The organism is Flavobacterium sp. LMO6, assembly GCF_009495795.1.
Taxonomy (GTDB): Bacteria; Bacteroidota; Bacteroidia; order Flavobacteriales; family Flavobacteriaceae; genus Flavobacterium.
Window position 1 is genome coordinate 1 of sequence record NZ_WIBH01000009.1, and the last position, 57,671, is coordinate 57,671.

At 31.2% G+C, this 57,671-nt stretch carries 54 protein-coding genes, 1 tRNA gene and 1 other RNA gene (1 of these 56 running past the window's edge); 25 read left to right on the forward strand and 31 right to left on the reverse strand.

The genetic code is table 11. The annotated features are described in order from the left end of the window. Nucleotides 1–417 precede the first annotated feature (417 nt). The 3 genes from GFJ99_RS09945 to GFJ99_RS09955 form a co-directional block, all read right to left on the reverse strand. A complete protein-coding gene (locus GFJ99_RS09945; RefSeq protein WP_153208579.1) occupies nucleotides 418–798 on the reverse strand; it encodes a hypothetical protein in 381 nt (126 codons plus the stop codon). Between the two features lie 172 nt (nucleotides 799–970). After that, nucleotides 971–1,504: a hypothetical protein gene (locus GFJ99_RS09950; protein ID WP_153208580.1), complete on the reverse strand. Its 534-nt coding sequence runs from the start codon at nucleotides 1,502–1,504 to the stop codon at nucleotides 971–973. An 85-nt stretch (nucleotides 1,505–1,589) separates the two neighbouring features. Further along, entirely contained in the window at nucleotides 1,590–3,332 is a 1,743-nt protein-coding gene (locus GFJ99_RS09955) for a tyrosine-type recombinase/integrase (RefSeq protein WP_153208581.1), read from the reverse strand. Between the two features lie 895 nt (nucleotides 3,333–4,227). Here GFJ99_RS09955 and GFJ99_RS09960 point away from each other — a divergent pair. Further along, nucleotides 4,228–4,518 (forward strand): GIY-YIG nuclease family protein, encoded by a 291-nt coding sequence (locus tag GFJ99_RS09960; protein ID WP_153208582.1) that lies wholly within the window; start codon nucleotides 4,228–4,230, stop codon nucleotides 4,516–4,518. Nucleotides 4,519–5,228: 710 nt separating this feature from the next. On the opposite strand, the gene GFJ99_RS09965 is transcribed toward GFJ99_RS09960, so the two are convergent. Both GFJ99_RS09965 and GFJ99_RS09970 read right to left on the reverse strand, forming a co-directional pair. Next, nucleotides 5,229–5,310 (reverse strand) — tRNA-Tyr (locus tag GFJ99_RS09965). Nucleotides 5,311–5,475: 165 nt separating this feature from the next. Next, the gene (locus tag GFJ99_RS09970; RefSeq protein ID WP_153208583.1) at nucleotides 5,476–6,600 is read right to left on the reverse strand and encodes a TlpA disulfide reductase family protein; all 1,125 of its coding nucleotides are present in this window, start codon (nucleotides 6,598–6,600) and stop codon (nucleotides 5,476–5,478) included. 242 nt (nucleotides 6,601–6,842) lie between these two features. On the opposite strand from GFJ99_RS09970, the gene rpsA reads away from it, so the two are divergent. From rpsA to arsB, 6 genes are all read left to right on the forward strand, one after another. Next, complete coding sequence (gene rpsA, locus GFJ99_RS09975; RefSeq protein ID WP_153208584.1) at nucleotides 6,843–8,609, forward strand: 30S ribosomal protein S1; 1,767 nt, start codon at nucleotides 6,843–6,845, stop codon at nucleotides 8,607–8,609. A gap of 279 nt (nucleotides 8,610–8,888) precedes the next feature. Beyond that, the gene (locus GFJ99_RS09980; protein WP_153208585.1) at nucleotides 8,889–9,212 is read left to right on the forward strand and encodes a helix-turn-helix transcriptional regulator; all 324 of its coding nucleotides are present in this window, start codon (nucleotides 8,889–8,891) and stop codon (nucleotides 9,210–9,212) included. Nucleotides 9,213–9,357: 145 nt separating this feature from the next. Further along, on the forward strand, nucleotides 9,358–9,834 hold the full coding sequence (locus tag GFJ99_RS09985) for a DUF6428 family protein (RefSeq protein WP_153208586.1): 477 nt from the start codon (nucleotides 9,358–9,360) through the stop codon (nucleotides 9,832–9,834). Nucleotides 9,835–9,903: 69 nt separating this feature from the next. Beyond that, nucleotides 9,904–10,440 carry a trans-aconitate 2-methyltransferase gene (locus GFJ99_RS09990; RefSeq protein ID WP_370454303.1) on the forward strand — a complete coding sequence of 179 codons (537 nt, stop codon included), beginning with the start codon at nucleotides 9,904–9,906 and terminating at the stop codon, nucleotides 10,438–10,440. 147 nt (nucleotides 10,441–10,587) lie between these two features. Further along, a complete protein-coding gene (locus GFJ99_RS09995) occupies nucleotides 10,588–11,196 on the forward strand; it encodes a low molecular weight phosphatase family protein (protein WP_153208587.1) in 609 nt (202 codons plus the stop codon). A 56-nt stretch (nucleotides 11,197–11,252) separates the two neighbouring features. After that, a complete protein-coding gene (gene arsB / locus GFJ99_RS10000) occupies nucleotides 11,253–12,284 on the forward strand; it encodes an ACR3 family arsenite efflux transporter (RefSeq protein ID WP_153208588.1) in 1,032 nt (343 codons plus the stop codon). Nucleotides 12,285–12,316: 32 nt separating this feature from the next. Here the strand turns inward: arsB and GFJ99_RS10005 are convergent, their stop codons facing one another. The 6 genes from GFJ99_RS10005 to GFJ99_RS10030 all read right to left on the reverse strand — a co-directional run bounded on the left by GFJ99_RS10005 (nucleotide 12,317) and on the right by GFJ99_RS10030 (nucleotide 18,483). Continuing rightward, a complete protein-coding gene (locus GFJ99_RS10005) occupies nucleotides 12,317–14,062 on the reverse strand; it encodes a T9SS type A sorting domain-containing protein (protein ID WP_153208589.1) in 1,746 nt (581 codons plus the stop codon). A gap of 116 nt (nucleotides 14,063–14,178) precedes the next feature. After that, nucleotides 14,179–14,439: a hypothetical protein gene (locus tag GFJ99_RS10010; protein ID WP_153208590.1), complete on the reverse strand. Its 261-nt coding sequence runs from the start codon at nucleotides 14,437–14,439 to the stop codon at nucleotides 14,179–14,181. 123 nt (nucleotides 14,440–14,562) lie between these two features. Continuing rightward, entirely contained in the window at nucleotides 14,563–14,871 is a 309-nt protein-coding gene (locus GFJ99_RS10015) for a co-chaperone YbbN (protein ID WP_040470982.1), read from the reverse strand. A gap of 80 nt (nucleotides 14,872–14,951) precedes the next feature. After that, on the reverse strand, nucleotides 14,952–15,587 hold the full coding sequence (locus GFJ99_RS10020; protein WP_008257657.1) for a peroxiredoxin: 636 nt from the start codon (nucleotides 15,585–15,587) through the stop codon (nucleotides 14,952–14,954). A 120-nt stretch (nucleotides 15,588–15,707) separates the two neighbouring features. After that, the gene (nhaC, locus tag GFJ99_RS10025) at nucleotides 15,708–17,165 is read right to left on the reverse strand and encodes a Na+/H+ antiporter NhaC (RefSeq protein WP_153208591.1); all 1,458 of its coding nucleotides are present in this window, start codon (nucleotides 17,163–17,165) and stop codon (nucleotides 15,708–15,710) included. Between the two features lie 115 nt (nucleotides 17,166–17,280). After that, entirely contained in the window at nucleotides 17,281–18,483 is a 1,203-nt protein-coding gene (locus GFJ99_RS10030; protein WP_153208592.1) for an aminotransferase class I/II-fold pyridoxal phosphate-dependent enzyme, read from the reverse strand. A gap of 185 nt (nucleotides 18,484–18,668) precedes the next feature. Here GFJ99_RS10030 and GFJ99_RS10035 point away from each other — a divergent pair, with 185 nt between their 5' ends. Continuing rightward, nucleotides 18,669–19,121: an Lrp/AsnC family transcriptional regulator gene (locus tag GFJ99_RS10035; protein WP_008257670.1), complete on the forward strand. Its 453-nt coding sequence runs from the start codon at nucleotides 18,669–18,671 to the stop codon at nucleotides 19,119–19,121. A gap of 100 nt (nucleotides 19,122–19,221) precedes the next feature. Further along, a complete protein-coding gene (gene lpdA / locus GFJ99_RS10040) occupies nucleotides 19,222–20,625 on the forward strand; it encodes a dihydrolipoyl dehydrogenase (protein WP_153208593.1) in 1,404 nt (467 codons plus the stop codon). Between the two features lie 232 nt (nucleotides 20,626–20,857). Here lpdA and GFJ99_RS10045 read toward each other — a convergent pair whose 3' ends face one another. From GFJ99_RS10045 to GFJ99_RS10060, 4 genes are all read right to left on the reverse strand, one after another. Further along, a complete protein-coding gene (locus GFJ99_RS10045) occupies nucleotides 20,858–21,568 on the reverse strand; it encodes an RloB family protein (protein ID WP_153208594.1) in 711 nt (236 codons plus the stop codon). Between the two features lie 8 nt (nucleotides 21,569–21,576). Beyond that, nucleotides 21,577–22,842: an ATP/GTP-binding protein gene (locus tag GFJ99_RS10050; RefSeq protein ID WP_153208595.1), complete on the reverse strand. Its 1,266-nt coding sequence runs from the start codon at nucleotides 22,840–22,842 to the stop codon at nucleotides 21,577–21,579. A 213-nt stretch (nucleotides 22,843–23,055) separates the two neighbouring features. After that, a complete protein-coding gene (locus tag GFJ99_RS10055) occupies nucleotides 23,056–23,433 on the reverse strand; it encodes a DoxX family membrane protein (protein WP_153208596.1) in 378 nt (125 codons plus the stop codon). 82 nt (nucleotides 23,434–23,515) lie between these two features. Further along, nucleotides 23,516–24,415 (reverse strand): DUF4349 domain-containing protein, encoded by a 900-nt coding sequence (locus GFJ99_RS10060; protein ID WP_153208597.1) that lies wholly within the window; start codon nucleotides 24,413–24,415, stop codon nucleotides 23,516–23,518. Between the two features lie 183 nt (nucleotides 24,416–24,598). Between GFJ99_RS10060 and GFJ99_RS10065 the strand changes: the two genes are divergently transcribed. The 4 genes from GFJ99_RS10065 (at nucleotide 24,599) to GFJ99_RS10080 (ending at nucleotide 30,137) form a co-directional block, all read left to right on the forward strand. Further along, a complete protein-coding gene (locus GFJ99_RS10065) occupies nucleotides 24,599–25,882 on the forward strand; it encodes an anthranilate synthase component I family protein (RefSeq protein ID WP_153208598.1) in 1,284 nt (427 codons plus the stop codon). 7 nt (nucleotides 25,883–25,889) lie between these two features. Continuing rightward, nucleotides 25,890–26,786, forward strand: coding sequence for a hypothetical protein (locus GFJ99_RS10070; protein ID WP_153208599.1), 897 nt, complete (start codon nucleotides 25,890–25,892; stop codon nucleotides 26,784–26,786). 61 nt (nucleotides 26,787–26,847) lie between these two features. Beyond that, a complete protein-coding gene (gene tilS / locus GFJ99_RS10075) occupies nucleotides 26,848–28,110 on the forward strand; it encodes a tRNA lysidine(34) synthetase TilS (protein WP_370454304.1) in 1,263 nt (420 codons plus the stop codon). Next, entirely contained in the window at nucleotides 28,110–30,137 is a 2,028-nt protein-coding gene (locus tag GFJ99_RS10080; protein WP_153208601.1) for a protein-disulfide reductase DsbD, read from the forward strand. The genes tilS and GFJ99_RS10080 overlap by 1 nt, the downstream gene beginning before the upstream one ends. Nucleotides 30,138–30,164: 27 nt before the next feature. Here GFJ99_RS10080 and GFJ99_RS10085 read toward each other — a convergent pair whose 3' ends face one another. Continuing rightward, nucleotides 30,165–31,238 (reverse strand): alanine/ornithine racemase family PLP-dependent enzyme, encoded by a 1,074-nt coding sequence (locus tag GFJ99_RS10085; RefSeq protein ID WP_153208602.1) that lies wholly within the window; start codon nucleotides 31,236–31,238, stop codon nucleotides 30,165–30,167. Between the two features lie 2 nt (nucleotides 31,239–31,240). Further along, nucleotides 31,241–31,675: a GNAT family N-acetyltransferase gene (locus tag GFJ99_RS10090; protein WP_153208603.1), complete on the reverse strand. Its 435-nt coding sequence runs from the start codon at nucleotides 31,673–31,675 to the stop codon at nucleotides 31,241–31,243. A gap of 301 nt (nucleotides 31,676–31,976) precedes the next feature. Here GFJ99_RS10090 and GFJ99_RS10095 point away from each other — a divergent pair, with 301 nt between their 5' ends. After that, nucleotides 31,977–33,512, forward strand: a complete 1,536-nt coding sequence (locus GFJ99_RS10095) for a YifB family Mg chelatase-like AAA ATPase (protein WP_153208604.1) — start codon at nucleotides 31,977–31,979, stop codon at nucleotides 33,510–33,512. Between the two features lie 54 nt (nucleotides 33,513–33,566). Here the strand turns inward: GFJ99_RS10095 and GFJ99_RS10100 are convergent, their stop codons facing one another. From GFJ99_RS10100 to panB, 8 genes are all read right to left on the reverse strand, one after another. Further along, entirely contained in the window at nucleotides 33,567–33,983 is a 417-nt protein-coding gene (locus tag GFJ99_RS10100) for a DUF2452 domain-containing protein (protein ID WP_008257693.1), read from the reverse strand. 2 nt (nucleotides 33,984–33,985) lie between these two features. After that, nucleotides 33,986–34,276: a TIGR03643 family protein gene (locus GFJ99_RS10105; protein ID WP_153208605.1), complete on the reverse strand. Its 291-nt coding sequence runs from the start codon at nucleotides 34,274–34,276 to the stop codon at nucleotides 33,986–33,988. Between the two features lie 70 nt (nucleotides 34,277–34,346). Continuing rightward, nucleotides 34,347–34,682: an SET domain-containing protein-lysine N-methyltransferase gene (locus GFJ99_RS10110; RefSeq protein ID WP_153208606.1), complete on the reverse strand. Its 336-nt coding sequence runs from the start codon at nucleotides 34,680–34,682 to the stop codon at nucleotides 34,347–34,349. A gap of 141 nt (nucleotides 34,683–34,823) precedes the next feature. After that, nucleotides 34,824–36,179, reverse strand: coding sequence for a hydroxymethylglutaryl-CoA synthase family protein (locus GFJ99_RS10115; protein ID WP_153208607.1), 1,356 nt, complete (start codon nucleotides 36,177–36,179; stop codon nucleotides 34,824–34,826). A 149-nt stretch (nucleotides 36,180–36,328) separates the two neighbouring features. Then, nucleotides 36,329–37,186, reverse strand: a complete 858-nt coding sequence (locus tag GFJ99_RS10120) for a neutral zinc metallopeptidase (RefSeq protein ID WP_153208608.1) — start codon at nucleotides 37,184–37,186, stop codon at nucleotides 36,329–36,331. Nucleotides 37,187–37,207: 21 nt separating this feature from the next. Beyond that, on the reverse strand, nucleotides 37,208–38,560 hold the full coding sequence (locus GFJ99_RS10125) for a DUF5723 family protein (protein ID WP_153208609.1): 1,353 nt from the start codon (nucleotides 38,558–38,560) through the stop codon (nucleotides 37,208–37,210). 10 nt (nucleotides 38,561–38,570) lie between these two features. Continuing rightward, a complete protein-coding gene (locus GFJ99_RS10130) occupies nucleotides 38,571–39,266 on the reverse strand; it encodes an RluA family pseudouridine synthase (protein ID WP_008257700.1) in 696 nt (231 codons plus the stop codon). Between the two features lie 22 nt (nucleotides 39,267–39,288). Continuing rightward, the gene (gene panB, locus GFJ99_RS10135) at nucleotides 39,289–40,107 is read right to left on the reverse strand and encodes a 3-methyl-2-oxobutanoate hydroxymethyltransferase (RefSeq protein WP_008257714.1); all 819 of its coding nucleotides are present in this window, start codon (nucleotides 40,105–40,107) and stop codon (nucleotides 39,289–39,291) included. A gap of 134 nt (nucleotides 40,108–40,241) precedes the next feature. On the opposite strand from panB, the gene nhaD reads away from it, so the two are divergent. Then, on the forward strand, nucleotides 40,242–41,528 hold the full coding sequence (gene nhaD / locus GFJ99_RS10140; RefSeq protein WP_153208610.1) for a sodium:proton antiporter NhaD: 1,287 nt from the start codon (nucleotides 40,242–40,244) through the stop codon (nucleotides 41,526–41,528). 11 nt (nucleotides 41,529–41,539) lie between these two features. Continuing rightward, a complete protein-coding gene (locus GFJ99_RS10145) occupies nucleotides 41,540–41,974 on the forward strand; it encodes a nuclear transport factor 2 family protein (protein WP_153208611.1) in 435 nt (144 codons plus the stop codon). On the opposite strand, the gene GFJ99_RS10150 is transcribed toward GFJ99_RS10145, so the two are convergent. Both GFJ99_RS10150 and GFJ99_RS10155 read right to left on the reverse strand, forming a co-directional pair. Beyond that, nucleotides 41,948–42,322 (reverse strand): DUF2809 domain-containing protein, encoded by a 375-nt coding sequence (locus tag GFJ99_RS10150; RefSeq protein WP_153208612.1) that lies wholly within the window; start codon nucleotides 42,320–42,322, stop codon nucleotides 41,948–41,950. The two genes, GFJ99_RS10145 and GFJ99_RS10150, sit on opposite strands and share 27 nt — an antisense overlap. Beyond that, a complete protein-coding gene (locus tag GFJ99_RS10155; protein WP_153208613.1) occupies nucleotides 42,322–43,737 on the reverse strand; it encodes an L-serine ammonia-lyase in 1,416 nt (471 codons plus the stop codon). Before GFJ99_RS10155 ends, GFJ99_RS10150 begins: the two co-directional genes overlap by 1 nt. Nucleotides 43,738–44,013: 276 nt before the next feature. Between GFJ99_RS10155 and dnaK the strand changes: the two genes are divergently transcribed. Continuing rightward, nucleotides 44,014–45,897, forward strand: a complete 1,884-nt coding sequence (gene dnaK / locus GFJ99_RS10160) for a molecular chaperone DnaK (RefSeq protein ID WP_153208614.1) — start codon at nucleotides 44,014–44,016, stop codon at nucleotides 45,895–45,897. A 116-nt stretch (nucleotides 45,898–46,013) separates the two neighbouring features. Continuing rightward, the gene (locus GFJ99_RS10165) at nucleotides 46,014–46,634 is read left to right on the forward strand and encodes a hypothetical protein (RefSeq protein ID WP_153208615.1); all 621 of its coding nucleotides are present in this window, start codon (nucleotides 46,014–46,016) and stop codon (nucleotides 46,632–46,634) included. Between the two features lie 71 nt (nucleotides 46,635–46,705). Here the strand turns inward: GFJ99_RS10165 and GFJ99_RS10170 are convergent, their stop codons facing one another. Next, nucleotides 46,706–49,246 (reverse strand): zinc-dependent metalloprotease, encoded by a 2,541-nt coding sequence (locus tag GFJ99_RS10170; protein ID WP_238990085.1) that lies wholly within the window; start codon nucleotides 49,244–49,246, stop codon nucleotides 46,706–46,708. A gap of 268 nt (nucleotides 49,247–49,514) precedes the next feature. On the opposite strand from GFJ99_RS10170, the gene GFJ99_RS10175 reads away from it, so the two are divergent. Together GFJ99_RS10175 and GFJ99_RS10180 are read left to right on the forward strand one after the other, a co-directional pair. Next, complete coding sequence (locus GFJ99_RS10175; protein ID WP_153208616.1) at nucleotides 49,515–50,465, forward strand: nitronate monooxygenase family protein; 951 nt, start codon at nucleotides 49,515–49,517, stop codon at nucleotides 50,463–50,465. A gap of 65 nt (nucleotides 50,466–50,530) precedes the next feature. Further along, nucleotides 50,531–50,908 (forward strand): DUF4442 domain-containing protein, encoded by a 378-nt coding sequence (locus GFJ99_RS10180; protein WP_370514045.1) that lies wholly within the window; start codon nucleotides 50,531–50,533, stop codon nucleotides 50,906–50,908. Between the two features lie 90 nt (nucleotides 50,909–50,998). Here GFJ99_RS10180 and GFJ99_RS10185 read toward each other — a convergent pair whose 3' ends face one another. Next, nucleotides 50,999–52,066, reverse strand: a complete 1,068-nt coding sequence (locus GFJ99_RS10185; protein ID WP_008257731.1) for a glutaminyl-peptide cyclotransferase — start codon at nucleotides 52,064–52,066, stop codon at nucleotides 50,999–51,001. Nucleotides 52,067–52,154: 88 nt separating this feature from the next. Here GFJ99_RS10185 and ffs point away from each other — a divergent pair. The 3 genes from ffs (at nucleotide 52,155) to GFJ99_RS10200 (ending at nucleotide 54,180) form a co-directional block, all read left to right on the forward strand. Then, an RNA gene (gene ffs / locus GFJ99_RS10190) (signal recognition particle sRNA small type) lies at nucleotides 52,155–52,253 on the forward strand. Between the two features lie 87 nt (nucleotides 52,254–52,340). Further along, nucleotides 52,341–53,339, forward strand: a complete 999-nt coding sequence (locus tag GFJ99_RS10195) for an enolase C-terminal domain-like protein (protein WP_153208617.1) — start codon at nucleotides 52,341–52,343, stop codon at nucleotides 53,337–53,339. Between the two features lie 37 nt (nucleotides 53,340–53,376). Further along, the gene (locus GFJ99_RS10200; RefSeq protein WP_153208618.1) at nucleotides 53,377–54,180 is read left to right on the forward strand and encodes an SDR family oxidoreductase; all 804 of its coding nucleotides are present in this window, start codon (nucleotides 53,377–53,379) and stop codon (nucleotides 54,178–54,180) included. Nucleotides 54,181–54,183: 3 nt separating this feature from the next. On the opposite strand, the gene GFJ99_RS10205 is transcribed toward GFJ99_RS10200, so the two are convergent. Then, nucleotides 54,184–55,062 (reverse strand): Brp/Blh family beta-carotene 15,15'-dioxygenase, encoded by an 879-nt coding sequence (locus GFJ99_RS10205; protein WP_153208619.1) that lies wholly within the window; start codon nucleotides 55,060–55,062, stop codon nucleotides 54,184–54,186. Nucleotides 55,063–55,173: 111 nt separating this feature from the next. On the opposite strand from GFJ99_RS10205, the gene GFJ99_RS10210 reads away from it, so the two are divergent. Both GFJ99_RS10210 and fsa read left to right on the forward strand, forming a co-directional pair. Then, nucleotides 55,174–55,908, forward strand: coding sequence for a bacteriorhodopsin-like (locus tag GFJ99_RS10210; protein ID WP_153208620.1), 735 nt, complete (start codon nucleotides 55,174–55,176; stop codon nucleotides 55,906–55,908). Between the two features lie 148 nt (nucleotides 55,909–56,056). Next, nucleotides 56,057–56,713 (forward strand): fructose-6-phosphate aldolase, encoded by a 657-nt coding sequence (gene fsa, locus GFJ99_RS10215; RefSeq protein WP_026726663.1) that lies wholly within the window; start codon nucleotides 56,057–56,059, stop codon nucleotides 56,711–56,713. 81 nt (nucleotides 56,714–56,794) lie between these two features. On the opposite strand, the gene GFJ99_RS10220 is transcribed toward fsa, so the two are convergent. Further along, nucleotides 56,795–57,671, reverse strand: partial view of a thioredoxin-like domain-containing protein gene (locus tag GFJ99_RS10220; RefSeq protein ID WP_153208621.1) — the 3' portion only. 527 nt of this gene lie beyond the right edge of the window; 877 of the gene's 1,404 nt are visible here — the last part of the coding sequence; the start codon falls outside the window, past its right edge; its stop codon occupies nucleotides 56,795–56,797.

Below are 57,671 nucleotides of genomic sequence, written 5' to 3' on the forward strand. Positions count from 1 at the left end.
AAACCGCTGTTGTAGGCTGCATAATATTTTCGGAACTTAAAAACACAACGCAACGATTATCCGCAAAGTTCGGATTGTCACGCAACGTTAAATATCAGTTTTCAATTTCACTTCGGATTTTCTCGCAAACGTAATTTCAACACAAAGTTTATCGACAAAGTTCGGTTCAGGTTTCAATTATCACGCAAGATTTTTCGGTAACAATTTCATTAAATTTCTTTTGAAAAAATAGGAGAGAAGCCTTCAGCGTAAGTTCGGAAAATATGTTGCCTACAACGTTTTGTGGCTTGAATTAATGGCGAGCCAAAGCACCAAACCATTACAAATATACACAAAACTTTAAATAAAACAACTGTGCCATTGAGGATTTTCCGCAAGCCCAGCCATTAATGCAAACCGCTGTTAGCGGTAGTAGTTTTATTCAGGTTCTTCCAGTTCATCCATAAATGGCAATATATTTTCCAGCGGAATTTTTTCATTCCAATTGATTTCAATATTTAGTTTTGAAATATCACTTTTATGAATTTCTAAAAGATTTTTTGAATCTTTTGATGTCCAATAAATTTCAATCGGAATTTGAAAAGAACCAGGTGTTATAAAATCAACTTTCGCAAAAACCTTATTTCCGATTTGCTTAATTTCTGGGTCACTAATACCCACAATTAATTGAAAGTTATATTTTTCAAATTCTTTAATACCTGTACCAGTACTTCCTTTTTCTAATAATTGTCTGCTTAGTTCTTTTTGAAATGTCGGATGAAATTCATCGTTTAAAAAAATTGTCCAATCGTATGTCATATTTTTTGCGTTCCGTTTTTTACTATTACCGCTAACGTTTGACGGCTTGTGGCAGTTGCGTAAATTTAGCACTTAATTTCACAAATATAAAACTCCCAATAAATTTTCGGAGAAAATTCAAACAAAGACCAAGCCGAGCAATTGCTACAAACCGTTGTTGGCAGTAGTATTTTTACTTTTTTATATATTTTATACCAAGTATTCCTTTTTCAAAGTTTAGCTTTAATGTGTCATTTATTTTTATTGTATTACTATTTATTTTTAAATGAAATTTATTAAAATCATTTTCCCAGATAGTCTCTTTATTTTTTTTATTAAGGGCAATTAGATTATTTCCTTCAATATCAATTATTTTATACTTTTCAGTTATAGTATTTACCTTTTTACATCTATTTATATATAGAAATGAAGAAATTATTATTGGTTGAAAGAATGCAGCAAATAAAAAACCAATAATTATAGAAACGAAAACTTTATTTAATTTTTCTTCTAACGATACTTTTTTAATAACAAGTTTTAGAAAAAATAAAAATGCAATTATACCGATTACTATGAAGGAAGTTTTCCAATAGTATTTATTTTTGAAGTTACTAATATCATTATCTAGATAATAATCTTCTTGATTAGGAACAAATACAAAAAGCAATAATGATAATATAACATAATATATTATTTGAAATTTATATTTATTGAGAAGTTTTATCATTCTTATTTTTTCGACGATTCGTTTTAATATTACTGCCAACTAGTAAATAGCATCAAATATATACAACTTTTTTATATTGTAAAAATTATTCATCAAGTTTTTTCTTACTTTTTAAATCAATCATTCGGTCTAACGGACTCTGTATTTTATCTACAGCCGTTTTGGTTAAATGGGTATAAACAGTAGTCGTTTTAATACTCGAATGCCCTAAAAATTGCTGAATGTATCGTATGTCGGTGCCATTCTCAAGTAAATGAGTTGCAAAACTATGACGCAACGTGTGTACAGTTGCTTTTTTCTCTAAGCCACTTAACTTTAATGCCGTACGCATAACCTGTTGCACACTCCCTGTACTATAAGGCTCACCGGCAAACTGACCCTCAAAAACATACAACTTGCCCTTGTACAACTCTCTATACAATTGCAACGAACTAACAATAGAGTAGGGCAACATTACCATACGATCTTTCTTTCCCTTGGCATTTTTAACATGTATTTTGTGCTCCTCAAATAAAATATCACTCCATTTTAAACTCACAATTTCACTCACTCGCAATCCAGCACCATAACCAATCAATAATAGCAACTTATGTTTCGGATTATCCACCACCTTAAAAATTAGCAAACATTCCTCCATCGTCAATACAACCGGAAGTTTCTTCTCCTTTTTCGGACGCGGAAGCACAAACGTAAAATCGCGCTTTCCTAAAACTTGCTGATAGTAAAACTGAACCCCATTCACCATACTATGACCACTAGTGGCCGACAAGCCTCGCTCCATTAACGAACCTAAAAAGCGAATAATCTCCTCTCTACTCACATCCTCCGGATTCCTAAAATCAAAATAGCGCAAAAACTGAATAAAAGCACCACAATACGTACGCAAAGTAGAACTACTATAATTCAAGGCTAATAATGTATCAACCATACCACTCAAATACAAGTGGGCCTTCTCAGGAACCATATCCAGCAAACTCTTCTTTGTTTTAGACAAATCCAGCTGCTTTTTATTAGGCAAATTACGCTTATCTAAATAATTTTTCGGAAGCAATATTTCAATCTCAATCCCCGTATTCTCAAACTGCAAATGCAAAGAATCCATTACAACCGGAGCAGCCGGAAGCAAATAACAATTCTTACTCTTGCTAAAACGCATCATTGAAAACCGCTTCAATTTCTCATGAACCTGCAACACTTTAGGAACATAAACCTCCATCCATGAAACAGCTTCAGCATGAGGCAAAACCTTTATTTTTCCCTTAACAACAAAAGAATCTTTAACAAAATAATCCAATCCAAAAACCCCCGAAACACCTAAAATACCCTCAACCTCTTTTTTAACCACCTCATTCCTATAAACCATGTAACTTTTATAATTACCGTTCCAGTAAACCCCTTTAACCTTTAAAAGTTGTTTACTAATTTCATGATGAAAATGCATTTTAAAAACCCAATATTTACCTATACTTGGCAACAATTGTAACCTCAATTTATCAGAAGAAACAACAGATTGTTTATGTTCAGGATTACTCACAACAGAGCCTAACTGAAGAGCGCTTGAAGAAGCTATGGGTGAAAGGTCACGGTTATCAACACCGGTCACCAGAGTAGGAATAGAAGATTCAGTAACAACCACCAAATCTGGAAAGTGAGAACGTAATAAATGATAAGAAACCTTAGAATAATCTAAATACCAACAACGACGAGAACCACTATAAGTAGCACCTAACCGTTTTAAAACAGCAATAATTTCAAAATCCTTATCAAAAAACACCCCAATGCGATAAGCACCATGGTGAAAAATCTTCTCAATACGTATAGTTTTCATGGCAAATAATTATTTAATGGCTTATATATCACAAATATATAAAATAAAAATAAAATACCCAAACCATTGTAAAGTCAAGCGAAGTCGAGAAACACAAAACCACCACCATTGTCAAGTCGAGCGAAGTCGAGACAAAACAAAAAGCACCATTCCCACCACCGTCAGTTCGAGTGATTTTACAAAGTAAAAATGCTAATTTTTGCTTTTTAAAATTGTATCGAGAACCAGTAAAATCGAATCACCACCGTCAGTTCGAGTGATTTTAAAAGGAAAAAATGCCAATTTTTGCCTTGTAAAATTGTATCGAGAACACGTAAACCGTATATGTTTATTGTAAAATAAAACAGAACTTAACTTCTCGATACGCTTCGCACTCGAAGAGACGTGTGTCGAGAACCAGTAAAATCGCATCACCACCGTCAGTTCGAGTGATTTTAAAAGGAAAAAATGCTAATTTTTGCCTTGTAAAATTGTATCAAGAACACGTAAACCAGAATTGAGTACTTATTAAACGTAATCCCACCACCGTCAGTTCGAGTGATTTTAAAAGGAAAAAATGCTAATTTTTGCTTTTTAAAATTGTATCGAGAACACGTAAACCGTATATATTTATTTTAAAATAAAACAGACAAATACTTCTCGATACGCTTCGCACTCGAAGAGACGTGTGTCTAGAACCAGTAAAATCGCATCAACACCGTCAGTTCGAGTGATTTTAAAAGGAAAAAATGCTAATTTTTGCCTTGTAAAATTGTATCGAGAACACGAAAAATTTAATCGAGAATATCTAAAATCGCATCAACACCGTCAGTTCGAGTGATTTTAGATTTTAAAAACATAAGTTTTTTAAACCTAAAATTATATCGAGAACACGAAAAAAAACTATTTTTGTTACATGCAAATTTCATACGTTTACATACTCAAATGTTCAGATGATTCATACTACACGGGTGTTACAAGTAATTTAACACAACGAATGTATCAACACGAATCAGCTTTTTATCCAGACTGTTACACAGCATCAAGAAGACCTGTTAAGTTAGTTTTTTATGCCGAATTTACAAATATTGGTTTTGCCATAGATAAAGAAAAACAAATAAAAAAATGGTCTAGAGCTAAAAAAGAAGCTTTGATTAATGATAATTATGATGCGCTTCCTAATCTTGCTAGAAAAAAGTTTAAATAATGATTAAATCGAAAGCAAATAATTAATTCTTACCGTCAGTTCGAGTGATTTTAAAAGGAAAAAATGCCAATTTTTGCTTTTTAAAATTGTATCGAGAACACGTAAACCGTATATTTTTTTTATAAAATAAAACAGACAAAAACTTCTCGATACGCTTCGCACTCGAAGAGACGTGTGTCGAGAACCAGTAAAATCGCTTCACCACCGTCAGTTCGAGTGATTTTAAAAGGAAAAAATGCTAATTTTTGCCTTGTAAAATTGTATCAAGAACACGTAAACCAGAATTGAGTACTTATTAAACGTAATCCCACCACCGTCAGTTCGAGTGATTTTAAAAGGAAAAAATGCTAATTTTTGCTTTTTAAAATTGTATCGAGAACACGTAAACCGTATATATTTATTTTAAAATAAAACAGACAAAAACTTCTCGATACGCTTCGCACTCGAAGAGACGTGTGTCGAGAACCAGTAAAATCGCTTCACCACCGTCAGTTCGAGTGATTTTAAAAGGAAAAAATGCTAATTTTTGCCTTGTAAAATTGTATCGAGAACTAAAAAAGAGGACATGTCATATTAGGGAGATACTCCATAGATAGTGTATAGATAAAGTATGGATAGTGTATGGATAGTGTATGGATAGTGTATGTAAGATGTATACAATACTAGAAACAGTAAGATACAAAAAAAGCACTTCTAACGAAGTGCTTTTGTGGGGAGAGCAGGATTCGAACCTGCGAAGATGTAATCAGCGGATTTACAGTCCGCCCTCGTTGGCCGCTTGAGTATCTCCCCAAGCCATCTTACTTATTTGACTAAGCGGTTGCAAATATAGAATTGTTTTTCATATCAGCAAAGATATTTTTTACAATTTTTCATACTATTTTATAACTTTCTGTAAATGAAAAACATAAAAAAAATCTTCCGAAGAAGATTTTTTAATTTTATAAAAATATCAGATTATTTAGCCTCTAAAAGAGCAATTACTTTAGCACGTAATTCTTCACCTCTAAGGTCTTTTGCCACAATAATTCCATTAGCATCTAAAATAAAAGTAGCAGGAATAGCTTGTACATTATATTGTTTAGCAATAGGATCTTCCCAAAACTTAAGGTTAGAAACATGAGCCCAAGTTAAATTATCTTTAGCAATAGCCTCTTTCCATTTATCAGCATCTTTATCTAAAGAAACACCAATAATGTTTAAACCTTTTTCGTGTAATTCTTTATACATAGCCACTACGTTAGGGTTTTCTGCTCTACAAGGACCACACCAAGAAGCCCAGAAATCTATAATAGTAACCTTGCCTAAAGACTCTTTTAAAGAAACCGTTTTTCCATCAGGAGTAGGTCCAGTAAAAAGAGGAGCAGGTTTGCCTATAACAATAGCGGTCATAGCGTCTAAAGTAGTTTTAATTTTCTTACCACTTTTAGTAGCAGCCAATTCCTTACTTAAACCATTATAATACGATTTAACTTCTTCAGTAGTTAAATATTGTCTCATTAAAAAATTCTCTAACAATAATACAGATAAATAAGCATCCGGATTCTCTTTAATAAACTTTTTAGAGTAGTCATTCATTTCATCCTGAAATTTCTTATACTCTTTTAATAATTTATTTACAGTAACGGTATCATTATTAGTGCGAGCCTCTTGCATAGCAGGACCATTAGTTTTTTCAAACTTCATTACTTTTTCAGAAATCACTCTAGTTTCAGTATTAAATTTTTGAAACTTATCATTATTAGGAGTACCACCTAAAGTAGATTTATGAATCGAATCTTTAACAATTTCAACTTCAATTTTACCTTGTTCTAAAATAATAGGCAAATTAATCTCCATGTTTTCAATTCTAATAAAACCAATGTCAATACCATCGGCAATACCTTTCAGTTCAAACTTTCCGTCAGTTACAATAGCAGTGTCCTTAGCAACAGAACCTGTTTCCGTTTGTACTTCAACAAAAACTTTTTTTCCGTTTTCAACACCAGCAATTGTACCAGCAATTAAAAACTCATTATCCTTAAGATTGTTACAAGAAACAATTAAAAGAACAGAAGCAACAATAAAAACTATTTTTTTCATTTTATCTATTAAATTTCTGCAAATGTATCTAAAATAACTTATTTACAAAACATAAATAAATGTTAGAATTCGATAAAAACAAGCTATAAAGTTTTTGTAAATCAAAAATATAGTTGTAATTTTGCGCACCTTTTGGCGGATAGCGTTTCCATTAGGTATCAATCATTTAAGTAAAACACTGCTGTTGTTTTCTATTCGCATTAAGAAACGCTAGTAACACGGCATACAAATTTTTAATCAGCATGTCTGAAATTAACAAAACACAAGAAGAGTTTTTAGCGAATTTTAACTGGCACAACTTCCAAGAAGGAATTGACCCAGTAGATGAAAAAAACTTACAAGAATTTGAAGATCTAGTAACTAAAACATTCATCGCTACAGATCAAGAAGAAGTAGTAGAAGGAGTAGTAGTTAGAATTACAGAAAGAGATGCAATTGTAGACATCAACGCTAAATCTGAAGGTGTTATTTCTTTAAACGAATTCCGTTACAATCCAAACTTAAAAGTTGGAGATAAAGTAGAAGTACTTATCGACGTTCGTGAAGATAAAACAGGTCAATTAGTATTATCTCACAGAAAAGCTAGAACTATCAAAGCATGGGATAGAGTTATTTCTGCTAACGAAACAGGAGAAATCGTTAACGGTTTCGTTAAATGTAGAACTAAAGGGGGTATGATTGTAGATGTTTTCGGAATTGAAGCATTCTTACCAGGTTCACAAATTGATGTGAAACCTATCCGTGATTACGATCAATATGTGAACAAAACTATGGAATTCAAAGTAGTTAAAATTAACCACGAATTCAAAAACGTAGTAGTATCTCACAAAGCGCTTATCGAAGCAGATATTGAAGTACAGAAAAAAGAAATCATTGGTCAATTAGAAAAAGGACAAGTATTAGAAGGTGTTGTTAAAAACATTACTTCTTACGGTGTATTTATTGATTTAGGTGGAGTAGATGGATTAATCCATATTACTGACTTATCTTGGTCAAGAATCAATCACCCAAGCGAAGTTCTTGAATTAGACCAAAAATTAAACGTTGTAATCCTTGATTTCGATGACGAGAAAACAAGAATCCAATTAGGTTTAAAACAATTAAACGCTCATCCATGGGATGCTTTAGGAGCTGAATTAAAAGTAGGTGATAAAGTTAAAGGTAAAGTTGTTGTTTTAGCTGATTACGGAGCTTTCATCGAAGTTGCTGAAGGTGTAGAAGGTTTAATCCACGTTTCTGAAATGTCTTGGTCTACTCACTTAAGAAGTGCTCAAGATTTCATGAAAATTGGAGACGAGGTTGAAGCAGTTGTTTTAACTTTAGATAGAGACGAAAGAAAAATGTCTTTAGGTATCAAACAAATGACGCAAGATCCATGGACAGATATTACTTCTAAATACCCAGTTGCTTCTAAACATACAGGTATCGTTAGAAACTTTACTAACTTCGGAATTTTCGTAGAGTTAGAAGAAGGTATCGACGGTTTAGTATACATCTCTGATTTATCTTGGACTAAGAAAATCAAACACCCATCTGAATTTGTAAACGTAGGAGACAATATGGATGTTGTAGTATTAGAATTAGACGTTGAAGGTCGTAAATTATCTTTAGGTCACAAACAAACTACTGCTAACCCATGGGATAAATACGAAGATGCTTTCGCTGTAGGAACTGTTCATAACGGTACTATTGCTGAAATCGTTGACAAAGGGGCTACTGTAGAATTTGGTGACGATATCGTTGCTTTCATTCCTACACGTCACTTAGAAAAAGAAGACGGTAAAAAATTGAAAAAAGGAGATACTGCTGACTTTAAAGTTATTGAGTTCAATAAAGAATTCAAAAGAGTAGTAGCTTCTCATACAGCTATCTTCCGTGAAGAAGAAGAGAAAAACGTTAAAACTGCAGTTGAAACTTCATCAAATACTTCAGCTCAAACATCTACTTTAGGTGATAATAACGATATTCTTGCTGAATTAAAAGCTAAAATGGAAAAAGGAGGTAAATAATCTCACTTTTTGTTATGCTGTTCGCCTAGGTGAATTAGCAGCTATAAAATTAATCCCGAAAGAAATTTCGGGATTTTTTATTGTGTATTATATTTGTTTATCGTAATATTGCAATATAATAATAAGGATAATTATTGATTACCTAAGTCCGAGTATTTTTTGCTTACGATTTCACATCAGTTCGAGTGATTTTACAAAGTAAAAATGCTAATTTTTACTTTGTAAAATTGTATCGAGAACCAATTTTAATAATTATACCAATAGTAAATTTATAACATAATGGGAGCATCAAAATCAGAATCCTTTTCAGTAGAACACAACGAATTAGCAAATATATTCAAAGCTTTATCACATCCGGCTCGTATTGCTATCGTTGATTATCTATTAACTGTTGATACTTGTATTTGTGGCGATATTGTAAACGAACTGCCTTTAGCGCAACCTACCGTTTCGCAACACTTAAAAGAGTTAAAAAACGCAAATATTATTAAAGGAAATATAGAAGGTACAGCCATTTGCTATTGCATCAATCCAGATACAATAGATTTAATAGAAAATCACTTTGGCATGATTCGTCATAAGTTAAAGAATAAATGTTGTTAAGAGTAATATTCGTCACTTTGAGTGATTCATCTGAAATTTCACGTCAGTTCGAGTGTTTTTTGTGAAGTAAAACGGAACAAAAAATGTATCGAGAACAAGTGAAATAGTATCGAGAACTTTTTGAAAACAAATTAAAAAATACATTATGAAATTATCCGAAATCAAATCCGAACTAAAAAAGCTAACCACTATTGCTTTTCAATTGCCAAATGGCGAATTAGTTCCAAACCATTTTCACGTCACAGAAGTAGGGAAAATTACGAAACATTTCATCGATTGTGGTGGTGTTGTTCGCACAGAAGAAGTCGCAAACTTCCAACTTTGGGAAGCAAACGATTACGATCATAGATTGCATCCAGAAAAATTAGTACATATAATTGAATTGTCTGAATCTAAACTGCAAATACCAGATTTAGAAATCGAAGTAGAATATCAAATGAAGGAAACCATCGGAAAATTTGATTTAGAGTTCAATGGCACTAATTTTTTATTAGTATCAAAACTAACCGATTGTTTAGCAAAAGACAAATGCGGCATCCCACCCGAAAAGTTGAAAGTTAAAATAGGCGAGTGGAAGCAAAAAGAAACCTCTTGTTGCACTCCGGAATCAGGTTGTTGTTAATTTTAAAGTAAAAAATCATAGTGTACATTGTGCCTTCCTAGTGCGCTTTGTGGTTAAAATAATCAAAATATGTCAGAAAAACAACAACATTGGGAAACGGTTTTTACTACAAAAGCTGAAAATGAAGTAAGTTGGTATCAAAACGAGCCTAAAACTTCTATTCAATTAATTCAAGCTTGTAAAGTAGCTAAAGATGCCAAAATCATAGATATTGGAGGTGGAGACAGCTATTTGATTGATAGTTTATTAGAATTGGGTTATACGAATTTATTCTTGTTAGACATTTCGGCTGCTGCTATTGAACGTGCAAAAAAACGATTAGGAGATAAAGCTAAGAAGGTAACTTTTATAGTTTCCGATAGTTTGCATTTTCAATCAAATGAGAAATTTGATGTTTGGCACGATAGAGCTTCTTTTCATTTTTATACAGAAGCTAATGATATCGAACAATATAAAAAGAATGTAGTCGCAAATACCAATCAAAACGGACATTTAATAATTGGAACTTTTTCTGAAGACGGACCTTTAAAATGCAGTGGTTTGCCAATAACACAATATTCGGTTGAAAAAATGGAAGCAGTTTTCGGCGAAGATTTCGAATTATAAAATTGCTTTACAGAAGACCATGAAACACCTTTTGACACAGTTCAGAATTTCATATTTTGTCATTATAAAAAAAACTAAAAACTAAAAAAGAATCATTGTGAACATCGTGCCTTCTTAGTGCTCTTTGTGGCTAAAAAAAATCAAAATATGTTAGAAAATTTATCAAAAACCATCGAATCAATTGCAAAAATTGTAGTTTCAGAGGAACGTAAAGAAGTGTTGAATCCTTTAGTCGAATACATTCAAAATAAAGTGAATACTAACGAAGAAATTCGATTGAACTTCATTTGCACTCACAATTCCAGAAGAAGTCATTTATCCCAAATTTGGGCACAAACGATGGCGTTTCATTTCGGGATTAAAAATGTATTTTGTTATTCTGGCGGAACCGAAGCCACAGCCATGTTTCCAAAAGTTGGCGAAACCTTAGTCAATCAAGGTTTTCAAATTCAAAAGTTAAGCCAAGAACAAAATCCGGTGTATGCAGTGAAATTTGATGACAATCAACATTCTATTATCTGTTTTTCAAAAGCCTATTTCGATGATTTTAACCCTAAAACTAACTTCGGAGCCATCATGACGTGTAATAACGCTGACGAAGGCTGTCCAATGGTTTTTGGTGCAGAAGCCAGATTCCCAATCAAATACGATGATCCAAAAGCATTTGATGGAACCGATATGATGAACGAAAAATACGCTGAGAGAAGTTTACAGATAGCTTCTGAAATGTGTTTTGTGTTTTCACAAATAAAATAATTTATCAATTGTGAACATTGTGCCTTCTTAGTGTACTTTGTGGTTAATACTATAATATGAAAAAACGATTAGGATTTTTAGACCGACTTTTAACACTTTGGATTTTCTTAGCGATGCTAATTGGTGTTGCTATCGGATATTTTATTCCCAATTCTGCCAATTTTATCAACTCATTTTCGTCCGGAACTACAAATATTCCATTGGCAATTGGATTAATTTTAATGATGTATCCGCCTTTAACCAAAATCGATTTTTCTAAAGTGCCTCAAATGTTTGAAAAACCAAAGTTATTATCGGCTTCGTTTTTCATTACTTGGATTGTAGGTCCGTTTTTAATGTTTTTATTAGCTACTTTCTTTTTGAAGGACTATCCAGAATACATGATAGGGTTAATTATTATAGGAATTGCGCCTTGTATTGCCATGGTTATCGTTTGGAATGAACTTGCCGAAGGGAACCGTGAATTAACAGCTGGTTTAATAGGAATTAATAGTTTGTTACAAGTTTTCTTTTTTAGTTTGTATGCTTATTTCTATTTGGAAATCATGTTGCCTTTATTCGGAATCAAAGGGTTGGTATTAAATATTACTATTTCAGAAATTGCTCAAACCGTTGGAATCTATTTAGGAATTCCTTTTGTATTGGCAGTAATTAGTCGTTTTGCTATTAAAAAATATATCGGAGATAAGTTTTTCAATCAAACGTTTATTCCGTTTGTTTCGCCAATTACGCTTATTGCGCTTTTATTTACAATTGTAGTCATGTTTAGCTTAAAAGGCGAAATGATTGTAGATTTACCAATGGATGTTGTTCGAATAGCCATTCCACTAGTTATTTTCTTTGCAATTATGTTTTTCTTAATGTTTTTTGTTGCTAAGAAAATAGGAGCCAATTATCGAGATACAGTGGCGTTATCTTTTACCGCTTCAGGAAATAACTTTGAATTAGCGATTGCTGTTTCCATCGGAGTTTTCGGAATTAATAGCGGACAAGCATTTGCTGGCGTAATTGGACCTTTAGTAGAAGTTCCGGCTTTGATAATTTTAGTAAATGTCGCCTTTTGGTTGAGAAAGAAATATTACAAATAAAAAAAACGCTCTGTTTAAGAGCGTTTTTCGTTTTATTCTTTAATTACTTTTATCGTTTTCTGTTCCAAATCGTTTTCTAGTACAATTAAGTAAATTCCGCTTTCTAAACTAGCTAAATCTAAAGTATTAGAGGTTGAGTTTTCAAAAGATTTAGTTTCAATTAATTGACCTAATAGGCTATAAATACTTGCTTTAGTTAAAGTAATATTGTTTAAATATAAAATATCTTTAATAGGATTAGGATAGTAAGTAAACGAAGCAAAACTGTTATCATCAGCACTCAAAGTAGTAGTGATGTTAAATTGATAAGGCGTTTGGTAGTTGGTACTGGTTGGATTTGTACTTGTTAATTTTAAGAAATAATTTCCTGGTGTAAGAGATCTTGTAAAACTTAACGTATTTCCACTATTATTTTGTAAAGTACCAACAGCAGTTCCAGTTGCATCTAAAATAGTTCCACTCATGCTAGAAGTAACGATGCTGCTAACAGAAACAGTAGCATCTACATTATCCGTAATATTAAATGTAAAGAAATCGTTGTCTGCTGCCACTGGATTTTGAACGGTTGTATATCCAATGTAGTTTTTATTCGTTGTAATACCATAAGCTAGCTCTTTAAAATTAGGTTCGTCTAAGCCTTGCATCATTTGGTAAGGATATCTTGTTAATTCGGTATGATTTTCTATAATATCATAACCAGAATTAAAGTAAAATAATTTTGCCGGATAGGTTAATCCTGTTAAATACGAATTTAGATTAGAAGAAGGTTCTGGTACAACTCCATCAGTAGTAATATTACCGCCAAAAGCATTCGTAATTCGTCCAATTACACATGAAAAATCAATTAAATGATCAATTGGTTTTTGATTCAGCCCTTGAATAGTTTCTCCTAAAATACCGTTGCAATTTAAATCAACATTATAAAAATCAGGAGAATAAGAGTTGTCGTTCATGCTAGAACTATTTTGAATTTCTGTACCCCCAAATAAAAAATGACTTCCTTCACCACTATAATAGTACGTAGTTTTTAAATCTCTAATAGCTTCAGATCTAACATCAGTTCCTGTCATAAAAGCTAAAACATTATCGCTCGCATTACTTCCTCCGTTTGGTGTTCCTAGAGTTAAAAGTTTTGCTACATGATGTTGATTATCGGACTGCCAATTGTACGCGTTTTGAATGTATTCTCTAGAAGCCAAACCGCCCATACTATGTCCAACTAAAATAACTTTGTCTTTTCCAGTAACTTCCAAGACTCTTTGAACAGCAACTTTAACAGCAGCTCCTTGTTTTGCAATAGCAGCCTGATTACTTAATACCGTTGTTCCAACAGCGCCATTCGGATTTACATTAAAATTTACATAGAAATAGTCTCCATTTTGCACAAAAGATTCAAAAGCAGCAATATCGGCTCCGGCATTAGGATAAAAGTTTTTATTTGTGGTTGTATTGTTATTATCGGCATTTAAACAAAAGTCAAAACGACCACCATATGTAAAGCTGTATTGCGTATCATAATAATCGGTAGAAGTATTCCAAGTTTCCGAACTTGAATTTAATCCGTGTATAAAAATTATTGGATAAGGTAATTTACTTTCGAAAACCCTACTTGTAGTATTGTCTATTGGTGTTTTTAATGGAAAAATACTATCATTTCTGTATTCAAAGTATTCAAATTCCGAAGGTCTAGGTTTGAATTCTATTCTTTGATTTTGTGCAAATCCAATTGAAGAAACAAATAAAAAGCAAGATATTAGAAAAGAAGTAATTTTGTTCATACACATTATTTTAGGGGATAATAATGTGCAATATATAAAATATACGTTAAATTTTCTAAAATAATTTAATTTTGATGAAAATGTAATGATATGAAAAGCCCCAGAAGGAGCTTTTGTTATTCTTTATCTATAGAACCTAAAACACGTTTCATAAAATCGTTTAAGGCTGTTTTCTTGTCAGTACCTTTTTTTATTGCTTGATGTACTTCAAGTGCACCATACATGTTTGAAATTAATTCAGCAATTACATCTAATTCTTCATCTTTTAGAGCAGATACTTCGCATAGATTTTCTAAAACTTCTATTGTTTCTACCAAATAATCTTGATCGTTATCTTCAATAAATTGAGTTAACTGTTTTATAATAGGTAATTTCATTTGTTTTTTGTTTAAAAGTTTATAAGGTTAAGAGTTTAAAAGTTTAGAAGGGTTTTTGAGTAATTGATTTGAAGCTAATAAATACCTACTATATTACTTTTAACCCAATAAAAACTTAAACTTTTAAACTACTTCTGCTACTAATTCCGCTAAAACTTCTGCTTTATTAGTTTGTGTTTGATTTACTAATGCACCATTTTTAAAAGTAGCAAACGTAGGTAAATTATCTACTTTGGCTAATTTTCTTGATTCTGGAAATTTTTCAGCATCTACAATTACAAATGCAATTGATTCATTCTGAGAAGCCATCATTTTGAATTTTGGTTTCATGATACGACAATTTCCACACCAAGTAGCAGAAAATTGTACTACAACAGTTTCGTTATTTGCAACTACTTCTGCTAAATTATCTTGTTCTATTTCTGTAAACATAATTTTAAATTTCAATTTCAATAGCAATATCAAGTTTCAAATATTTAATTTTAGATATTGCTATTGATTTTTGTTATTGATTAATGTGAAGCTAAGTAAGCAGCAGTACTATTTCTATCAGCACTCATTGCATCTTTTCCTTCTTCCCAGTTTGCAGGACAAACTTCTCCTTTAGTTTGAACGTGTGTGTAAGCGTCTACTAATCTTAAATATTCATTTACATTTCTTCCTAATGGCATGTCGTTTACACTTTCGTGGAAAATTTTACCATCTTCGTCAATTAAATAAGTAGCTCTAAATGTTACGTTAGATCCTTCTAAGATTTCGTCATTTAAATCATCATTGTATACCCATTCTGCATCTAAAATATCTAAAGCAGCAGATAAATTACGAGTCGTATCCGCTAATAAAGGATAAGTTACACCTTCAATTCCACCATTATCTTTTGCTGTATTTAACCATGCAAAGTGTACTTCGTTAGTATCACAAGAAGCGCCAATTACCATTGTGTTTCTTTTTTCAAATTCACCTAAAGCCGCTTGAAAAGCATGTAATTCTGTTGGGCAAACGAAAGTAAAATCTTTAGGATACCAGAACAATAGTACTTTTTTCTTGTTTTTTGTAGCTTCTTCTAAAACGTTAATTCTTAAATTATCTCCCATAAAAGAGATTGCATCAACTGTAATGTTTGGGAATTTTTTTCCTACTAATGACATAATTTTATTTTTTAAGATTATTATTAATTTTCTTGATACAAATTTACGAATAAAAAAACCACTACTTAATTTAAGTAATGGTTAATTTTTATATAAAAATAGATTTTCTTTATAATATTCTTATTCTTTAATATCTGAAACCAATTGTTTGATTTTAATATTAAACGCTGCAAAAATTAAAGTCATAAACGGACTTAGATAGTTAAAAATCGCATACGGAATATAATCAAACGTAGAAACTCCTAAAGCTCCTGACTGGTAGGCTCCACAAGTATTCCATGGTATTAAAACCGAAGTTACTGTACCAGAATCTTCTAATGTTCTACTCAAGTTTTCTGGTGCTAAACCTTTGTCTTTATAAGCCTTTGCAAACATTTTTCCAGGTACAACAATAGCTAAATACTGATCTGAAGCTGTTATGTTTAAAGCCAAACAACTTCCAACAGTTGAAGCAAACAAACCAAAAGTGGTATGTGCTAATTTTAATAAAAACTGACTAATTCTTGCTAAAGCACCAATAGCGTCCATAATACCTCCAAAAACCATTGCACATAATATCAACCAAATAGTGCCTAACATTTTTTCCATTCCTCCAGCTGTAAACAAATCAGCTAATGTTTCATTTGTAGTAGGTATTACTGTTTTAGTTGTAATGGCATTCATGACTCCTTTATAACCGGTTGCAAAAGTTAATTCAGTTCCACCAGAAAGCATTAAAACAATATTAGGTTGAAAAATTAATGCAAAAACACCACCTAATAAAGTTCCAATTAATAAAGCAATTAAGGGTTCTGTTTTTTTAATAATTAAACCTATCACAATAACAGGGACTAAAAATAACCAAGGTGTAATGTTGAATGATTTTTGAATATCTGTTAATAAAGCTTCAGTATTTGCAATTCCAGTTGTTTTAACGGTTAATCCTAAAATCACAAAAATGATTAATGTAATAATATAAGTAGGAATAGTTGTTAAAGTCATATATCTAATATGAGTAAACAAATCGGTTCCAGCCATGGCAGGAGCAAGGTTGGTTGTGTCTGACATTGGAGATAATTTATCACCAAAATAGGCGCCAGAAATTACGGCACCAGCTACCATTCCTAAATCAAATCCTAATGCACCACCAATTCCAATTAAAGCGATACCAACAGTTGCAGATGTAGTCCATGAACTACCAGTAGCAATAGAAATTACAGAGCATATTATTAAAGTGGCTGGTAAAAAAATGGTAGGATTTAAAATTTGTAATCCATAGTATATCATAGAAGGAATAATTCCGCTAATTAGCCAAGTTCCGGCTAAAGAACCAACCATTAATAAAATTAAAATGGCTCCAGCTGTTGATTTTATGTTTTCTGCTACTTCATCAAGCATTTTTTTATAAGACACTTTATTAAAAAAACCAACAATTGCCGCAACTGCTGCTCCTAATAATAAAACAAACTGATTGCTTCCACCAAGTGCTTCATCTCCATATATGTATACATTATAAGCTAACATGCCTATTAACGCAATTACTGGAATTATGGCTTCAAAAATATTTAGTTCTTTGTTTTGTATGATTTTTGTATTCATTTAGTTTTATTTGAGTCTGCAATATAGAAAAATCAAATTTCACAACAAAGTATCATTAAAATAAAAAATCCGATTCATTACTAAATCGGATTTAAGTGAATTTATTTGGAAAGAATTATAAAACACCTAATTCAACCATACATTGTTTCATCATTTGATAGGTTCTTTCTATATCGTTATCTAAACCTATAGAAAAACGAATTAAACCATCGGTTAGTCCCATTTCTACTTGCTCTTCCATAGGAATTTCAGATGAAGTTGAAGTCCCAGGAGCACTGAATAATGTTTTGTAGAATCCTAAACTTACCGCTAAATATCCTAAATTACGTTCTTGCATTAATTCCATCAATGCATTTGCTTTTTCTAAAGAACCGGCATCAATTGTTAGCATTCCTCCAAATCCATATTCTGGATTTATCATCTTAGCATATATTTCATGACTTGGATGACTTTTTAACCCAGGATAAACCGTTTTTAATCCATCTTTTTCAAATTTATCAGCTAAATAAGTGGCATTATAACTGTGTTGTTTAATTCTGATATGTAATGTTCTCATGTTTTTCATTACACTTGCAGAACGCATACTATCCATAGTAGGACCTAAAAGCATACTAGCTCCTGAATTTACGTTTTTTAAATCGTTAATAAATTCTTGTGAAGCACAAACTACACCACCAACAGTATCGCTACTTCCGTTAATATATTTTGTTAAAGAATGTATTACGATATCGGCTCCAAGTTTTATAGGAGAAACAGATAATGGTGAAAACGTATTATCGACAACTAATTTTAAATTGTGTTTTTTTGCAATTTTAGAAAGTTCTACTAAGTTAGCCACTTCTAATAAGGGATTACTAACTGTTTCGCAATATAAAACCTTGGTATTAGGAGTAATAGCCGCTTCAACTACATCTAATTTTGTAATGTCAACAAATGTAGTTTTGATACCCATTCTTGGAACGAAATTCTTTAAAAAAGCATAAGTTCCTCCATAAATAGTTCTACTTGAAACGATATGATCGCCGTTTCCACATAATTGTAAAAGCGTAGGAGTAATAGCGCCCATTCCAGAAGCAGAAACGTTTGCCGATTCTGTTCCTTCCATTGCTGCTAATGCCTTGTCTAAGTATAAATTACTTGGAGATGAATGACGAGAATATAAGTAACATCCTTCTGCATTTCCTTCAAATGTATCAAACATGGTTTTTGCTGAAAGAAATGTATAGGTAGAACTATCTGAAATTGAAGGATTTACGCCTCCAAACTCACCAAAATATTGTAAATCTTGAATTTTGTCTGCTGGATTAAAATTTTCCATAACTTATAAGTTTAGTTGTTTATTTTAAATCAAAACTAATAATTGATAAATTATAAATCAATGTTTAGATAATAAATTAGAAAATATATCTATTTTTGTTTTAAAAAGTAGTTTAAATTTCTAAATAATTTTCATTTTACTTACATTTGCCGACAACAAACAACAACCAAACAACACAACTAACAATGGATGCTATTGATAAAAAATTATTAGGATTACTCCAAAACGACACCAAGAAGACAACGAAGGAACTTTCTATGGTTTTAAATCTTTCTGTAACTGCAGTTTATGAACGAATTAAAAAACTAGAAAGAGAAGGTGTTATTAGTAAATATGTAGCAATTTTAGACAGAATTAAGGTAGAAAAAGCCTTTGTTGTTTTTTGTCATATTAAATTAATACAACACACTAAAGATTTCGTAACTACGTTTGAAAATGAAGTAGTAAAATTAAATGAAGTTTTAGAATGTTTTCACGTGAGTGGAGATTATGACTACATTTTAAAAGTATGTGTAAAAGATATGGAGGAGTATCGAGAATTTATGGTTACTAAATTAACGGCTTTACAGCATATTGGAAGTACGCATAGTTCCTTTATGATTGGTGAAGTTAAAAACACCACAGCTTTTACTTTATAAAAAGCTATAATAATTTACCAAAAATCTAACAAAGAATTAATTCAAAAAGCGTTACTTTTGTATCCGAATTTAAGTCAAACAACAAACTTTATATAAAATCATGAGTCAATTTGATGTAACCATTATCGGTTCTGGACCTGGAGGATATGTTTCAGCAATCCGTTGTGCCCAATTAGGTTTTAAAACTGCTATTATTGAAAAATATTCTACTCTAGGAGGAACGTGTTTAAATGTAGGATGTATTCCTTCTAAAGCATTATTAGCTTCCTCGCATCATTATGAAGAGTTGCAACACTTTGCAGACCACGGAATTGAAGTTTCTGGCGATGTTAAAGTGAATTTAGAAAAAATGATTGCTCGTAAACAAGCAGTTGTGGATCAAACTTCGGGTGGAGTTAAATATTTAATGGATAAAAATAACATTACTGTTTTTAACGGAGTAGGTTCATTTGAAAGTGCTACTTCTGTAAAAGTAACTAAAGAAGATGGTTCTTCGGAAATCATCGAATCTAAAAATATTATTATTGCTACAGGTTCTAAACCTTCAAGTTTGCCTTTTATCAAATTAGATAAAGATAGAATCATCACTTCAACTGAAGCTTTGAAACTGAAAGAAGTTCCAAAACACTTAGTAATTATTGGTGGTGGTGTTATCGGAATCGAATTAGGTCAAGTGTATTTACGTTTAGGAGCGCAAGTTTCTGTAGTAGAATTCATGGACAGAATTATTCCAGGAATGGACGCTTCTTTGTCAAAAGAATTGACGAAAGTGTTGAAAAAACAAGGAATGAAATTCTACACGTCTCACAAAGTGCAATCGGTAGAAAGAGCTGGAGATGTAGTTACGGTAAAAGCAGAAAATGCTAAAGGAGAAATCATCACGTTAGAAGGTGATTATTCATTACTTTCTGTAGGTCGTCGTCCTTATACAGATGGATTAAATGCGGATAAAGCAGGAGTAAAAGTTACAGATAGAGGTCAAATCGAAGTAAATGATCATTTACAAACTTCGGCTTCAAATGTTTATGCCATTGGTGATGTGGTTCGTGGAGCAATGTTAGCACACAAAGCGGAAGAAGAAGGGGTAATGGTAGCTGAAATATTAGCTGGACAAAAACCACATATCGATTATAATTTAATTCCTGGCGTAGTGTATACTTGGCCAGAAGTTGCCGCTGTTGGTAAAACAGAAGAGCAATTGAAAGCAGAAGGTGTAGCTTACAAAGCAGGAAGTTTCCCATTCAAAGCATTAGGAAGAGCTAGAGCAGGAGGAGATACTGATGGATTTGTAAAAATATTAGCGGATGCAAAAACAGATGAAGTTTTAGGAGTTCATATGATTGGAGCAAGATGTGCTGATTTAATTGCAGAAGCAGTAACCGCTATGGAATTTAGAGCAAGTGCAGAAGATATTTCAAGAATGTCACACGCACACCCAACGTTTGCAGAAGCTATCAAAGAAGCCGCATTAGCAGCTACTGATAACAGAGCATTGCATGTGTAATTGATTATTCACAATAAATGAAAAGCCCAAATTTCAATTGAAATTTGGGCTTTTTTGTTTTATTTTAAAATAGCGAGTAATTATAAATAGTTTTTTTAAGTTGATTTTAATGTCCCATGGCTTTGCGATGTAACCGAATCTTTCGGTTAAGCACTGAATTCAAAGATACAAAACCAACTTCAAACTAAGTCCAAAACCCACAATCTTGCAAAACCTGTGTTTGCAGCAGGTGTTATTCTCCTTCGCTATAATTTTTTAGAATTTCAGAGTTTAATTCTTCCGATTTTCCAGTTAATTCCTCGATTAGTTTATAAACAAGTGTATTAGGATTATAAGTTGCGAAATTTTCTCCATTTATTCGTAATGCTAAATCTTTTGCCCACTTTATGGCTAATTCTTGATTTCCATATTTCTCTAATAAACTATACATATTTGTAGCGTTTTTCTTGTACTTGAATGGATTCTTTTTTGATTTTAGTTTTTCATTAATTGCTACTTCAATAGATTTTTGATATTCAGTTCTTTTCATTGCCGTAATTCTGTTGTGAAAATGAAGTAAATACCAAAGTTCAAAGGCTTCGTTGCTCCAAGCACATTCAATCCCGTGAGCTTTTGCTTTGAGTATCGCACTATTAAATGAGCTTTCTTTGAAACTATCTCTATCAAATACAGCCCAAACTCTGTCAAACTTTTGTTTTGAATTGTTTTTTAATTCTATTGCTTTTTCTACAACTTTTAGAGTACTAATACCTCCGCCATCATATTCAATGTCGTAAATTACTTTACCTACTTTTTTAGGAAAAGATTTAAAATAATTTGGTTCAGTTTTTTCACCCTCACAAACAATAAGGAAATATGTCACAAGTTCTCTTTCTGTTTTCTTTTTTGTTTTTTTTGAAAACCTTTTTTGTAGAGAATTATCTATTTTAATTACTCTTGCCATAAATAAAATTAATTTGTAATGAATGGAATTGCACCATAGCGTCCTCTGATATAATTTTTTTCTAAATTTGAATCATTCCTTACTTTAGAACCATCTGGTAAATTAATTTCATATAAAGAATACAAGTCTGTTTGTTCAAACATGTCTTTTTCAGTGAACCAAATCTGATCTCTCCTAAACAATTCACTACTTAAAAGATTTGTGTCATGTGTAGCAAAAAGTAATTGAGCATTATTAATGTTAATTTTTGGGTCATTAAATAAATTTACAATGTGAATAGTAATTAATGGATGAAGTTTTGCGTCTAATTCATCAATAATTAAAAGTTTACCTAAACTTAATGTGTCAAAAATTGGACCTGATAAATCAATAATTTTATTGGTTCCTTGAGATTCGTTTTTATCTTTATCAAATAATACTGTGTCTACAATGTTACCTTTTTTATCAAATTTATTATGAACTGTTTTTAAAACAACTTGTTTCTTTCCAGACAATTCTTTAATTAATTTTGCTTTTACATTTTTAGAAATAATTTCAGGAAGTTCATTGAGGTCAATTTCATTTTCATTTGTAATAATTTCTTTAAATCCTAATTTTAATGTTTGAAAAAATCTTAATGATTTTTCACATCCTTCAAGTTTTTTATGCAGCATTCTAGTTGTGAACCCATTATAGTCTTTGTGAGTAATTCCTGAAAGAACATTGTAGCTTCTAAACCATTCAATAATACTTTTCGAAATTTCACCTCCAAGTTGTGCAACTAAAGAAATAAATAATCTATTGTCATTAGTTGATGATTCTTTATTAATTCCTTCTTTGAAGTTGTCTGATACACCGATTCCTTGAATTGTTCTAATGAAATATGGCTTTTCTGTTTTTGAATTTTTACCAATAAATAACCATTCATTTTCAATTTGATTTAAATTGTATTCAAAACCATATCGGTATCTTTTATCATCAATAATAAAAATGATTTCAAAATGAGTAGGTTCTAATTCGCTAAACTCATTTAGTAAAAAAGGAGTATATTCTAATTCATCATAATCATTTAGTTTGACTGAATTAATTACATTATCCCTCATACTGTCTAGAGCTTTTAGCAAATTACTTTTACCACTTGAATTAGCACCATAAATTACAGCTGATTTTAATAACTTAATTTTATTATATGAAGAAACATTTTCTTTTAATTCAGAAATTCCTTTTGCTTCAAAACTTAAAGTTTTTTTCTCATAAAACGACAAATAATTTCCTACTGTAAATTCTACTAACATAATATGTAATTTGAGATTATGTTGCAAAAGTATAAAATATTTTACTTTAAGGTAATAAAAAAAGCTTAAAATTGAGATTTTTTCTCAATTTTAAGCTTTTTCTTTAAATACTTTCTGCCAACTTGCTTATACGTATGACAAAACCATATTCTGCTCCCCATTTTTTAGGTGCTTAAGTCAGATAAAATTCAGTTTAATATTTTTTATTTTTAATTATGCTTTCACAATTTCTTTAAAACCATCCCAATTAGCATAAATTAAAAACACATTAGCAAATAAGATAGCTGCTGCCATTGGAATATCGGTGCCAGTTACAACTACGTGAATTAGAAAAATATTAATGCTTATTGGTAATAAAATGATAGTTCCTAATCGAACAAACTTACCGCTTACTAACATTAATCCTGCTAATAATTCAATAGCTTTTGCTACCGGGAAAATGTATTTTGAAGCCATAAATCCAGCCATTAGAGTAGCTAAATCTCCTGTTGGTTCTGGTTGCTCTGGACCAATTTTGAAAAAATAAGAAATAGAAGCAAAAAGCATCATAGCTCCTAAAAGCACTCGAACAATAATAGTTGCAATTTTCATAATTTGAATAGTTTTTGGTTAGTTAATTCAAAGATAATGAAATTATTAAACAATAAACCACCGGTTTCCTGATGGTTTTTTCTTACTTTTTCAAAAACTTCTTATATCCAAAGAATCCTAGAAAACCTAGCAAGGCAAATGGCCAAAGCACTACAACAAACGAAATAATGTTTTCTAACATAAACCAACCCGTTTTTATACTATCCCAAATTTGTAACCCAATATTTGGTCGGTAAGCGTTGATGCTTTTTTCATTAGCCACCATTTCTTGTTTGATGCTTTCATCTTGGTAAATGTTTAGTGTTAAAGTGCTAAAGTTCACTTGGTCTTGTAACGATAAATTCTGCAATTTTGAAGCGTCATTTTGTTCTTTTTTAGCCTCTAACGTTTCTTCCGCTTTTACAACTTGATTCAGTTTCTTTCCTTTCGAATCAATAGCATTCTCAAATCGTTTTTCTGAAGAATTACTTCTTTTTTGAGCTAATTCATTGGACAACATTTGTAAGGAAACATCATCTGCTTTGATAATGCGATAATCTAAAAAGTGTATCTGTTTTGCAATGGTTTTAATCACGGTATCCATTTTGGTATTTGGAACACGAATGGTAATGTTGTTATCCACTTTATATTTGGTTGTTACTAAAGTGCTATCCTGACTCACTTTGGTTCGGTCTTCGCTGTGAATGTTGCTTTGTAAGTTTGTGTACGTTACAAATCCTCCAAATTTCGTAGTAGCATCTTCAATAGCATAAGTCGATTTGGCAACATTCTTGACTTTAAATTTTACATCGGCCGTTCGTACAAATTTCCGATTGCTGTTTTTGTTTTCAACGGCAGCCGATGAGGAAATAACACTCGTACTATCTGCTATTGCACTTTCTGAATAGATTGCGTTTTCTTCTCTGTGATCTGCTGCTTCTTTACAAGATAGGACAATACCAAGCGCTAGTAAAGTCAATACGATTTTGGTGTTTTTGTTCATAAAAATTCATTTTTAAGTTATTGATTAATTGTTTTTAATACGAGTAGTTTTAGAATCAATACAAATGAATTTTTAATGGGTTAGTTATAGAGACAAGAATAAAAATCGTGCCAAATTTTAAGCAATTGTACTATTTTCAACAACTATTTTTTTGTTGTACTTTTACGAAGTAAATTTTCCAATTTGAGAACAGTAATTACAAAAGATATTTCGCATTTTTCCGACTTTAAAAACCAACTTTTACATTGGGCCAACCAACACAGAGAAGTTGTTTTTTTAGATTCTAACAATTATCATCAGCAATATTCAAGTTATGATGCAGTTTTAGCTGTTGATGCTTTTACATCTATTAAAACCGATTACGAAAATGCTTTTCAAGATATGTATCAATACCAAAGCCATACTAAAGACTGGTTGTTTGGTTATTTGTCCTATGATTTAAAAAACGATACTGAAGATTTACATTCCAATAATTTCGATGGTTTAGCATTTCCAGATTTGTTTTTCTTCCAACCTAAAAAGTTGTTTTTAATCAAAGAAAATGAAGTTGAAATTCAATATTTACGAATGTGTGATGACGAAATTGAATTAGATTTCGAAGAAATCAGTACAATTATTTCTGTCAATGTCACACTGAGCGAAGTCGAAGTGCAACAACGAATCCCAAAAGAAAATTACCTTTCCAAAGTTTCAAAAATGCTCGAACACATTCATCGTGGCGATATTTACGAAGCCAATTTTTGTATGGAATTTTATGCCGAAAATGCCCAAATTGAACCTTTGGAAATTTACCAAAAACTAAATGCTATTTCCGAACCACCATTTGCGGTGTATTTCAAAAATAATTTTCAGTATTTACTTTCCGCTTCACCAGAACGTTATTTGCGAAAAGAAGGAACCAAAGTTATTTCCCAACCGATCAAAGGAACAGCAAGAAGAAGTTTCGATTTAGAACAAGACAAACAATTAAAATCTGATTTAGCTCAAAACGAAAAAGAACGTTCAGAAAACATCATGATTGTGGATTTAGTTCGAAATGATTTATCGCACACCGCTACAAAAGGAAGTGTTCAAGTGGAAGAATTATGTCAGATTTATACGTTTAAGCAAGTCCACCAAATGATTTCTACAATCGTTTCTGAAGTTGAAAATACGACTTCGCCAATTGAAATTTTAAGAACCACTTTCCCAATGGGAAGCATGACTGGAGCGCCAAAGATTTCGGCTATGCAAATTATAGAAGAATTGGAAGAAACAAAGCGAGGTTTGTATAGTGGAGCAGTAGGTTATTTTACTCCAACAGGCGATTTTGATTTCAATGTCGTCATCAGAAGTATTTTATATAATGCTAAAAATGAATATCTTTCGTTTTCTGTAGGAAGTGCCATTACATCTCAATCTACTCCAGAACTAGAATATGAAGAATGTTTGTTGAAAGCAAAAGCAATGTTTGAGGTTTTAAAATAAAAATAGTATGAAAAAAATATTCTTTGTTTTAATTGTTGTTACGATTCTTTTTTCATGTAAATCTTCTATTTCAGAAGTAAATCATATAATTGATAAAGAATTCGAGATTTATAAAGTTGCCAATTCAAAAGCTACTTTGGTATTATTCCCTTGTTTTCCATGTGATATTGAAAATACAAAGAATGAATTTCCAATTATTGAAGAAGCGAATAAGAAAGGCATTTCTGTTGTTTTAATGAATTATAATTTTAAACTTTATTTGAAGGATAGTGAATTGCAAAATTTGTCTAATCACCTTAATTCAATTTTTGAAAATAATATATTAAGTACTGATAATGTTTGTATTGGCGGATTTTCAAGCGGTGGAAATGTTACTTTGTTACTAAGTAATTATTTGATTAAAGAACGATATTCAATTCAACCCAAAGGAGTTTTTATTGTTGATTCTCCTGTAGATTTATTAGGTTTATATAAAGTTTCAGAAAAAAGTATTATTACAAATTTCTCAAGTGAATCAGTTGAGGAAGCAAATTGGATAATTGATACATTTAATTCTGAGTTTGGTAATCCAAAAGATTCCATTTCATTATATGAGAAACTATCGCCTTACACTCGAGAAACCAATACTATTACTAATTTAGAAAATCTTAAAAAATTAAAAATTAGGTTATATACCGAACCCGATTTTGATTGGTGGTTAACAAATCGTAAAAACCAAAAAGATGAGATAAATTCATACTTTATTGAACAACTTTATAATGATTTAAAAAATAATGGTTTTAAAAAAATAGAATTAATTAATACTAAAAATAAAGGTTATAGAGCTGATGGCACAAGACATCCACATTCTTGGGCTATTGTAGATAAAGAGAATTTACTCAATTGGGTATTAGAGAAAAATTAATTCCTTATTTTTGGTCATGCTAATAAAATTCACAAAACATATTCAATCCCATTTTTCTTTTTTGCAAAGAGACAAATTTTATATTGCAGTAAGTGGCGGAATAGATAGCATGGTTTTATTGCATTTGTTTCAACATTTTCAGTTTTCGTTTGGTGTTTTACATTGTAATTTTAAATTACGTGGCGAAGAAAGCGATGCTGATATGCGTTTTATTCATGATTATTGTGAAGAAAATAACATTCAGTTGCGTATTGGTTTTTTTGAAACGGAAATGATTGCAAAAGAGCTTAAAGAATCCATACAAGTTACCGCTAGAAAATTAAGATACAACTGGTTTTATGAGCAAATGGTAGAAAATGATGTACAGTTTGTAGCAACAGCGCATCATTTAGATGATAGCTTGGAAACGTTTTTAATTAATTTGTCAAGAGGAACAGGAATTGATGGCTTAACAGGAATTCCAGAAATTAACGACCAAATAATAAGACCATTATTACCATTTTCAAGAGAAGAAATTGAACAGTATGCAAAAGTAAATAATATTCAATGGCGAGAAGATGCTAGCAATGCAACTACTAAATATTTGCGAAACAAATTACGACACGATGTTGTTCCTATTTTAAAAGAAATAAATCCCGAATTTTTGTCTTCATTTCAAAAAACTATTAGTCATTTGAATGATACAAAAGGAATGGCTGATGATGCTTCGTATATTGTGTACAAAGAAGTGGCAACTGAAATTGAAGATACCATTAATTTTGATTTGAATAAATTACTCCAAATTCCAAATTATAAAACCTATTTGCATTCCTTTTTAAAACAATATGATTTTACAGCGTGGAATGATATTTATGATTTAGTTACAGCACAATCCGGAAAGCAAGTGTTTTCTAATACGCATGTTTTATTAAAAGATCGTAATAAATTGATTCTTTCTGAAAGAAAAGCTGCAAGTAATAATGAAGTTTATTTTATTGATTCGATTGAAAGTAAAGTTAATATTCCCTTAAAACTTTCCATTACAAGGTTTTCAGGGGGTAAAGATGTAAATTCAAATTGTATATTTGTAGACGAAGATAAAATCAAGTTTCCGCTTACTATTAGAAAATGGCAAGAAGGAGATGAGTTTTATCCTTTTGGAATGACAGGAAAAAAGAAATTGAGCAAATATTTTAAAGATGAGAAATATTCGCTTTTAGATAAAGAAAATCAATGGCTTTTATGTTCTGCAGACCAAATTGTTTGGGTTATTGGCAAGCGAGCTGATAATCGCTTTAAAACACTAAAAACAACACAAAATAGTTTAAAAATAGAAGTTAAATAATGAGAAAACTTACCTACATTTTATTGTTATTCGCCTTTGTTGCTCAAGGTCAAATTATAAATCCAGTAAAATGGAAAACCAAAGTGGTTCAAAAATCGGAAACTGAATTTGAATTAGTAATGGACGCTACTATTGAAAAAGAGTGGCACATGTATTCACAATTTACTCCAGAAGATGGTCCATTGCCAACAGTATTTGATTATAAAAATGCTAAAGGAAATTTTTCCTTAGTTGGAAAAACTAAGGAAAGTGCATACAAAAAAGTATTTAATGATATTTTTGAAGTAGATGAATATTATTTTGCAAATACAGCCCAATTTAAGCAAGTAATTAAAGTTACAAACGTCCAACTTAAAGAAGTTAAGGTATACGTTGAATATCAGGTATGTAAAGAACAATGTATCCAACAAGACGAAACATTTACTTTTAAATTACCAGAAATAAAACCAATTGTTGCAGATTCACAATCAGTTGAAACGCCTTTATCAGATGTAAATACAACAGATTTAACTTCTATAAATAAAGAAAATAGTAGTATTGAAAATTCAGAAGACAGCAAAGAAGTTGCTGTAACTGAAATTAATGCGGAAGAAAAAGAAGAAGAAAAAAGCTTGTGGGGAATTTTTATTTTAGCCTTTTTAGGTGGTTTTGCGGCTTTGCTTACGCCTTGTGTATTTCCAATGATACCAATGACGGTAAGTTTCTTTACGAAACAAAGTAAAACCAAAGCCGCAGGAATAAAAAATGCCTTTATATATGGAATTTCAATAATTGTTATTTACGTAGGTTTAGGAATGATAATAACAGCTTTATTTGGAATTGATTCCTTAAATGCTTTATCAACTAATGTATGGTTTAATGTTATCTTCTTTGTTATTTTAATAGTTTTTGCCGCTTCATTTTTAGGCGCATTTGAAATTGTTTTACCAAATTCATTTTTAAATAAAATTGATAGACAAGCAGATAGAGGTGGAATCATCGGAATTTTCTTTATGGCATTAGCTTTAGCAGTTGTTTCGTTTTCTTGTACAGGACCAATTGTAGGTTCGTTATTAGGAGAATCAGCAAGACAAGGTGGAATAGGACCAATTGTAGGAATGTTAGGTTTTTCATCTGCAATTGCATTACCATTTATGTTGTTTGCTATGTTCCCTGGTTGGATGAATTCATTACCAAAATCGGGAGGATGGTTAAACACCGTTAAAGTGTCTTTAGGATTTTTAGAATTAGCATTTGCATTTAAGTTTTTATCGAATGCCGATTTAGTTTTACAAACGCATTTATTAGAAAGAGAAGTGTTTTTAGCAATTTGGATTGCTGTTTTTGGAGCTTGGGCATTGTATCTTTTTGGAAAACTTATATTACCTCATGATAGTCCAATGACCCATATTTCAGTGGGACGATTATTTGTTGCTTTATTTGTAACAACGTTTACCATTTATTTAATTCCGGGATTATGGGGCGCACCTTTAAAAATATTGAGTGGCTTTACACCGCCAATGACCTATAGCGAAAGTCCGAATGGAGTAGGTTACCAAAATGCATTTAACGGAACAACTGAAGCAACTTCTTTACCAGAAAATGCACATATAGGTCCGTTAGGAATAACTGCATTTCATGATTACGAAGAAGGATTAGCTTATGCAAAAAAAGTAAACAAACCTGTTTTATTAGATTTCACAGGACATGCATGTGCTAATTGTAGAAAAATGGAAGAAAATGTGTGGTCTGATGCTGAAATTTTAAAGATTTTAAAAAATGAAATTGTATTAATTTCATTGTATGGTGATGATCAACGCGAATTACCAAAAGAAGAGCAATACGTTTCTAAATCAGGAAGTGAAGTAACTACTATTGGAAAAAAATGGAGAGAATATCAAATAGAACGATATAACATTAATGCCCAACCTTATTATGTGGTTTTAGATACAGAAGGCAAAGATATTTCGAAGCCAGTTGGCTATACACCTGATGTTACAGAATATAAAACATGGTTGAAAGAAGGTATTTCAAAATTCAAAAAATAAATCAAATCCCGAGTAATCGGGATTTTTTTATTCCACAATTTTTTCAATATAATCTGAATTTAAAAGATATAACGCTCCCATATATTGTAAGTTAAAGGAAACTAAATCGCCTACTTTATAGTTATTTTTAGAATAACTAATATCAATAACAGTCATATCTGAACTGGAATCGATTATTGTTATCGTTTCATCGGTTGGTGATAAATATTGAGGTTGCATGTCTAACAAACCAAAATCTAAAATAGCACGTAACGAAGTTTCACTTAAATCTACATTTTCATCTATTTCAAAAGTATTTCCAGCAACATTTTCACCTAATTCACCCGTTGGGTTATTTGGTTTTTCAGTTATTTCAATGATTTCGGCATAGAGTTTAAAAACATCATGATGCATGCCTTCAATGGTTTCACCTGTAAATAAATCTTTTCCAAAAAATAACGCTTCTCCAATTCTAAAATGATTAACAGCCATTGGTCTGGCATTCTTTAATAGTAAAGGAACAGCAACTGAAGTTCCGCCTGAAACCCAAGGAATTTTTACATTAAATTTAGCTTCAATCAATTGTTTGTACAAGCTCAATTGAATTAATTTATCCTGAGTAGGCATAACACCACTTAAACAATTTAAATTAGTTCCAATTCCTCTTATTTCGATATTTGGTAAACTAAAAACTTGTTCGTAAAACGATATTAATTCTTCTCCTAATACGCCTTCACGCAAATCACCCATTTCAATCATAATAATTATTTTATGGGTTTTTTCTTGTCTTTTAGCTTCTTCAGATAATAATTTAATGGTATAGATTTCAGTATTAAAACTTACATCGGCAAATTCCACTATTTTTTTAATGTTTAGTTTTGATGGAGGTTTTATATATACGGTTTGGACATCTGGATTTAGTTTTTTTATCTTTTTTAAATTACTAATTCTAGAGTCGTGCATTTCTGTAACGCCTAGATCTAATAGTTCTTTTAAATAAATGGTATTCCCACACAGAATCTTAGTTACAATTCCCCATTCGATGTTTCGTTCTTTAAACAACGTATTTAAGAAGCTATAATTATGTTGTAATTTGGTTTTATATAATTTTAAAAAAGCCATATTTATTTTGTTAAACGCATTTCTAAATACTTGTTTGTAAAACCTAATTTTTCATAAAGCAATTTTGCTGGATTGTTTGGTTCTACATGTAATGCAATATTTCCTTCAACAGATGCTATTGCTTTTTGCATCAGCTGTTTTCCATATCCTTTTCCTCTTTGGCTGTTATCTACAGCAATATAAACTAATATGTTTTCAGGAATATAATCTTTCATTCCGGTGTTGTTTAATATAACTATCCCAACGATTTTATTTTCATCAGTTCCAATTATAATTTGACCTCCTTTTTGTGGATACATAACATAGTCGATACACTTTTGAATATCTTCTTTGGTATCACCATATTCTTCTAAATGAGTAAATAAAAAAAGAACGATTTTTTCATTTGAAAATTCGTCTGAATTTCCGGTTGCAGCATTAATAATTGTAAAATTCATATCAATATAAATTTATCCGTAAAAACTTTACGAATGTTAGTATAAATACACCAAATTGGATTTTCCAAGAGGCTTTCAGTTCAAACTGAAAATATCGATTGATAAATAGAAAGGCAAGGCCTTAAATTGTCTAGATTTAGACAAAAGAAATCAAATAACAAGTTGCAAATTTACTTATTTTAAAGTAGAATCCCTAATTTAAAGGGATATAAGGATTTTATAAAATTAGGTTAGCGCTTAATTTTTTTTAAATATTTTTATATATTTGCATCTATATAAGCCATTTAAATCATTATAAGCCATGTTAGTAAAAGTATTTGGAAGCGCCGTTTTTGGCGTTGAAGCCACTACCATTACGGTAGAAGTAAACATAGATAAAGGAATTGGCTACCACTTGGTAGGTTTACCCGATTCTGCTATAAAAGAAAGTAGTTACCGTATTGCAGCTGCTTTAAAAAATAACAATTATAACTTTCCAGGAAAAAAAATTACAGTAAATATGGCGCCTGCCGATTTACGAAAAGAAGGTTCTGCTTATGATTTAACATTAGCAATAGGCATACTTGCGGCTTCTTCTCAAATAAAATCAGAAGATATTCACAACTATGTCATTATGGGTGAATTATCGCTCGATGGTGGTTTGCAACCTATAAAAGGTGCTTTATCAATTGCAATTAAAGCCAAAGAAGAAGGATTTAAAGGATTGATTTTGCCTTTTCAAAATGTAAAAGAAGCTGCAATTGTTGAAGGTCTTGATGTTTATGGCGTAGAAAATGTATTGCAAGTCATTCATTTTTTTGAAGGAAATAGCGATTTAGTTCCCACAAAAATTGATACTTCAGAAGAGTTTAATAAAACGTTAGATTTTCCAGAGCATGATTTTTCCGATGTGAAAGGTCAAGAAGGAATTAAGAGATGCATGGAAATTGCAGCAGCTGGCGGACATAATATCATTTTAATTGGTCCTCCAGGTTCAGGAAAAACGATGTTAGCCAAACGTTTGCCAAGTATTTTACCACCCATGACAATGCGAGAGGCTTTAGAAACTACTAAAATTCATTCGGTAGCTGGAAAGACGAAAGATGTAGGTTTGATGGCGCAACGCCCTTTTAGAAGTCCACATCATACAGCGAGTTCGGTTTCTTTAGTTGGAGGTGGAAGTTATCCACAACCAGGAGAAATTTCATTGGCTCACAATGGTGTGTTGTTTTTAGATGAACTACCCGAATTTAAACGCGAAGTTTTAGAAGTTATGCGTCAGCCATTAGAAGATAGAGAAGTCACGATTTCTAGAGCCAAATTTACAATTACTTATCCATCTTCGTTTATGTTAGTGGCGAGTATGAATCCAAGTCCGGGTGGTTATTTTAATGATCCAAACTCGCCTGTAAGTTCGTCTCCAATGGAAATGCAACGGTATTTGAGCAAGATTTCTGGACCTTTATTGGATAGAATTGATATTCATATAGAGGTTACGCCTGTTCCATTTGAAAAATTAACCGAAACTAGAAAAGCAGAAAGTAGTGTAGCCATTAGAGAAAGAGTTACCAAAGCTAGAGAAATACAATCACAGCGATTTGAAAACTATGAATATATTCATTACAATGCGCAAATGAGTAGTAAACTAATTCGTGAATTTTGTACTTTAGATGAGGTTTCGTTACAGTTGTTAAAAACCGCTATGGAACGCTTGAATTTATCCGCTAGAGCGTACGATCGAATTTTAAAAGTTTCAAGAACGATTGCCGATTTAGAAGTGTCTTCAAATATTCAATCGCATCATATTGCCGAAGCAATTCAATACAGAAGTTTGGATAGGGAAGGTTGGTTAGGCTAGTTTTGAGTTTAAATTATGGAATTCTTGTAGACGTGAATAGAAGAATTCCATAATTTAAAACAAATCTTGTTTGGAGTCAATTTGAATCCACTTTTTATTGCTATTTAGTTTAAAGGAACCAATATGTTCTTTATTCCAATAATCGGGATGAATTAACGAAAGAAAATTGGAACCATCTTTTGCCAAGTATAAATGATACGTTTCTCCAATTATAGGTTCAAATGAATATTTAGCGTTGTATAAAATTTCATTCCATTCATACTCTTGCATTAATTTTTCATACTCAACTTTAAGTTCGTTAAACTTACTTTCAAATTCTTTATTAACGTTTCTAATTCCAATATTTTTCCAATCCACAACGTTATCCAATTTTATTACTGGAGCACCAACACTAGTAGGATATGCAAGCACATTAGCATTATATCCATTTTCTTCAGAAAAAACTATATTATCAGGAATTTTACTTTTCATTTTTATCGTTTAGAAATTTTATTATTTGTTATGGCTCTTTGTAATTTGCATTTGAATCTATCAATGCCTTCAACTCGTTTGGCTAAATGTTTTGTATTACAATTTTCAACTCTTTTTCTCCATAGTTTATAACTACTAAATTTGAGTTCTTTTTTAATTAAAGCCTTAACATCTGCTTCCCTCAAACCAAATTGAAATTTTATAGCATCAAACGGAGTTCTATCTTCCCAAGCCATTTCAATTATTCTATCTATTTCAATTTCTGTGAACTCTTTTTTCGATGAGACATTCATTTGTTTAATATTTAATTAAAAAAGTTAAACAAAATTACAAAAAATATTCTAATCAGGAAATAGATTTGAATTATTTATGTTTTTTCCAATATTTTGCGCCATAACTACAAAAAATTTCTTCTCCAGATTTAATTTTTTTTGTAGCTACGATGCAAACATTATTGTTGTCGTCTAATGTAATTTTGGAATTATTTTTGAATTCTGATTTAGAGAAAGCTTCGGCATCGTTAGCAAATTTGGCAAAACATTCGGTATGCATAGCGTCTAAAATGCTTCCATCAATCATGTTCATGAAATATTTATCATGCCCTTCAGAAACTCTTTTTTGAGCTTCCTTTTCGGATAAAATTTCTCCTTTAAAAATAGAAATAATTTCATCTTTGTAAATATCTATGGCAGTAAACAAACCTTTTCCAGCATTTATAATTTGAGAAGTTTCAATATATAAATAATCAGATTCTGGTGCATCAATTGAATTTGGTAACTTTTTCAGAAATTATATTTTTATAGTTATTCTTCAAATATAATTAAAGAAAACCACAAATAATTACTCTACGAATTTATAATAACGAGCTCCTTTTAAAACTGGGTTTTCTTTTTCGATATAATCTAACACAAACTCGTTTTGGGGTTCTAAAACAGCTGATTTTAATTCTTTTTTATGAAGTTTTTCATACGTTTCAAATGAAATTTCTGTTCTTTGCTCTAGTGCTTCAAACAGTTTTGTTTTTAGAATTGTATTTTTCCATTCTGATTGTATTTCTGCTTCAAAAACTTTTGATTTAGAGCCACTTCCATAAGCAATGAAACCTGTTTTTTTGTTATTTAAATAGTTGTTTTCTTGTGCGGAATAATATAATGCAGATAATAATACTAAAAAAATGGATCCGGTATAAATATTTCCAACATTTCCAGAAGCAATTTCTGAAGGATAAATTTTTGAATTTACTAAATCTAAATATTCAGAAGATTTTGATAATGCTTTAATTTTATCTTTATTCGTTTCTCCAATTTGATGGTTAACTAATTCTTGATTTTCTTTAGCAAAAATTTCTATAAAAGTTCTTCTGCCTTGAAAACAGTAGGGAAGGTGCATAAATATTAAATCCCAATTATTAAAAATAATATCGTTTTGATTCCTTTCTTTTTTGAAATTTTCATAAGCACCCGTTATTCTATTAATGTAACAAGTGTTTGAATATTGTCCATCAAAAACAGGTTGCTCTTTACTAATAGTAATTTCGTTTTCTAGAATATCAAACCAATTTTCGTTAGAATTATTTTTGGTGATGGCTTTCTTTTCGATTGTTTGTTTGGGTTTAAAAAAATCAAAAACTCCTTGTGAAGAAATTCCTGTCTCTTTTGAAAAGGCAAGAATTTTAGGGTTTGAAGTAATTAACATGGCAATTGCTCCAGCTCCTTGTGTATATTCGCCAGTTGAATTTAAATCGTATTTGGCATTATCAGTGGCTATTACAATTGCTTTTTTTGAAGGATTTAATCGAACAAAATCTACACATGATTGCATTGCGTCTACAGCACCAATACAGGCAAAAGTTAAATCGACAACATCGCAATTTTGAAGTGAATTTGCTCCAAATTTTTGTTCTATTAAATTTAAAATGTAAGAAGCAACAGGTTTTGAACTATCAACACCACTTTCGGTTCCAACATAAATTTTAGCAATTTCGGACAGATTTAAATTTTCTTGCTCAATTAGTTTTACCACAGCATTTGCACCCAAAGTAATTACATCTTGGTACACATCAAGAAAACTCATTTTTTGTAAACCTAAACCTTTTGTAAGTTTTTCAGCTTCAATGTTTCTTTGTTGTGCTAATACTGAAATTGGTAAATATATTTTTGGTATATCAAATTGAATAGCGTCGATTCCTACTTTCATTATAGCGCATTTATTTTTTTCAAAAATAAAAAAGGTATGTTCAAATTTGCATGAACATACCTTAAAATTGTGCTATAAATTAACGTTTTACGAATTATATAATTTGAAACGAAAATTTTAATTTTATTTTAAAAAAGTGATAGTATATTTTATAATTCTTCAGAAAATGTATCTCCTTGTGTAATGTCTCCAGAATTAAAACCTCTTTTAAACCATTTCATTCGCTGAGCAGATGAACCATGTGTAAATGAATCAGGAACAACATGGCCTTGCATTTTGCTTTGAATGGCATCGTCGCCCACTGCATGAGCAGCATCTAACGCTTCTTCAATATCACCAACTTCTAGATATTTTTGATTGTAATGTGCCCAAAGACCTCCGTAAAAATCGGCTTGTAATTCTAAACAAACCGATAATTTATTTGCTTCTTTTTCACTTTTCGTTTGTTGCAATTTTCTAACTTTAGCTGATGTTCCTAGTAAGGTTTGAACGTGATGACCTACTTCATGAGCAATTACATAAGCAATTGCAAAATCACCACCTTTAGCACCAAAACGAGTACGAAGTTCTTCAAAAAAGGTTAAATCCATATACACCTTTTGGTCACCCGGACAATAGAAAGGACCAGAAGCAGAACTTGCACCACCACAAGCGGTTTCTACAGCACCCGAAAATAAGACCATTTTAGGTTGTTTGTATCTTCCTAAATTATTTTCCTCAAATATTTTAGTCCAAATGTCTTCAGTATCAGCAAAAACAGTTGAAACAAATTCACCCATTTCTTTTTCTGCTGCTGTGAGTTCTCTTTGTTCTACTTGTTCGGTTTGTTGACCTTGATTCATTTGCTCTAATACAGGAGCAATGGTTTGACCTGTTTCGCCACCAAAAACTTGAAGTAAAAGAATAATAATTCCTAAAATACCTCCACCAGCGACAACTTTTCCTCCGCCCGACATTCCTCTTCTATCCTCTACGTTGTCACTTTGACGTCTACCTTTCCATTTCATATGAAATATTTTTAAAAATTATTAAAATCCGAAACGAACTCCTAAATATAAATCGGCTTGTTTTCCATTACTTGCTAATGCAGAAATAGCACTATTAGAACCTATAAAAAAACCTGATAATCTGAAACCAATTCCACTTGTAAATCCTGAAATTTCATTGGCAGCAATAGGAGCATAGGCTTCAAACCATTTAGTGGTAAATCTAGGAATTAATGAATATGAGTTTTGAGTAGTAGTGAAATCACTTTCGGTATCATCAGAAATTTTTTGGTTAATTGTTCCAGTCACAAACCATTTTTTAGTTAAACGTACATCTGCATAGGCATTAATAACGGTTGGTAATTTTATAGTAACATCTGACGAACTTGAAGTACTTTGAAAATAACTAGCATTTGCAGGATCGTTCAAAATAGCTTCAATTTCTTCCATGCTTTCAACATTTTGAAATTGATTAATGTCTAAACTTTCAATTCCGCTTACATTTAAAATATAATTTTTACTTAAATTATTATCAGACTTAAATGTCATTGAACCCAAGTTTTTTACAGAAAGTCCAGTGTTTAATTTATAACTATTAGCATCGGTTTCATCTTTTAATCGGTAATTAAAACCTAAATCGGCTGCAAAACCATTAATCCCTTGAGAGAAAAATTCATTATAATTACTTTGATCATTGTAATTATTTGCTAAAACTCCGGCATAGGATATATTAACGTTTGCAGTAGCATTTATTAAAGAAATATCTCCAAAATTATTTACTAATGTTCCGTTTAAATTAGTGGCAGAAAAGTTAGCATATGCTCCTGGGAATAATAATCTTAGATTGGCACCCACATTAATTTTATGTTTTGGAGAATCTATTAAATTTCTTGCAATGTTAAAGCTTAATTCACCCCAAGTTGTAGCATTTAAACGTTGGTTATCATTTGAAGATAAATTTGTTTGCGTAAATAAATTGCTTAAATCTCCGTTTTTAATTGCTTCACCTAATTTTGAATCTACGTTTACAACATTTGCTTTTATATAAGCAGAAGAATTTATACCAAATCCCCATTTTCCTTTTTTGTAAGCAAATGAAGGTCCGTAAAATTGAGTGTCAAATCTTAAATTTACAGCTTCATCACCTTCAAACAATTTATCTTCTACATTGTCTCCACTAATTAAGTCAGTAATAGATATTTTATTATTAGCCATTGCTACCGAAAAATTAAAGACATTTATCTCAAATTTTGTATTCATGTTTGCTAACTCTGCTGGGTTATTTGCAGCATTTAACAAACCTCCTCTTTTAGAGGTAGAAATCCCGCTAAAATGTTCTTGAGAAAACGAATAAATTGTAAAAAGTAATGATAATGAGAGTATTATTTTTTTCATATGTAAGTATTTATAATGAATTCCAAATAGAATCATTAGGTGTTGTAGCATTAAAAGTAATAATTTCTTTTGAAACAGGATGCTTTAAAACTAATTTTTTAGCATGAAGATGTATACCTCCATCAGGATTACTTCTGTCAAAGCCATATTTTAAATCTCCTTTAATGGGGCATCCAATAGCTTGTAATTGTGCTCTAATTTGATGATGTCTACCGGTGTGTAAATCTATTTCGAGTGCAAAATAATTGTCTAATTTTTTTATAATTTGATACGATAAACTCGCTTTTTTGCTATCGGGAATTTCTTTTAAATGCGCTTTTGAAGTATTATTTTTAGAATTTCGTTTTAGAAAATGAGTTAGTGTATCTTTCTCTTTTGGTGGAGTGTTTTTTACTACAGCCCAATACGTTTTTTGAGTTTCTCTATTTTTAAAACTTTCATTTAACCGAGTTAAAGCTTTTGAAGTTTTAGCAAAAACAACAATTCCGGTTGTAGGCCTGTCTAATCTATGTACAACTCCTAAAAAAACATCACCAGGTTTATTGTATTTTATTTTGATATATTCTTTAACAACATCGGAAAGAGGTTTATCTCCGGTAATATCGCCTTGAACAATATCACCTACTCGTTTATTAACGACAATAATATGGTTATCTTCATGAATAATTTGAAGATTATCTTTGGTAGAAACTATTTTTTCTTTCAAAATAAAAATCTGATCAAATCAATTAATATTGTTCGTTTTCGTTTGGAAAATCTTTAGATTTAACATCGGTAACGTATTGTCCAATTGCTGAAGTCATTTCTTCGTACAAATTCATGTATCGTCTTAAGAATCTTGGACTAAATTCGTGTGTCATTCCTATCATATCGTGTAAAACTAAAACCTGACCATCAACACCGCTTCCGGCACCAATTCCAATTACAGGGATAGAAATACTTTTAGCTACTTTTTCTGCTAAATGAGCAGGTATTTTCTCTAAAACCAATGCAAAACAACCAATTCGTTCCAACATTTTTGCATCTTCAATTAATTTTTCAGCTTCTTCTTCTTCTTTAGCTCTTACGGTGTAAGTTCCAAATTTATAAATAGATTGAGGTGTTAATCCTAAATGCCCCATTACAGGAATACCAGCATTTAATATTTTTTTAATGGAATCTTTAATTTCACTTCCACCCTCTAATTTAACGGCGTGGCCACCACTTTCTTTCATTATACGAATAGACGATCGTAAAGCTTCTTTAGGGTCAGACTGATAACTTCCAAAAGGTAAATCGACTACAACTAAGGCTCTTTCACAAGCTCTAACCACACTTGAGGCATGATAAATCATTTGGTCTAGTGTAATTGGAAGTGTCGTCTCATGTCCGGCCATTACATTACTTGCAGAATCGCCAACTAAAATTACATCAACACCAGAACTATCAACAATTTTAGCCATTGTATAGTCATAGGCTGTTAGCATGGAGATTTTTTCTCCATTTTCTTTCATTTCAATTAAAGTTTTTGTGGTAATTCTTTTGTAATCTTTTTTTGCTACAGACATAATTTTTTTGCTTTGTAATACAAATGTAGTAAATGTTATTTGCTTTTTTAAATGCAAAAATAATATTTTGTTAAAATCGAAATAATATAGAATAATAGCATAATTTAGTAGGGTTAAATTAGATCTATATTTAGATGATACCATTATTACTTTTTGTTGCCTTGTTAGGCTATTTGATGATTATTTTTGAATCACCAATTCGAATCAATAAAACCATTACAGCAATTTTAACAGGAGCATTGTGTTGGGTAGTAATTGCTATATTTCATGTGGGAAATCCCCATGAAGTTTCCGAAAAATTAATTGCATATTTTGGCGAAATTGCGGGACTTTTAATATTTCTTTTGGGTGCAATGACAATTGTAGAGTTAATTGACTTGCACAAAGGATTTACAGTTATTACACACAGAATTAGAACTAAATCTGTTTTGAGATTGCTTTGGATTGTAGGTATTGTTACTTTTATTTTGTCAGCTTTACTGGACAATTTAGCTACAGCAATTATTATGATAACATTGCTAAAGAAATTAATGCCAAAAGGAGAAATAAGAATGATATTAGCGGGTGTTGTTGTAATTGCAGCAAATGCTGGTGGAGCTTTTAGTCCTATAGGAGATGTAACTACAACTTTATTGTGGATAGGTGGACAAGTTAGTGCATTTGGAATTGTTAAAATACTGATTTTACCTTCTATTATGGTATTGGTTGTTCCATTAATTTTAGCAAGTTTTAAAATGAAAGGTTTTGCTGTTTTAAGAGCACAAATTTCTATGGCCGATGCAAAAAGAGAAGAAAAAATGCGAGGAAGTTTAAGCGTTTTTTTAGCGGGTGTTTTTGGATTAGTAATGGTTCCTGTTATTAAAACTTTTACAGGATTACCTCCATTTATTGGCGTTTTAATTTCATTAGCGTTTGTTTCATTAGTGTCTATAAATTATCATAGAAATAAACCTCAGGAGGAAAAAGATAAATTTTCTGTTGCTTCTGCATTAACTAAAGTGGATGTAAGTTCTATTTTATATTTTATGGGAATTTTATTGATGGTATTTGCATTACAAGAAACTCATGTACTTTCTGAAATGGCAATTTTTCTTCAAAATACATTACCAAGTAATAATGCTATGATCGTAGCTATTGGATTTTTATCTTCTATTGTAGATAATGGAAGTTTAGTAGCCGCTACTCAAGGAATGTTTCCAATTTCAAAGTTCCCTATTGACAGTAGTTTATGGGAGTTTATTGCTTTATGTGCTGGAACAGGCGGAAGTATGTTAATTATTGGTTCTGCTGCTGGAGTTGCAATTATGGAAAAAGAAAAAATTTCTTTTATGTGGTATATGAAAAAAATTACGCCTTTAGCATTAGCAGGATATGTTGCTGGAATTGTAACATATTTAGTTCAAGTGCTACTTATGCATTAAAATCAGACGGTATGAAAACATTTATTTTTTTAATACTTTTTAGTTTATCAAGTTCCCTTTTTGCTCAAGAAACAACTCCAAAAAAAGTAGTGGACGATTTTTTTGCTGCTTTTCATGCTAAAGATACTGTGGCATTAAAATCGCTTTGTCATCCCGAAATTGTAATGAAAACAATTGCTAATACTAAAGAAGGAAATAAGCTTGTTTCAGAAGAGTTTGATGAATTTTTAAAATCGATATCAGCAATTCCATTGGATTTAATTTTTTTTGAAAAACTTATCGATTATAAAATTGAAATAGATGGTAATTTAGCACACGTTTGGACTCCTTATGAGTTTTATGTAAATGGCGATTTAAGCCATATAGGAGCCAATGCTTTTACTTTATATAATGACAATGGGAAATGGCAAATTATACATTTAATTGATACGAGAAGAAAGAAATAACTTATCAAAATAATAAGCAGCTAAACTTCCTATAACATAGCAAAACAAATCCAACCAAAGGAACCCTTGTCCCAAAATGTAATGACCTAAAGTAGTTTTACGAATGGTAATTAACCAATTTAATTGAACTAACTGTAAGATTTCGATACCAAAACAAAACAATAGGGAGAATAGGAGTGAAGTTGATTTTTTTGATTCAATAAATAAGAATCGAAATCCAAAATAAATTAAAACAGCATACAAAACATCTCCTATTATCAAAGGAATGCCACTTATTTTTCTTGAGAATATTCCAAGAATCATAACTAAAAAAGTAAGTACTAAATAATTTACTCGAATGCTTTTCATTAACAATCCGACATGTTTACTGCAACCGCTAAACCACCTTCTGATGTTTCTTTGTATTTAGAGTTCATGTCTTTTGCGGTTTGCCACATCGTATTAATTACTTTGTCTAAAGGCACTTTCGAGTTTAAAGCATCGGTTTCTAAGGCTAATTCGGCTGCATTAATTGCTTTTATGGCTCCCATCGTATTTCTTTCAATACACGGAATTTGTACTAAACCACCAATTGGGTCGCAAGTTAAACCCAAGTGATGTTCCATTGCAATTTCGGCTGCCATGGTAACTTGGGCTGGAGTTCCACCCATTAATTCACACAAAGCTGCTGCTGCCATAGCACTTGAAACCCCAATTTCTGCCTGACATCCGCCCATAGCTGCTGAAATGGTAGCTCCTTTTTTGAATATAGAGCCAATTTCGCCCGCTACCATTAAAAATTGCTTGATTTCTTTTTCGCCAGCTTCATGATTTTCAATCACCAAATAATACATTAAAACCGCCGGAATTACTCCAGCACTTCCGTTAGTTGGTGCTGTAACCACACGACCTAAAGAAGCATTTACTTCATTTACCGCTAAAGCAAAACAGCTAACCCATTTTAAAATCTGACGGAATTTAACTTCGGTTTGTCTAATGATTTGCAACCACGAATAAGGATCTTCATAAGGTAAAACCCCAATTAAATTTTTATGCATGTCATATGCTCTTCGTCTAACATTTAGTCCGCCAGGCAAAATTCCTTCAGAATGACATCCTATGTACATGCATTCTAACATGGTATCCCAAATGCGAAGCAGTTCATTATGAATATCTTCTTCGCTACGCATGGTTTTTTCGTTTTCGTAAACGATTTCAGATATTTTTTTATTTTCAGCTAAGCAAAAAGCTAATAATTCATCTGCTTTTTCAACTGGATAAGGAAAATTATGTAAAATTTCATTTTTATGATTTTCTTCTTTTTCTTTTACCACAAAACCACCACCTATAGAATAATAAGTTTCCGTAAATGAATCAGTATCGGTTTTCGCAGTAAAAGTTAAGCCGTTGGCATGAAATGGTAAAAAGTTTCTATTGAAAACAATATCGGTTTCAAAACAAAACGGAATTAATATTTCATTTCCAAGAAAAATTTCTTTCTTATTTTTGATAGCCGTAATTATCACATCAATACTCTCAACCGGAATATATTCTGGATCTGCACCACTTAAACCTAGCATAACAGCTAAATCGGTAGCATGCCCTTTTCCTGTTAATGATAAAGAACCATATAAATCTACTTTTACACTAATTATTGTATCAATTAGATTTCGCTCTCGTAATTCTTTTAAAAATTGTTCGGCAGCTCGCCAAGGACCAAGGGTGTGCGAACTAGAAGGTCCAACACCAATTTTTAACATATCAAAAACAGAAATACATTCCATATCTAAAATTTATTGAGAACAAATATAATTAGGAATTCGCAAAATACTTCACTGTTTTTAGTTTTATAATAAAATTATACATCATTTATTGATTTTTTGTCAAGGACTCTATTTAAAAATGAGCAGTCGAATTAACATTTTATGTCATGTTGTCAGTGTTTTAAACCTGACATAAGTTGTTTTCTGTCAATTTTCCTTATTTTAAGTAATGGCACAATGATTGAATTAAAGAGTTTGAGTTTAAAAATTGAAATTTAAAATCTAACAAGTATAAAAATGAGTAAAATTATTGGAATCGACTTAGGAACAACCAACTCTTGTGTGGCTGTAATGGAAGGTGGAGAACCTGTTGTAATTGCAAACGCAGAAGGAAAAAGAACAACACCATCTGTAATTGCATTTGTAGAAGGTGGTGAAATTAAAGTTGGAGATCCGGCAAAAAGACAAGCAGTAACTAACCCAACAAAAACGATTGCTTCTATCAAACGTTTTATGGGTAACAAGTACACTGAAAGTGCAAAAGAAGCTTCAACAGTAGCTTACAAGGTAGTAAAAGGGGACAACGATACACCACGTGTAGATATCGATGGTCGTTTATACACACCTCAAGAATTGTCAGCAATGACACTTCAAAAAATGAAAAAAACAGCTGAAGACTATTTAGGTCATTCAGTTTCTGAAGCAGTTATTACTGTTCCTGCTTACTTTAACGATGCACAACGTCAAGCTACTAAAGAAGCTGGAGAAATTGCAGGTTTAAAAGTTATGCGTATCATCAATGAGCCTACAGCAGCAGCTTTAGCTTATGGATTAGATAAAAAAGGAATTGATCAAAAAATTGCAGTTTACGATTTAGGTGGAGGTACATTTGATATTTCTGTTTTAGAATTAGGAGACGGAGTTTTTGAAGTATTATCTACAAACGGAGATACTCACTTAGGTGGAGATGATTTTGACCAAGTAATTATCGATTGGTTAGCTAACGAATTCAATGCTGCTGAAGGTGTTGATTTACGTAAAGATCCAATGGCATTACAACGTTTAAAAGAAGCAGCTGAAAAAGCTAAAATTGAATTATCAGCTTCTGCTCAAACAGAAATTAACTTACCATACGTGACAGCTACGGCTTCTGGACCAAAACACTTAGTTCAAACATTAACTAGAGCTAAATTTGAACAATTAGCTGAAACTTTAGTAAAACGTTCTATGGAACCAGTTGCTAAAGCGTTAAAAGATGCTGGTTTATCAGTTTCTGATATCGACGAAGTTATCTTAGTTGGAGGTTCAACTCGTATCCCAGTTATTCAAGAGCAAGTTGAAAAATTCTTTGGTAAAAAACCATCAAAAGGAGTTAATCCTGATGAAGTAGTTGCAATTGGAGCTGCTATTCAAGGTGGAGTTTTAACTGGTGAAGTAAAAGACGTTTTATTATTAGACGTTACACCTTTATCTTTAGGAATTGAAACAATGGGTGGTGTTATGACAACTCTTATTGAGTCTAATACAACTATTCCAACAAAAAAATCACAGATTTTCTCTACTGCTGCAGATAATCAACCAACAGTTGAGTTACATGTTTTACAAGGAGCAAGACCAATGGCGGCTGACAATAAAACAATTGGACGTTTTAACTTAGATGGTATTCCACCAGCACCAAGAGGAGTTCCTCAAATTGAAGTAACTTTCGATATTGATGCGAATGGTATTATTAAAGTTTCGGCTACTGATAAAGGAACTGGAAAATCTCATGATATTCGTATTGAAGCTTCTTCTGGATTAACAGCTGAAGAAATCGAAAAAATGAAAAAAGATGCTGAAATGAATGCAGAAGCAGACAGATTAGCTAAAGATAGAGCAGATAAGTTAAACGAAGCTGATTCGATGATTTTCCAAACAGAAAGTCAATTAAAAGAAATTGGTGATAAATTAACTGAAGAGCACAAAACTGCAATTGAATATGCTTTAACTGAATTGAAAATGGGTCATGAATCTCAAGATTTAGATGCTATTCAAAAAGGTTTAGACAATGTAAATGCAGCTTGGAAAACAGCTACAGAAGAAATGTACAAATCACAAGAGCAAGGAGCTTCTCAAGCTGAGCCACAAGCAAGTGCTTCAGGAGACCAAACGCAAGATGTAGATTTCGAAGAAGTAAAATAATTTACAAATCGTAAATAAATTTAAAACCGAATCAGAAATGATTCGGTTTTTTTGTTTTAAAATGGAACGTATCTATTTTTTTGTATATTAGGAACTTAATTTAACAACCTACTAATATGAAAAAACTATTTTTATTTCTTGTACTATTTGTTTCTACCATCAGTTTTGCACAAAAAAGTAAAGCTAAACCGGCTCCTAAAAACATAATTTTAGCAACTGTTGATAATGTTTCTGCTGAAGTTATTTCTGAAAAATCAGGAAAAAGAGTTGTGTTATTCGTAAAAAATGAAGGAAAAATTGATACACTGGAAGTAAAAAAGCTGGATAAAATAACTTTTAAACCAACAAATTTTACTCTTAAAAGTTATATGACACAAGGTAAAAAGTTGTACCATGTAAGCTGGAAAGAAGAAATTAAAGTAGACACCAAATTAAAGAAAGAGAATGGCGTACTAACAGAAGATCAACTTTGGGATGTTGTTGCTAAAACACTACTTTTAGGAAATATTCATAAATCTTCTCACATTAAAGAAACGGTATTTTTAGATACCAATAAAACAGCCTCTCATGAAGTTGAAAAAAACAGAAGTGAAGGATTTGAATTTAGTTTAAATGCAGATGGTAGTTTTGGATTAAAAACGAAAACTCAAAATAGTATCTATGTGTACAATGTAACTACAAGTAAATATGAAATAAAAGGTGCTCCGAAGTCTTCAGGAACAAAAAAGAAAAGATAAATTCTGAATATTATTAAAATAAAAAAGGGGAGAGCTTTACAACTTTCCCCTTTATTTTTAATTTTCAATTTTTATTTTGGCTTCATAGCATTTTCAATTCTCGCAACTAAATCATTTAAATGGAATTTAGTTAATCTATCAGTTGAAGTTGTTGCAGCAACTTTTAATTGACTTTTAAGTTCATTTAATTGACCTCTAGCAATAGAAGGGATATCTGTATCAGCTAAAACGATACGTCTTCCGCTAAATGATGTTACATTGCTTTTGTCGCTAGACATGGTTTCAATAAGTTTAGAAACAAATAATTTTTGTAAATTTCTTCTGTAAATATCGATAGGAGCGTTGATTTTTATTTCAGAGAAAATGCCTCTTCTTAAATCGCTCATTAATTCATCTACTGAATAATTAGCTTTACTTTGAGAAGAAGTTTCTAATAAACGAACCAATCTATCTCCAGATAATAAGCTAGATAAAGTTCCATCTTGAATTGATTTAATAGCTTCAACACCGTTCTCTGGTTTAATTTTAGACAATACATTTTGATCTAATAACCACATTGGAGTTTTAAATAATTGCTTATTTAAAAATGCAACCGCTTCATTTTGAATAGCAGAAGGAACAACTTCGTATTGATTGCCTTCCATGTCATATGTTTTTGGAGTTTCGTAAATTCCACCTACATTTTTAGTAACGTGTCCCATATAACGTCTAAATTGTCCAGTTAATGAGTTGTAAAGACCATTTAATTCATTATAATCTTCTCCGTTTTCTTTACTCCATACAATTAAATTAGGTAAAATTCTTTTTAAATTTTTAATTCCATATTCAGAAGCTTTCATTGCATTGTCTCCTAAATCTTCTGTTTGATATCTAGGATCGTACGGATTAGTTTCGGTACCAAACCACAAACGACGATTTTTATAGGCATCTTTCGTCATTTCGTTTAAAACTGCTTTTTCAGCATCTGCATCTTTAGCGTCTTTAAAGTAAGAATAACCCCATTTAATGGCCCACTTGTCATAATCACCAATTCTTGGAAATAAGTCAGTAACACCATCTTCTGGTTGTGCAACATAATTAAAACGAGCATAATCCATGATTGAAGAAGTATGTCCGTTTTTCTTTTGGAATTCTGGATTTCGTAACATTTCAACCGGAGTAGCATTACTTGCTCCCATGTTATGACGAAGTCCAAGTGTATGACCTACTTCGTGAGCAGCTACAAAACGAATTAATTCGCCCATTAACTTATCATCAAATTTTTTATTTCTAGCTTGAGGATCAACTGCAGCTGTTTGAATTAAATACCAGTCGCGTAGTAAACTCATAATATTATGATACCAACCAATATGACTTTCCATGATTTCTCCTGTTCTTGGGTCATGAACATTTGGTCCGTATGCATTTTGAATTTCTGCAGCAAAATATCTTAATACAGAAAAACGTGCATCTTCTAAACTCATTGTAGGATCGTTTTCTGGCCAATATTCGCCACGAATAGCATTTTTCCAACCCGCAAATTCAAAGGCTTCTTGCCAATCGTCTATTCCTTGTTTAATGAAAGGTTTCCATTTATCAGGTGTTGCAGGATCTAAATAATAAACGATAGGTTTTTTTGGTTCAATAAGTTCTCCACGTTTTTGTTTTTCAGCATCTTCTGCATTTTTTGGTTCTAAACGCCATCTTACTGCAAAAATTTCGGTTTCTGCTTTTTGAGAATCTTCTTCAAAAACATCGTATCCGTTTGCAAAATAACCTACACGTTTATCAAATGCACGTTTACGCATTGGATTTTCAGGAAGCAAAATAAACGAAGTATTTATTTCCATTGTAACAACACCGGCATCTAAACCTGCTGGTAAATTAACCCCAATTCTTGGAGTTGGAGTTCTTGAAATTTGAGGTGCAACTGTAGTAAACGTTTTAGTTGTTCTAACTTCGGTATTAATTGGAAAACTTTTTACAAATTGTATAAATGATTTGTCCTTTTGAAAAGCTTGTAAACTTAATAATTGTTTATTTACAGAATTTAAAGAGAAAATCTGTGTGTCTGATTCAAAAGCACTTGTCATATCTATAACGCTTGCAGCATTATTTTTTCCTGAAGCATCTTTTTTGTACGCTAAAATATCGTAAATTCCGATAATAGGGTCAGCGCTTGAATTTTTTACCGACTGTGTAATTGGTTTGTCTTCATCTGGAGTCATTATTACATAAGTAATAGAACGAAGAATAATTGTGTTGTTTTGTCCTTTTTCAAATCGAACCACCTGACGGTTTATTTCTTCACCACCAAATATACCTCCTCCGGCTGGAGTTTTAGAATATCTAGTTATTGTCATAATTTCTTTCCCTATCAAAGAATCAGAAATTTCAAACAAATATTTATCGGCAACTTTGTGAACATCAATTAATCCTTTTTGAGTAACTGCTGTAGAATCAATTACTTTTTTGTAAGGTTTTGGTTCTTTTTTTGAATCCGGTTTTTTTGCTTCAGGCATTACTTTTTCAGTTGAAGCTTTTTTCTTGTCTTTTTTCTTACTTTGAGCCATTAGGTCGTTAGAAAAGGAAAATACAACAAGACAACTTAATAAGGTTAGTTTCTTAATCATGTTTTTTTAGTTAGTTTGTTTTCAAATTTATTTTAATTTTTAATGCTCTGTTCTTTTATTAAGAATTAATTAAGAATTTTAACATCTGTTATTTTATTTTTTTTCAGATTTTTTAGTTAAAAATTAACTTTATTATGCATGCATAGTATTTTATTTTCTTATATTTGAATTCCTTATTAAGGTTAGTTTGTACTATTAAATTCAATAAATACTATAATAGGTTCAAATTGCATTTGAATTTTTTCAAAATTGGTTTAAAATAAATAAAATGGAAAAACAATCATTAACATCACTTTTACAAATAACTCATCCAGTTATAATGGCACCTATGTTTTTAGTTTCTAATACTAAAATGGTAGTTGAAGGGATGAAAAGTGGAATTGCAGGTTGTATACCCGCTTTAAATTACAGAACTTTAGAGGAACTTCAGGCTTCAATTAGAGAGTTAAAAGCATCAAAAGTTGCGGGAGGAAGTTTTGGTTATAATCTAATTGTTAATAAATCCAATGTAAAATATAAAGAGCAACTTCGAATTTTGTGTGAAGAAAAAGTCGACTTTATATTAACTTCGTTAGGTTCTCCAGAAGAAACAATTAAGGAAGCTCATAAAGTAGGAATAAAAGTATTTTGTGATGTTACCGATTTATCTTTCGCTAAAAAAGTTGAAAGTTTAGGTGCCGATGCCTTGGTTGCAGTAAATAATGAAGCTGGTGGACACAGAGGAAATATTAATCCAGAAGAATTAATTAAGTCTTTAAATGAGAATACGACATTGCCAGTAATTTCAGCGGGTGGAGTAGGGAACAAGGCTGATTTAGATAAAATGCTAAGTTATGGTGCTGTAGGCGTTTCTGTTGGAAGTCCGTTTATAGCTTCTATTGAATCAGGTGTTTCTCAAGAATATAAGCAAGCCTGTGTTGATTACGGTGCAAAAGATATCGTAATGACGGAAAGAATTTCAGGAACACCTTGCACGGTTATCAATACGCCTTACGTTCAAAAAGTGGGGACTAAGCAAAGTGCATTAGAAACGTTATTGAACAAAAATAAGAGTTTAAAAAAATGGGTAAAAATGATTCGTTTTTATATTGGAATGAAAGCGACCGAAAAAGCGGCAACTCAAGTAACATATAAAACCGTTTGGGTAGCAGGTCCAAGTATTGAAGAAACTACTTCTATTTTACCAGTAAGATCGATTGTAGAAAAATTGGTTAAATAATTATGTACGATAAACTATTCGCTTTTTTTAATCGTTTTTTTGAAAAATCAACTCTTTTTAGGGTTATGTTTAACATTTCGCCCATGTATAGAAGAAGTTGTGGGAGGATTGTTTTTGTTTCTAAAGATTTACATGTTGTTAAAATTAAAATTGCTTTAACGTATAAAAATAAAAACTATGTAGGTTCTATGTTTGGTGGAAGTTTGTTTGCTGCAACCGATCCAATTTATATGATTCAACTAATGCAAATTTTAGGTAAAAACTATGTAGTTTGGGATAAAGCCACTGAAATTAAGTTTAAGAAACCTGTTTACAAAAATGCTTTTGCCGTTTTTGAATTTACATTTGATGAAATTCAAGAAATAATTAATAAAGTAGCTACTGAAAACGAAGTAAATTATACAAAAAAGCTTTTTATTACAGATGAAAATAATATGATTTAAACCGAATTAGATAAAACAATTTATATTAGCTCTAAAGAGTTTTACAAAAAGAAAAAATCCTTAAGAAACTCTTAAGGATTTTGATATCTTTTACTCAACTGTAATCTCAAAAGTTTTATCCCAATTTTTACCTGTTACAAAAACTGTTTTTGTTTTTGGGTTGTATGCAATTCCATTAAAGTAATCTAAGTCGGGATGTTGTGTAACTTTTCCTTTTAACTCCGCACAATTAATTACATTTTCAACACTTCCTGTTTTTGGGTCAATTATTGCTATTGCGTCTTTTTGATAAATGTTTGCCCAAATTTTTCCATTTATCCATTCTAATTCGTTAACCGATTCAATTTTTGAACCATTTGTGTACACATTAAAATAATCTTCCACTTTTAAGGTTTCAGGGTTTAAAATGTAAATTTTTTCCGATCCATCACTCATATATAACTTTTCGCCATCATTTGTAATACCCCAACCTTCCATTTCATAAGTAAATGTTTTTTCTTTTTTAAAAGTATCAGCATTGTACACATAGCCTTCTTTATTTCTCCAAGTCAATTGATATACCTTATTATTTAAAATGGTTATTCCTTCGCCAAAAAAACGATCTTCAAGTTCAATTAATTTAAGTACTTTCCCTGTTCTGTAATCGGTTTTTCTTAAACTTGATTTTCCTTTTATTCCTGTTGAATTTCCTGCGCCATTTCCTGTCCCTTCAAATAAGGTGTCACGATAAAATTCAAAACCTTGTGTATAGGCTTTTATATCATGTGGATAGGTATTTAGAATTTTAAAGTTTAAAACTTTTGCTTCTACACTAGAAAAAATGGAAAAACCAGAAGTAACATCAATATTTTTTCCTTCAAAATAAACTAATGCTTTAATTGTTTGATTTCCTAATTTCTGCTTGTTTAAATCAAAGTGTAATTTTTCATTTCCTTTTACAGCTCCTACTTTTACATTATTTACATAATAAATAACCGAATCAATAACTTTATTTTCTTTGTTTTTTAAGACAAAGTCAACACTTTCTTCGAGTTTTAAAATTGGTTTTATGTTGGTTGTATCAATTTCAAATAAATTTTTTAATGCATTTTCATCGTCTTTACATGAAGTCGAAATTACACCTAATACAATGAAAGCGAATAGCTTAACTTTTAACATGGTTGAAATATTTAATAAGGTAAATATACAATGATTTTTTATACTCACAATTGCCTTGCAAAAATATAAAAAGATTGTATATTTGCAGCGGCAAGTCCTACACGACCAGCTCCTGCAGACTCCTCCAGGGTGGGAACACAGCAAAGGTATGTGGTTGTAGCGGTGCGATGTAGGTCGCTTGCCATTTTTTATTTACTAGGAAAGAAGCAATCTTTTTTATATTATTTATCTCCCTTTGCGGAGATTTTTTATTTTTACACCAATTCTATTTCCTATGCAAATCACTTGGCAAATTGTTCGCTTACAACTAAAAGAAACGTTTTCAATTAGTTATGGAAGTTACTCGTTCAGAGAAGCCTTAATTGTTTCGCTTTCCAAAAACGGAAAAACAGGTTATGGCGAATGCACCGCAATTGATTATTATGGAATTAATTTAAATGATTTCATTCAGAAATTATCAGAAATCCAAACACAGATAGAAAAAAAATCCATAAATCATCCAACCGAATTTTATGCTTTTTTAGAAAGTTTACAATTGCATTCTTTTTTGCGTTCGGCTATAGATTGTGCGTATTGGGATTTGTTTGGGAAGTTAGAAAACAAGAGTTTCTTAGAATTAAATTCAATTGAAATACAACAATTACCCGAATCTTCCATCACGATAAGTGTGGCGCCAATTGAAGAACAATTGCAAAAAATCGCAAAATCGGATTGGAATAAATTCAAGGTAAAATGGAATCATTATGATGAAAAAGCATTGGATTTACTATTAAATTGCGAAAAAGAAATCGCTTTAGATGCGAATGGAAGTTTCTCTATTTCCGAATGTCAGCAATTGGAAGAAAATTCGTCATCTGCTCAATTTACTTATATTGAACAACCCATGAAAATTGGAATTTCAAACTATTCACACTTGAATGCTTCTAAATTTGCGAATTGGATGGCAGATGAAGATTGTCAAGAACAAACCAAACTTTCCGATTTAAAATCGCATTATAAAACCATTAATATTAAATTGGTGAAAACAGGTGGATTGACTCCCGCTATACAACTAATCAAAGAAGCGAGAGCAAACGATTTCAAAATCATGATAGGTTGTATGACCGAATCTACCGTAGGAATTTCAGCCGGAGCAGTTTTGGTTCCATTAGTAGATTATGTTGATTTAGATGGTGCGAATTTAATTGCCAACGACATCGCTTTTGGTAGCACCATCGAAAAAGGAAAAGTGTTGCTTTCAGAGAAAGTTGGGCTGGGAATTTCCTTGAAATAATTTAAAGCCGTATTTTCGCATTATAATTCACACTAAAATGAGTAAAGTAGTATTAATTACAGGTGGTTCATCAGGAATTGGAAAATCAATTGGCGCGTTTTTGCATCAAAAAGGTTTTGTAGTATATGGCACAAGCCGAAATCCTGAAAAAATCACGAATTCGATATTTCCATTAGTAGCTTTAGATGTTCGCAATAAGCAAAGTATTGTGAATTGTGTTACTGAAGTGATTCAGAAATCTGGAAGATTAGATGTCGTAATTAATAATGCGGGAGTTGGAATTACAGGTCCAATTGAAGAAATCCCAACCGAAGAAATCCAAAATAATTTCGAAACAAATTTATTTGGACCAATCGAAGTAATGAAAGCGGTTTTGCCTCAAATGCGCGAACAAAAATCGGGTTTAATCATTAATATAACCTCTATTGCTGGTTATATGGGATTGCCTTATCGTGGCGTTTATTCGGCTTCAAAAGGAGCTCTAGAATTAATTACCGAAGCGTTGCGAATGGAAGTAAAGTCTTTCGGAATTGATATTACAAACGTAGCACCAGGCGATTTTGCTACTAATATTGCAGCAGGTCGTTATCATGCACCGGTTGTGAAAGGTTCGGCTTACGAATTTCCTTATGGAAATACGTTAAAAGAAATGGATTCGCACGTTGATAGCGGAAGTAATCCAAATGAAATGGCAGAAGCAATTTTTGCTATTATTCAAACTAAAAAACCCAAAGTACATTATAAAGTTGGTGCTTTTATGCAAAAGTTTTCTATTGTTTTAAAACGCATTTTGCCTGATACGGTGTATGAAAAAATGTTGATGAATCATTATAAGTTGTAAATCTTATTTTTTATACATCTTAAGTATTACAATAGCATGTGGAAATGTTATTGATGCTAAAAATGAAAAAAACAAAGCATCAAATATAATCATGTCTTTAGATATTAGATATAAAAGACTTATTCCGACTAAGGAAATTATCCAATACAAAAAAGCAGATTTAAAGTATTTCTTAAAATTGATAAACGAATAGTTACCATATAAAAAACGTATTTGATCATTTAAAGACGGTATACTGTGCCAAAAAATAAAGTAAATCGTAAATCCCCATATCAAACCTGAAACTTTAAATATTAAACAGAGCAACATCAAGTAAAATAGTTGTTCAATTACAATCTTTTTAAAAGATGCTGAATTCTTATACATTATATAGGTATTAATTAAAAACAATACTAATACTATAAAAAACACAATACTTATTGTTATTTCAGTAATTGCAAAAGCTGTAATTTTAAAAACAATTTCTATAACTTCTTGTTTGTTAAAATAAAATAATAAGAGTAAGATTACTAAACCATAATTGAATTGGAATATTTTCTTTATGAATTTATTTCCATCTTTTATAATTTCTTCCCAATGTTGTTCTCCAAAATGATAAGCGCTAACTAATATAAATAATATTAAAGCTACTATTGGAATATTTGTAAATAGCAATACAGAAATCAGAACAACAATTATATAGGATATTAAAATTTTTAAAAAATTTTGCTTTTTTCTATTTTCAAGTTGACTTATTAATACCAAATCGTTAGCTCCATGCAAAATCCCAAACGTAAAAATCAATAAAAATCCCAAAAATATTTGGTTTCTCTCTGATAAATAAGAATTTAGCCAAAGACCTAAAAAGCTTGTAAAGACCGATAAATTCTGTATTTTATACATTTTTATTTAATTTTGTTTGATATTTTAATAAAATAATTAAACAAAAACTTGTTTATATTGTTTAATTTTTTGTAAATTTACTTAAACAAACTAATTTAAACTATTATTATTATGACAAATTTAATGTTTCTATCATCTAGTGTAGCAAAAATGTTACCTAATGATTATGTGGGGTTTACATTTTTTATTGGAAGTATGGCTATGATGGCTGCTTCCGCTTTTTTCTTTTTATCATTAAATCAATTTGATAAAAAGTGGCGTACTTCAGTATTGGTTTCAGGTTTGATTACTTTTATTGCTGCCGTTCATTATTTTTACATGCGTGATTATTGGAATGCTTTCCAAGAGTCGCCAACTTTCTTTAGATATGTTGACTGGGTTTTAACTGTGCCGTTAATGTGTTTAGAATTTTATTTAATATTAAAAGTAGCTGGTGCTAAACAAAGTTTGTTGTGGAAAATGATTTTCTATTCAATCGTAATGTTAGTTACTGGATATTTTGGTGAAGCTGTTGACCCATCAAATGCATGGATTTGGGGATTAGTTTCTGGTATTGCTTACTTCGCAATTGCCTATGAAATTTGGTTAGGAGAAGCGTCTAAATTAGCCAAAGCTGCTGGTGGAAACGTATTAGAAGCACACAAAATTTTATGTTGGTTCGTTCTAGTTGGATGGGCAATTTATCCTTTAGGATACATGTTAGGTACTGATGGATGGTACACAGGTATTTTTGGTAAAGGAAATGTAGATATCGCTTACAATATAGCAGATGCTATAAACAAAATTGGATTTGGATTAGTAATTTACAATTTAGCTGTAAAATCTACTTCAAACCAACAAGCATAATTTAATTTTTAGTTTTTGCTTAACCGCTTCATTTTATGGAGCGGTTTTTTTATATTATTAAGAATTGATTTCTTACTTTTGCCAACACAATTTATCCTGAGCTTGTCGAAGGACAAAACAACACGCAATATTTTAAAATTTAAAAAAGATGAAATTTTTTATTGACACAGCTAATTTAGAGCAAATTAAAGAAGCACAAGAGTTAGGTATTTTAGACGGAGTTACTACAAACCCATCGTTAATGGCTAAAGAAGGTATTACAGGAAAAAATAATATCCTAAAACATTACGTAGACATTTGTAATATTGTTGACGGTGATGTAAGTGCAGAAGTAAATGCAATGGATTTAGAAGGAATGATTAGAGAAGGTGAGGAGTTAGCTGACTTACACGAACAAATCGTGGTAAAATTACCTATGACTAAAGAAGGTGTAAAAGCATGTAAGTATTTCTCTGATAAAGGAATTAAAACGAATGTAACCTTAATTTTCTCTGCTGGACAAGCGTTATTAGCTGCAAAAGCTGGAGCAACTTATTGTTCACCTTTCTTAGGAAGATTAGATGATGTTTCTACAGATGGTTTAAATTTAATTGATGAAATTCGTCAAATTTATGATAACTACGGATTTGAAACGCAAATTTTAGCAGCTTCTGTTCGTCATACCATGCATGTAATTAACTGTGCTAAAATTGGTGCGGATGTTATGACAGGACCTTTATCTTCAATTACTGGATTATTAAAACATCCATTAACAGATATCGGAATTGCTCAGTTTATTGCAGATTACGAAAAAGGAAATAAATAATTTCTAGTATAAAAACAAAAAAGCGTTCTAATTAGAACGCTTTTTTTTATTAGTATTGGTTAACCATAAACAAAACTAATTTTATTTCAAATTCTGTTCAAAATTTACATCAAACAGATTAGCAAATCCATTTTTAATGGTGCCATCTTCATTTAAAATGATGATTCTATGAATTTTAGTGATGACCCATTTTTTCTTAACTAATTCAAAATCTTCTACATGAAATTCTTTAGCAATTTCAAACTTGTATTTTTTTAAGGAATTTTCCCAATTAATTTTAGTATCGTTTACATTTACTGCAATAAATTCATAATTAGGATATTTTATCTGTAGTTCTGCAATTTTTTTATGTGATGCTACAAAATGCGATTCTGCATGACTTGTCCAAAAGAATAAAACAGTTGGTTTAGTTATAATACTATTAACAGCTACGGTCTCGTTAGAAGTGTTTGTTAAATTTATATTAGGTAATGTATTGCCTACTTTTAAATTTTTTACAGAGTTTGATAACTCTCTAATTTCTTCCTTATTTTTAGTATCACTAGACAATTGTAAATAGCGTTCAATAAATTTCTGGTTGTTGTACATGTTTTGATCTTCTAACAAGTACATCATTGCAACGTTATTTAATACAACATTTTTAACTTTTTGATTTTTAATTAAAGTGTCGGTAATATTTAATTTTTCAATATTATTCTCTAATGAATTTTCATTTAAATCTAAATGATCTTTTTGTAAAGAAACGTTATTTAACATAACGCTTACATATTTTATAAAAGGAGAATAGTTTGTTAAAAGTGCATTTTCAAAATCAACCTCTTTTCTGTGATCATAATAATTAGAAGGTAACTTAGTTCTAATATTTTCTCCAGTTCTAAATTGATGTGCGTAAGGATATATTTCTTTTTTTGTTATGTGATGAAAATTTAAACTTGCTCTTGCAACTAAATCAAAATTT

Excerpts from the sequence above, each read along its gene's own strand:
- GFJ99_RS09945 (WP_153208579.1), bottom strand. The coding sequence starts at position 798 with ATGACATACGATTGGACAATTTTTTTAAACGATGAATTTCATCCGACA.
- GFJ99_RS09950 (WP_153208580.1), bottom strand. The coding sequence starts at position 1,504 with ATGATAAAACTTCTCAATAAATATAAATTTCAAATAATATATTATGTT.
- GFJ99_RS09955 (WP_153208581.1), bottom strand. The coding sequence starts at position 3,332 with ATGAAAACTATACGTATTGAGAAGATTTTTCACCATGGTGCTTATCGC.
- GFJ99_RS09960 (WP_153208582.1), top strand. The coding sequence starts at position 4,228 with ATGCAAATTTCATACGTTTACATACTCAAATGTTCAGATGATTCATAC.
- GFJ99_RS09970 (WP_153208583.1), bottom strand. The coding sequence starts at position 6,600 with ATGAAAAAAATAGTTTTTATTGTTGCTTCTGTTCTTTTAATTGTTTCT.
- rpsA (WP_153208584.1), top strand. The coding sequence starts at position 6,843 with ATGTCTGAAATTAACAAAACACAAGAAGAGTTTTTAGCGAATTTTAAC.
- GFJ99_RS09980 (WP_153208585.1), top strand. The coding sequence starts at position 8,889 with ATGGGAGCATCAAAATCAGAATCCTTTTCAGTAGAACACAACGAATTA.
- GFJ99_RS09985 (WP_153208586.1), top strand. The coding sequence starts at position 9,358 with ATGAAATTATCCGAAATCAAATCCGAACTAAAAAAGCTAACCACTATT.
- GFJ99_RS09990 (WP_370454303.1), top strand. The coding sequence starts at position 9,904 with ATGTCAGAAAAACAACAACATTGGGAAACGGTTTTTACTACAAAAGCT.
- GFJ99_RS09995 (WP_153208587.1), top strand. The coding sequence starts at position 10,588 with ATGTTAGAAAATTTATCAAAAACCATCGAATCAATTGCAAAAATTGTA.
- arsB (WP_153208588.1), top strand. The coding sequence starts at position 11,253 with ATGAAAAAACGATTAGGATTTTTAGACCGACTTTTAACACTTTGGATT.
- GFJ99_RS10005 (WP_153208589.1), bottom strand. The coding sequence starts at position 14,062 with ATGAACAAAATTACTTCTTTTCTAATATCTTGCTTTTTATTTGTTTCT.
- GFJ99_RS10010 (WP_153208590.1), bottom strand. The coding sequence starts at position 14,439 with ATGAAATTACCTATTATAAAACAGTTAACTCAATTTATTGAAGATAAC.
- GFJ99_RS10015 (WP_040470982.1), bottom strand. The coding sequence starts at position 14,871 with ATGTTTACAGAAATAGAACAAGATAATTTAGCAGAAGTAGTTGCAAAT.
- GFJ99_RS10020 (WP_008257657.1), bottom strand. The coding sequence starts at position 15,587 with ATGTCATTAGTAGGAAAAAAATTCCCAAACATTACAGTTGATGCAATC.
- nhaC (WP_153208591.1), bottom strand. The coding sequence starts at position 17,165 with ATGAATACAAAAATCATACAAAACAAAGAACTAAATATTTTTGAAGCC.
- GFJ99_RS10030 (WP_153208592.1), bottom strand. The coding sequence starts at position 18,483 with ATGGAAAATTTTAATCCAGCAGACAAAATTCAAGATTTACAATATTTT.
- GFJ99_RS10035 (WP_008257670.1), top strand. The coding sequence starts at position 18,669 with ATGGATGCTATTGATAAAAAATTATTAGGATTACTCCAAAACGACACC.
- lpdA (WP_153208593.1), top strand. The coding sequence starts at position 19,222 with ATGAGTCAATTTGATGTAACCATTATCGGTTCTGGACCTGGAGGATAT.
- GFJ99_RS10045 (WP_153208594.1), bottom strand. The coding sequence starts at position 21,568 with ATGGCAAGAGTAATTAAAATAGATAATTCTCTACAAAAAAGGTTTTCA.
- GFJ99_RS10050 (WP_153208595.1), bottom strand. The coding sequence starts at position 22,842 with ATGTTAGTAGAATTTACAGTAGGAAATTATTTGTCGTTTTATGAGAAA.
- GFJ99_RS10055 (WP_153208596.1), bottom strand. The coding sequence starts at position 23,433 with ATGAAAATTGCAACTATTATTGTTCGAGTGCTTTTAGGAGCTATGATG.
- GFJ99_RS10060 (WP_153208597.1), bottom strand. The coding sequence starts at position 24,415 with ATGAACAAAAACACCAAAATCGTATTGACTTTACTAGCGCTTGGTATT.
- GFJ99_RS10070 (WP_153208599.1), top strand. The coding sequence starts at position 25,890 with ATGAAAAAAATATTCTTTGTTTTAATTGTTGTTACGATTCTTTTTTCA.
- GFJ99_RS10080 (WP_153208601.1), top strand. The coding sequence starts at position 28,110 with ATGAGAAAACTTACCTACATTTTATTGTTATTCGCCTTTGTTGCTCAA.
- GFJ99_RS10085 (WP_153208602.1), bottom strand. The coding sequence starts at position 31,238 with ATGGCTTTTTTAAAATTATATAAAACCAAATTACAACATAATTATAGC.
- GFJ99_RS10090 (WP_153208603.1), bottom strand. The coding sequence starts at position 31,675 with ATGAATTTTACAATTATTAATGCTGCAACCGGAAATTCAGACGAATTT.
- GFJ99_RS10095 (WP_153208604.1), top strand. The coding sequence starts at position 31,977 with ATGTTAGTAAAAGTATTTGGAAGCGCCGTTTTTGGCGTTGAAGCCACT.
- GFJ99_RS10100 (WP_008257693.1), bottom strand. The coding sequence starts at position 33,983 with ATGAAAAGTAAAATTCCTGATAATATAGTTTTTTCTGAAGAAAATGGA.
- GFJ99_RS10105 (WP_153208605.1), bottom strand. The coding sequence starts at position 34,276 with ATGAATGTCTCATCGAAAAAAGAGTTCACAGAAATTGAAATAGATAGA.
- GFJ99_RS10115 (WP_153208607.1), bottom strand. The coding sequence starts at position 36,179 with ATGAAAGTAGGAATCGACGCTATTCAATTTGATATACCAAAAATATAT.
- GFJ99_RS10120 (WP_153208608.1), bottom strand. The coding sequence starts at position 37,186 with ATGAAATGGAAAGGTAGACGTCAAAGTGACAACGTAGAGGATAGAAGA.
- GFJ99_RS10125 (WP_153208609.1), bottom strand. The coding sequence starts at position 38,560 with ATGAAAAAAATAATACTCTCATTATCATTACTTTTTACAATTTATTCG.
- panB (WP_008257714.1), bottom strand. The coding sequence starts at position 40,107 with ATGTCTGTAGCAAAAAAAGATTACAAAAGAATTACCACAAAAACTTTA.
- nhaD (WP_153208610.1), top strand. The coding sequence starts at position 40,242 with ATGATACCATTATTACTTTTTGTTGCCTTGTTAGGCTATTTGATGATT.
- GFJ99_RS10145 (WP_153208611.1), top strand. The coding sequence starts at position 41,540 with ATGAAAACATTTATTTTTTTAATACTTTTTAGTTTATCAAGTTCCCTT.
- GFJ99_RS10150 (WP_153208612.1), bottom strand. The coding sequence starts at position 42,322 with ATGAAAAGCATTCGAGTAAATTATTTAGTACTTACTTTTTTAGTTATG.
- GFJ99_RS10155 (WP_153208613.1), bottom strand. The coding sequence starts at position 43,737 with ATGGAATGTATTTCTGTTTTTGATATGTTAAAAATTGGTGTTGGACCT.
- dnaK (WP_153208614.1), top strand. The coding sequence starts at position 44,014 with ATGAGTAAAATTATTGGAATCGACTTAGGAACAACCAACTCTTGTGTG.
- GFJ99_RS10165 (WP_153208615.1), top strand. The coding sequence starts at position 46,014 with ATGAAAAAACTATTTTTATTTCTTGTACTATTTGTTTCTACCATCAGT.
- GFJ99_RS10170 (WP_238990085.1), bottom strand. The coding sequence starts at position 49,246 with ATGATTAAGAAACTAACCTTATTAAGTTGTCTTGTTGTATTTTCCTTT.
- GFJ99_RS10175 (WP_153208616.1), top strand. The coding sequence starts at position 49,515 with ATGGAAAAACAATCATTAACATCACTTTTACAAATAACTCATCCAGTT.
- GFJ99_RS10180 (WP_370514045.1), top strand. The coding sequence starts at position 50,531 with ATGTTTAACATTTCGCCCATGTATAGAAGAAGTTGTGGGAGGATTGTT.
- GFJ99_RS10185 (WP_008257731.1), bottom strand. The coding sequence starts at position 52,066 with ATGTTAAAAGTTAAGCTATTCGCTTTCATTGTATTAGGTGTAATTTCG.
- GFJ99_RS10195 (WP_153208617.1), top strand. The coding sequence starts at position 52,341 with ATGCAAATCACTTGGCAAATTGTTCGCTTACAACTAAAAGAAACGTTT.
- GFJ99_RS10200 (WP_153208618.1), top strand. The coding sequence starts at position 53,377 with ATGAGTAAAGTAGTATTAATTACAGGTGGTTCATCAGGAATTGGAAAA.
- GFJ99_RS10205 (WP_153208619.1), bottom strand. The coding sequence starts at position 55,062 with ATGTATAAAATACAGAATTTATCGGTCTTTACAAGCTTTTTAGGTCTT.
- GFJ99_RS10210 (WP_153208620.1), top strand. The coding sequence starts at position 55,174 with ATGACAAATTTAATGTTTCTATCATCTAGTGTAGCAAAAATGTTACCT.
- fsa (WP_026726663.1), top strand. The coding sequence starts at position 56,057 with ATGAAATTTTTTATTGACACAGCTAATTTAGAGCAAATTAAAGAAGCA.